Consider the following 42,253-nt stretch of genomic DNA (forward strand, 5'->3'; position numbering starts at 1 on the left):
CGTCGCGCGGCCGCCGGCGGTGCGTGCGCACGCGAGGCGCCCCGGGCCGCGGCCCGGGGCGCCTCTTGGCGGTGCGTGCGGTGGGGGCTACTCCCCTTCGCTCAGGATGTGCTCCTCGATGCCCATCTCACCGTCTTCGTTGTAGTTGTAGACCTCGAAGGACGCCCCGGTCACGTCGCCGTTCTCGTCGAAGTCGATCGGGCCGCTGGCTCCCTGGTAGTCGATGTCCTGGCCGTCGGCCAGCAGGTCGCGGCATTCACCGAAGCTGGAGCACTCTTCGCCGTCCCGGGAGATGTTGGTCATCTCGTTGACGAATTCGCTCGGCTCGGTGCTGCCGGCCGCTTCGGCCGCCAGCGCGACGCTCACCACGCAGTCGTTGACCTGGGCCGCGTACTGCAGGTCGCCGAGTTCGGGGTCGAACTCCTGGAGTCCCTCGTGGAACTCGGGGGCGTCCGCGCCGGGCGCGGTGCCCTGGAAACCCGAGATGACGCCCGGGTCGTCGGGGTCGATGTCCTCCCCGAGGGAAGCCGAGCGCAGGCCGTCGGCGCTGTAGAGCTGGTCGGTCTCCATACCGGCCTCCATGAGGCCGGTGAGGATCTGCACGCCCTCCTCGAAGGAGACGAGCAGGGCCGCGTCGGCGTCGGCGTTGTCGATCTGCTGGATGATGGAGTCGAAGTTGGTGGCGTTGGGGTCGTAGCCTTCGCTCATCGCGACCTCGGCGCCCTGCTCCTCCAGGGCCTCGGCGGTGAACTCGGCCAGCCCCTGCCCGTAGTCGTCGGAGCGGTAGGCGATCGCGACGCTCTGGTGGCCGTCGTTGATCAGCTTCTCGGCGAGCACCGGCCCCTGCAGCGCGTCGCTCGGCGCGGTGCGGAAGTAGTAGCCGCCGTCCTCGTAGTCGGAGAGATCGGGGGTAGTGTTGGAACCGGAGCACTGGACGATTTCGGCCCCGGTGACGCGGTCGATCACCGCCATGGTCATACCCGATGCCGCGGCGCCGATGACGGCGTCGACCCCCTGGCCGATGAGCCGGTCGGCGGCGTCGTTGGCCTGGGCGGCGTCGTTGGCTTCGTCGCCGGCGAGAACCTCGGGCAGTTCCTGGTCGAGGACACCGCCGGCTTCGTTGATCTCCTCCATCGCGTAGTTGACGGCGCTGATCTGGGGCGGTCCCAGGAAGGAGAGGTCGCCGGTTTCGGGGAGGATGTATCCGAACTGGAGCTCGTCGTCGCCGCCCTCCTGTTCACCTCCGTTGCCGCACGCTGACAATCCAAGTGCTATGGCCGCGGCCGCTGCTGTGAGGCTGAGGGCCTTCCTTCTTGGCATTGTGGTTCTCCGTTCGACCGGAATGTTCCCGTTGATGGGTCTGGCCGCCCTCATCGGGCCAGTGGATGCACGCGCTTAATAATGTGCGTTAGCGGAGCTTAACCGCGAGGGAGGTTTTGTGGAAGGAGTGCCATGGCGCCGCAGCCGAGTCGGGTTCGGCCCGTTATCTTCCCGTAGCCCTTTTTCGGGGTTAAACCCCAGTTCACGGGGATTTCCCGCGGAGAGTGGCGGTGTGGGTGCGCCATGTCGATGGGGGGCGGTGCGGCCGCGCCCCGTGAGCGGGCGGCCGCGGTGTCCATGGTGGTCGGGGTGCTACGCGTTGTCACGCAGCATGCAGGTCAGCCGTGCGGTGCAGACCCGCTTGCCGTCGTCGTCCGTGATCGCGATGTCCCAGGTGGCAAGGGAGCGCCCCAGGTGGACGGCTGTGGCCGTACCGGTGATGCGGCCCTTCCGGGCGCTGCCGTGGTGCGTGGCGTTGATCTCGATGCCGAGGGCTATGCGGTCTTCTCCCGCGTGGATCGCCGAGCCGATCGATCCGAGGGTCTCGGCCAGCACGCACGAGGCGCCGCCGTGCAGCAGGCCGTAAGGCTGGGTGTTGCCCTCGACCGGGATCCGGCCGACGACGCGCTTCGCCGAGGCCTCCACGATCTCCAGCCCCATGCGGGTGCCGAGTTCACCCCCCGGGTTGCCGCTGCCCATGAGCTTGTTCAGCTGTTCGGCGTCGAGCGTCATCTCTGGATCTTCCTTCTCGTCGGTAGTGGGCGCGGATGTGCGCGGGGCGGCCCTGACGCGGGCCGTCGGAGATCGCCGGCGGCGATGCCGGGAGCACCGCGAAAAAGTCCGCATCGCATCCTAGGATTCCTGATGTGGTGAAGACAGCAGAGACCCCGGTGCAGAGCAGTCCGTCCCAGGTCCCGGGGGGAGCACCCCCGGGCGGCCCGCAGCGCCTGCTGCTGCTCGACGGGCACTCCATGGCCTTTCGCGCGTTCTTCGCGCTGCCGGTGGAGAAGTTCACCACCAGTACCGGGCAGTCCACGAACGCCATCTACGGCTTCACCTCGATGCTGATCAAGCTGCTGCGCGAGGAGGAGCCCACGCACATCGCGGTCGCCTGGGACCGCTCCGAGCCCACGTTCCGCCACGACGTCTACGAGGACTACAAGGCCGGTCGGGCCGAGACGCCGCAGGAGTTCCCGTCGCAGGTGGAGCTGATGCAGGAGCTGCTCGGCCTGCTCGGGGTCCCGAGCGTGTCGGCTCCGGGGTTCGAGGCCGACGATGTCATCGCCACCCTGGCTCTCCAGGCCGGTGAGCAGGGCATGGAGGTGCTCATCGCCTCTGGTGACCGCGACGCCTTCCAGTTGGTCACCGACGACTGCACGGTGCTGTACCCGGGCAAGAGCATCTCCGATCTGACCCGGATGACGCCGGAGCGGATCGTGGAGAAGTACGGCGTTCCGCCGGAGCGCTACCGCGACCTCGCCGCGTTGGTGGGTGAGAAGTCCGACAACCTCCCGGGCGTTCCGGGGGTGGGGCCCAAGACCGCCGCCAAGTGGATCACCAAGTACGGTTCCGTGGACGACCTCGTTGCGCGCGCCGGTGAGCTCACAGGCAAGGCCGGGCAGAGCTTCCGCGACCACGTCGACGATGTGCTGCGCAACCAGCGGCTCAATGTGCTCGCCACCGATGTGGAGGTCGGCCGGGGGGTCGCGGACCTGACGATGGCGGAGGCCGACCGCGCGGGGATCCACCTCCTCTTCGACAACCTGGAGTTCGCCTCCACGCTGCGCGACCGGCTGTTCTCGGTGCTCGGAGAGGAGCAGGCCGAGGTGACGCGGATCGACGACGGCTTCAGCGTCGAGCTGAGCGCGCCGGGCACGGGGGAGCTCGCGGACTGGCTGGGAGCGCACGCCGATGCTTCCGAACGCGCCGGGCTGGCGGTCTCCGGCATCTGGGGAGGCGGCACGGGGGAGATCACCGGCCTGGCCATCGCCACGGCCGACGGCGCGGCCGCCTACATCGACCCCACCGCCCTCGATTCCGGTGACGACGCCGCGCTGGCCCGCTGGCTGTCCGATCCGGACCGCCCGAAGCCCTCCATGAGGCCAAGGGTCCCATGCTCGCCATGGCCGCACACGGTTGGCGGCTCGAAGGGCTCACCAGCGACCCCGCTCTGGCGGCGTACCTGGTGCAGCCCGGCCAGCGCAAGCTCGACCTGACCGACCTCTGCCGCCGCTTCCTCAACCGGGAGCTCGACGAGAAGCAGGCGGAGGGCGACCAGCTCGCCCTGGACATCACCGGGGCGGGGGACGACGGCGCCGCCGAGAGGGAGGCTCTCGCGCTGCGCGCACGGGCCACGCTCGATCTGGCGGCCGGCCTCGACGTCGACCTGGACAAGCGCGGGGCGGTCCGGCTGCTGCGCGAGGTGGAGCTGCCGCTGGTGCGGGTGCTGGCCGGTATGGAGCGCATCGGTATCGCGGCCGACCGCGGATACCTCGACGAGTTGGAAGGGGAGTTCGCCGCCGCTGTGCGCCAGGCCGTCGAGCACGCGCACCAGGTCGTGGGGCGCGAGTTCAACCTGGGCTCGCCCAAGCAGCTGCAGCAGGTCCTCTTCACCGAGCTGGAACTGCCCAAGACCAAGAGGATCAAGACCGGCTACACCACCGACGCCGACGCCCTGGAGTGGCTGGCCGGGCAGACCGACAACGAGCTGCCGGTCATCCTGCTGCGCCACCGCGACCAGACCAAGCTGCGCACCACGGTCGAAGGGCTGATCAAGACGATCGCCGAGGACGGCCGCATCCACACCACCTACAACCAGACGGTGGCCGCCACCGGACGGCTCAGTTCCACCGAACCCAACCTGCAGAACATCCCGGTGCGTACCGACGCCGGCCGGCGCATCCGCCGGGCGTTCGTCGTGGGGGAGGGGTACCAACACCTGCTCACGGCCGATTACAGCCAGATCGAGCTGCGGATCATGGCGCACCTGTCGGAGGACGCCGCGCTGATCGAGGCGTTCCAGACCGGTCACGACTTCCACGCCGAGATCGCCGCGCGGGTGTTCGGGGTCGGCGTGGACGAGGTCGACGCCGAGGCGCGTGCCCGGATCAAGGCGATGAACTACGGTCTGGCCTACGGGTTGAGCGCGTTCGGGCTGTCCGCGCAGCTGGGTATCACCCCCGAGGAGGCCCGCGGCCTCATGGGCGAGTACTTCGCCCAGTTCGGCGGGGTGCGCGACTATCTGCACGAGGTGGTCGAGCGCGCACGGCGCGAGGGCTACACCGAGACGATGCTGGGCCGCCGCCGCTACCTGCCCGATCTCACCAGCGACAACCGGCAGCGGAGGGAGATGGCCGAGCGGATGGCGCTGAACGCCCCGATCCAGGGATCGGCGGCCGACATCATCAAGGTGGCCATGCTCGACGTCGATGCGGGGCTGCGCGAGGGCGGGTTCGCCTCGCGGATGCTGCTGCAGGTGCACGACGAACTCGTACTGGAGGTCACCGGCCCTGAGCTTGAGGCGGTCCGAAACCTGGTTTCGGGGAAGATGGCGAACGCCTATGATCTGCGGGTGCCGCTGGCCGTGTCGGTGGGCGTCGGGCGCAACTGGCACGACGCCGCGCACTGATCGGGTTCGGCGGTCCGGAGGACGCGACGACAGCGAGGGGAGGTGACGGCGATGCAGCGCGACCTGCGGGTCACCGGGGCGGTCTCGATCCCCGAAGGGGAGCTGCACTGGCGTTTCTCCCGATCAGGCGGGCCCGGTGGGCAGCACGCCAACACCTCCGACACCCGGGCGGCGCTGTCGCTGGACCTCGCCGCCACTCGGGCGCTCAGTCCCGAGCAGCGCGAACGTGCGCTGCGGCGGCTCGGCGACCGGCTGAACTCCGGGGTGCTCACGGTGACCGCTGAGGACACCCGGTCGCAGGCCCGCAACCGGGAGCTTGCCCGGGAGCGCCTGGCTGCTACCCTCGCCGAGGTGATCGCTCCGCCGCCGCCCAAGCGGCGCCGTACCCGCCCCGGCCGGGCGGCCGGTGAGCGGCGGCTGGCCGCCAAGCGCCGCAGGTCCGAGGTGAAGCGCTCGCGTTCCCGGCCGTCCGGCGATGCGGACCGCTGAATGGGGGTGTGCGGGCTTCGGGGCCGGCGGGCTGTATCCCGCCAGTGGCCCGCTCTGTGACAAATATCATAAAATGTGACGTTTGCGGCGTTTACCCCCTTGGCAACCCCGCTCCCAATTGACCAGGGCGCCACCGTCTCATATTCTGACCGGAGCGTTGTGGATTCGCGTGCGCAACTCGACCTCGGAGATGGTGCCGAGTGTGGCAGCCAGATCGCATACTCGACCCGGCTTCCGGGAGGCGAGCGGGCGCGGCGGCCAGTAGGCACTCCGGGGTCACGGAGGGGTTGCGTGGGGCGTTTCGCCGCCCGTTCCTCGTCGTTCTCTTCGGATAGCTGATGGGCCGCTCGAATTCCGGCGAACCTATATCAGTCCATGTCCGTATCCGGAGTCCACCCACACATGACGAGCAGTACCGAGGCCACCTCGACACCCCAGGTAGCGGTCAACGACATCGGGTCCGAGGATGCCTTCCTCGCGGCGATCGACGAGACCATCAAGTACTTCAACGACGGTGACATCGTCGAAGGCACCATCGTGAAGGTCGATCGAGACGAGGTCTTGCTCGATATCGGTTACAAGACCGAGGGCGTGATCCCTTCCCGTGAGCTTTCGATCAAGCACGACGTCGACCCTGGCGAGGTCGTCGCGGTCGGAGACCACGTGGAAGCCCTTGTCCTGCAGAAGGAGGACAAGGAAGGTCGGCTGATCCTCTCCAAGAAGCGCGCCCAGTACGAGCGCGCCTGGGGAACGATCGAGAAGATCAAGGAAGAGGACGGCGTCGTCACCGGAACGGTGATCGAGGTCGTCAAGGGCGGTCTGATCCTCGACATCGGGCTGCGCGGCTTCCTGCCGGCCTCGCTGGTCGAGATGCGCCGGGTGCGCGACCTCCAGCCCTATGTCGGCCGCGAGCTCGAGGCCAAGATCATCGAGCTCGACAAGAACCGCAACAACGTGGTGCTGTCGCGCCGCGCCTGGCTGGAGCAGACCCAGTCCGAGGTTCGCCAGACGTTCCTCAACACCCTGCAGAAGGGTCAGATCCGCAAGGGCGCCGTCTCCTCCATCGTCAACTTCGGTGCGTTCGTCGACCTCGGCGGTGTCGACGGCCTGGTGCACGTCTCCGAGCTCTCCTGGAAGCACATCGACCACCCGAGCGAGGTCGTCGAGGTCGGCCAGGAGGTCACCGTGGAGGTCCTCGACGTCGACATGGAGCGCGAGCGCGTCTCCCTGTCGCTCAAGGCGACCCAGGAAGACCCCTGGCAGCAGTTCGCCCGTACCCACCAGATCGGCCAGGTCGTTCCCGGCAAGGTCACCAAGCTGGTCCCGTTCGGCGCGTTCGTGCGTGTCGAGGAGGGGATCGAGGGCCTGGTGCACATCTCCGAGCTGGCCGAGCGCCACGTGGAGATTCCGGAGCAGGTCGTCCAGGTCGGGACCGAGATCTTCGTCAAGATCATCGACATCGACCTCGACCGCCGCCGCATCAGCCTCTCGCTGAAGCAGGCCAACGAGAGCGTGTCGCCGGACCAGGTGGACTTCGACCCCACTCTGTACGGCATGACCGCCGAGTACGACGAGTACGGCAACTACAAGTACCCCGAGGCTTCGACGCCGACAGCGGCGAATGGCTGGAAGGGTACGAGACGCAGCGCGACGAGTGGGAGCACCAGTACGCGCTCGCCCAGTCGCGCTTCGAGGCGCACCGCAAGCAGGTCGAGGAGGCCCAGGCCGCCGAGGCCGAGGCGGCTGTCGCGGAGCCGCAGGCCGAGAGTGAGCCGGCTCCAAGCACCACCACCAACAACAACAACGCGCCGAGCAACCCGGGGGGCAACGAGGCCGCCACGGGCGGCGCCCTGGCCTCGGACGAGGCCTTGGCGGCGCTGCGCGAGAAGCTCGCGGGCGGCGGAGAGAACTGACTCCGTTCCCGGCGCGGAACGCGAATCGCTGAAGGCCGCTCCCCCGAGGGGGAGCGGCCTTTCGCTATGGTCGTGGCAGGTCGTCCGCAGCCGCACAACCAGGAGCCGCCATGAGTCCCTCCGATGGCAGTGTCAGCGTCGCCGCCGCGACAAAGGCCGACATCGGAGAGATATGGACGCTGCAGCGGGCCGCCTACCTCGACGAGGCGCAGGTCTACGGCGACCCGTTCATCCTTCCGCTCACCGAGAGCCACGCAGGGATCGAGCAGAGCGTGGCGGCGGGGGCACTGGTACTGAAGGCCGTTCTCGGGCACCGGATCGTGGGTTCGGTGCGCGGCAAGGCCGCCGACCGCACCGGTCTGGTCAGCAGGCTCTGCGTCGCCCCCGACCAGCGCCGCCGCGGGATCGCCCGGTCGCTCGTCCTGGCCCTGGAGGAGCGGCTGCTCCGCGAGCACCCCGAGATCACCGATCTGGCCATCGTGACCGGGCACGGCAGCGAAAGCGGGCTGCGGCTCTGCCGCCGCCTCGGGTACTCCGAGGCGAGCCGGGAGCGGTTCGCCGACCACGTCGTTATGGTGCACTTCCGCAAACCGGTGGCCGGGCGTGCGGCGCGGAACGCGGCCACGTAGGGTCGTCGGCATGCTGCGTGTGGGACTGACCGGGGGCATCGGGTCCGGGAAGAGCGAGGTCTCGCGGGGGCTGGCCGCCCGCGGGGCCGTGGTCATCGACGCCGACCAGATCGCGAGGGAGGTGGTCGAACCGGGCACCTCCGGCCTCGCCGAGGTCGTCGAGGAGTTCGGGGCCGTTGTCCTCACGCCCGAGGGGGAACTGGACCGGCCCAAACTCGGTGAGATCGTGTTCGCCGACGAGGCCAGGCTCGCCAGGCTGAACGCGATCGTGCACCCCCGGGTGGGCGAACGCACCGAGGAGCTGATGTCGCGGGCGCCGCAGGACGCCATTGTGGTCTACGACGTCCCCCTGCTGGTCGAGAACGACCTCGGCTCACTGTACGACCTGGTGATCGTGGTGGACGCGCCCGAGGAGGCGCAGATCGAGCGTGTCATGGCGAACCGCGCGATGACCGAGGACCAGGCCCGCGCCCGGGTGAAGGCCCAGGCCGGCCGGGAGCAGCGGCGGGCGGCGGCCCACATCGTGATCGACAACTCCGGCGGTCTCGACGAGCTGGACCGCCGGGTCGACCAGGTCTGGGACGAGCTGCGCCGGTGCGCCGAGAGCGGCTGAGCGAGCGGGCTTGACCGTGCTGGTATCGCCACTACGGCGGCGAGAATCACAGAGAAACCGCACGGTGGATGCGGTCCGGGAGACGCGATCCGGCCGTGTCAGCGTCGGTAGTGCCACGGCCGCCCGGTGCCGCGGTACTCCGCCACCGGAATCGGCACCACATCTTCGCGCATGTGTCGGGTGTAGACCGTGCCGTGCAGATGGTCTACCTCGTGGGCCACCAGGCGAGCCAACGCGTCGGAGAACACGGTGATGGCCGGGGTGCCGTCCAGGGTCATGCGTTCCACCTCGATACGGCGCGGCCGCGGCACCAGGCCGCGGACGTCGAAGAAGCTCAGGCAGCCTTCGTACTGCTCGTCGGTCTCGGCGGAGGCATCGATGATGCGCGGGCTGAGCAACACCAGCGGTTGGGCGTCCGGATCGGGCGGGACCACCACGGCGGCGGCCCGGTCGGTGCCGACCTGGGGAGCGGCGAGCCCCATCCCCTTGCCGAACTCATGGTGGTCGCGAACGCGCTGTATGGTCCTGTGGAGCTGGTCGACCACTTCGCGGGCGGCGTCGGTCTCTTCCGGCAGCCGGAAGCGGGCGGCCGTCCGCGTGAGGACGGGATCGCCCTCCTGGATTATGCCGGCGGCGGCCATGCGGTCGCTGGCGGTACGCAGGATGGGGCGCGCTTCGGCCGTCGGCCGTGAGCGCCAGCGCCACTCCAGCCGGTAGCGGGCGCCGATAGGCGGCCCGTTCTTGGACCAGGAGAAGACCGTCTCCTGTCCGCGATCGATTCGCTGGACGGGCGTGCGCAGCGGGACCGCCTCCGCGGTGCTGGAGGTTTCGGTGCCCCACACGTCCGGACACAGATCGGAGGGAAACACCAGGTCGACGCTGACCCGGTTGGTGGGCAACCGGATGGCGCGCTGGAACCACTGGCCCCATTGGTCCTCACCGATGGTGTAGGCGTACTCCAGCACCGCCGCCTGGCCGGGGTACAGCGGGAACCTGGACTCCTCGTTGTCGAAGCACAGCCACACCTCCTTGAAGGAGTCCTTGTCGTGCTTGGCGCTCCACCGCATCGGTTCACCGTCGCAGGTGGCTGTGAGGTTCAGAGCTTCCCAGGTGAGAGGGTGGCGCCGGTACAGCTCGTTGGAGCGGTCGGGTCGACCGGGGTAGCGGTCGACGCTGATGCGCACCAGGTAGCGTCCGACCGGCTCGGCTCCGCCGTTGACGACACGGCGCCGCATCCGCGCGGTGTAGGCACCGTCGCGGAAGCGGAGTTCGGCGTGGTCGGTGTCGACGAACAACTCGCCGGTGCCAGCGGAGGGCCGCTCCGGTCTGCCCTCCCGGCGGGTGGCCCACAACTGCCCGCCCGCCTCCAGCACCTGGTCGGCGCGGCGCGCGAAGTCCTCGCTGGGCTGGTGGCGGCCGGCTTCCAGGTGGCTGATGTAGGAAGGGTCGAAGCCGATGGCGCGCGCCAGCGCCTTCTTCGTCATCAAGCCGTTCATGACCGCGGACCCGGACGCGGCCCCGCCGGCGGGGCCCGCCGACCGTGGCGGCATCGTGGAGCCGGGTGCCCGCGTCAGCGGCCCCGTATACGTCCAGGCCGGCGCTCGTACCGAATCCGACGCCCGCGTCACCGGCCCGGTACTGGTGTGCTCCTGCAGCGTGATCACGGCTGGGGCGCTGGTGCGCGACCACAGCGTCATCGGTCCCGGATGCCGTGTCGGCTTCGGCGCCGAGATCCCCCGCGGCCTGCTGCTCGCCCACGTGTTCATGAAGCACCCCGGGTTCGTCGGTGACGCGGTGATCGGTCGGCGCGTCAACCTGGGCGCATTCTTCTCGACCACCGGCCTGCGCTGCGACCGCGGCCCGGTAGCCGAACCCGCCATCGAGGAGATCACCGTCACCCTCGACGGGCAGCGCGTCTCGACCGGCCAAACCAAGTTCGGTGCTGTGCTCGGCGACGAGACCGCACTTCCGCCGAAACCGTGCTGGCGCCCGGCACCCTGATCGGTCCGGGAACCGTGGTCTACCCCCGCAACCACCTCGGTGGGTTCGTTCCCTCCGACGCTCGGGTTCGGTGACACCATGGCCACGCTTGTCCCCCAACCCACCGCGCGCGACCACGCCTACCTGCGGATCGGAGGAGGTCTCCGCCCTGTACGAGTCGCCGTTCACCGCGCCGGCCCCCAACGGTCCCGAGGACATCTTCAGCGAGGCCGATATCGACGTCCTGGCCGCGATCCAGGCGACCGCGGTTCCGGAGGAGGAAACACGCTGACCCGCGTCGATCGTGCTCCGGTGGTCGTATTCGGCCCCGTTCGCGATCCAATGGCGCACGGTGATGGGGCGGAAGGAAGACGCCGGTCGGCCGCCGCCGCGCCGGGGCCGGCTGACCTCCGGGCGGCGGCGCATGGGACACCGGAGCACCGTGCGGAGCGTGTCACCGGTGGCCTATACGGTGGAGAGCAGGCCAGGGGGCGAAGCCGACGGGGAGTGACGCGACGTGCGACCGGTGACCGACATCCAGCGCAAGGTGGCGCCGTTCGAGGTTGTCTCGGACATGACCCCCGCGGGGGACCAGCCGCAGGCCATCGCGGAGCTGAGCCGCCGGATCAACGGCGGCGACCGGGACAACGTGCTGCTGGGCGCCACGGGCACCGGCAAGACCGCCACCGTGGCCTGGCTCGTGGAGCAGGTGCAGCGGCCGACCCTGGTCATGCAGCCCAACAAGACCCTAGCGGCGCAGTTCGCCAACGAGCTGCGCGGGATGCTGCCGAACAACGCGGTCGAGTACTTCGTCTCCTACTACGACTACTACCAGCCCGAGGCCTACGTCCCGCAGACCGACACCTATATCGAGAAGGACTCCTCGATCAACGACGAGGTGGAGCGGCTCCGGCACTCCGCCACGAACTCGCTGCTCACCCGGCGCGACGCGATCGTGGTGGCCTCGGTGTCCTGCATCTACGGTCTGGGAACGCCGCAGGAGTACGTGGACCGGATGGCCACGCTCGAGGTCGGGATGCAGATCGACCGCGACGACCTGCTGCGCAAGCTGGTCGGGATGCAGTACACGCGCAACGACATGGCGTTCACCCGGGGGACCTTCCGGGTCCGCGGCGACACGGTCGAGATCATCCCGGTCTACGAGGAGTTGGCGATCCGCATCGAGATGTTCGGTGACGAGATCGAGCGGCTGATGACGCTGCACCCGCTCACCGGCGAGGTACTCGGCGAGGACGAGCAGCTCTACCTCTTTCCCGCCTCCCACTACGTGGCCGGTCCGGAGCGCATGGAGCGCGCTATCGGCCAGATCGAGACCGAGCTGGCCGAACGTCTCGCGGAGCTGGACCGGCAGGGCAAGCTGCTGGAGGCGCAGCGCCTGCGGATGCGCACCACCTACGACATCGAGATGCTGCGCCAGGTCGGCAGCTGCTCGGGCATCGAGAACTACTCGCGGCATTTCGACGGCCGCGAGCCGGGCAGCGCCCCCAACACCCTGCTCGACTACTTCTCCGAGGACTTCCTGCTCGTCGTGGACGAGTCGCACGTGACGGTCCCGCAGATCGGCGGCATGTACGAGGGGGACGCCTCCCGCAAGCGCACCCTGGTCGACCACGGTTTCCGGCTGCCGTCCGCGCTGGACAACAGGCCGCTGAAGTGGGAGGAGTTCCTGGGGCGTATCGGGCAGACGGTGTACCTGTCGGCCACCCCCGGCCCCTACGAGCTGCGGCAGAGCGGCGGCGACGTCGTGGAGCAGGTCATCCGGCCCACCGGTCTGGTCGATCCGGAGGTCGTCGTGAAGCCGACGAACGGCCAGATCGACGACCTGGTGCACGAGATCCGGGTGCGGGCCGAACGCGATGAGCGGGTCCTGGTGACCACGCTGACCAAGAAGATGGCCGAGGACCTCACCGACTACTTCGCCGAGCTCGGTCTGCGGGTCCGGTACCTGCACAGCGAGGTCGACACGCTGCGCCGCGTGGAGCTGCTGCGCGAGCTGCGGACCGGTGAGTTCGACGTGCTGGTCGGCATCAACCTGCTGCGCGAGGGGCTGGACCTGCCCGAGGTGTCGCTGGTGGCGATCCTGGACGCCGACAAGGAGGGCTTCCTGCGGTCCGAGAGGTCGCTGATCCAGACCATCGGCCGGGCGGCACGCAACGTCGCCGGCCAGGTGCACATGTACGCGGACCACGTGACCGACTCGATGCGCAGCGCCATCGACGAGACCAACCGGCGCCGCGCCAAGCAGCTGGCCTACAACGAGGAACACGGCATCGATCCGCAGCCGCTGCGTAAGAAGATCGCCGACATCCTGGACTCGCTGGCCCGTGAGGACGCCGACACCGAGACCCTGATCGGCGGCTCCGCCCGCCAGCAGAGCCGGGGGAAGGCGCCGACTCCGGGGCTGTCCTCCTCGGCGCCGGGGGAACGCTCCGCCGAGATCGAGAAGATGCCGCGCGCGGAGCTGGCCGACCTGATCGACCAGCTGGGCGAGCAGATGCACCAGGCAGCGGCCGACCTGCAGTTCGAGCTGGCCGCCCGGCTCCGCGACGAGATCAAGGAGCTCAAGCGGGAGCTGCGGGGCATGGAGGCCGCCGGCGTGGATTAGCGGCTCGCCGGAGGGCGACGGAGGCCCGGCGCGCGACCGGCGTCGAATGCAGGTTCGAAATATATACTCGCCGGGACATGAGGGGGCGCCATGCCCGGCTACGCCGAGCAGCCGCCGCCGAGCGGTTTCGCCGGTTGGGAGGATGCCCTTGCTGCTTTCGGTGTGCCCGAAGGGCCGTGTGACAAGGCTTACGCCATCGTCGATCCCGACGGAAAGGCGTCGCGGATTTTCCTGCGGAGGGCTCCGGAGAAGAGGAGAAGAAGAGCGCCAGGAACCGTGTTCACCTGGACCTCAACGTCACCGCCGGCCTTCCGGAGGAGCGGCGGCGGGCCGAGGCGGCCGAGGAGGCGCAGCGGGCCGTGCATTTGGGGCTACGCGGGTGCGCGAGGTCGACGGGCCCTCCGGGTACTGTGTCGTTATGCAGGACCTTGAAGGAAACGAATTCTGTTCGCAATGAATCCGTGCTGGTCGCGCGGTTAGGGGTGCTTTGTGCACCGAGAAGGGCTTGCTCATGGTGTGGGGCCGTTGTCGGGACGTGATCGGCAATCGGTTACCGTGGTGCGGTCCGAGCAGTGGCTGATATGGGATTTCAAGGCTGCAATTTCTTCGAGAAGTTCGAAAACGGTAGCCGGGTTTCCAAATATTGGGATACCTGGAACGCTGCCGTCGTCATCGCGTGACGGTATGTGACCATCCGTACGGATCCGGCGATGCCGCGCCACTGAGCCGCGGCGCGTGCGGATGGCAGCACGTGCGGCCAGGGAGGGACGATGAGTGGTTATGTCGCTCGAGTGCGGCATGACGATTTACCCGGCAGTGATGCCGAATTCGACCTGTTGGTGACGTCTGTGGCGCAGCGGTGGGCGGCGATCGATCCGTTGCTGCCCGAGCCTTTGCCGCCGCGCCCGAGCGGCTATCCGCTCCTCACGGTCAGCAATGGTCCCGGGTCCCCGGTGGCCACCGGCACGATGCGCTACTCCTGGTACCAGCCCGGTGAGGTCGGACGCACGTGGGGCGTCCCCGATCAGCACTGGCTCACCCCCGTGGTCGGCGGTCCCGACCCCGGGCGCGCGCTGGACTCCCTGATCACCAGTTGGCGCGAACAGCTGGAACAGTTGCCCACCGGTACCGGATCGGAATCGGCCGCGCTCATCACCTGGCCCGCGCGGGATATCTGCGGTGTGGTCCCTCTGCAGCGGCACGGCCTGCAACCGCAGCGCATCCTTGCGGCACGGCAGCACCGCCGGGGCGTGCCGCCCTCCCTGCCGCCCCGCGACGTCACCATCCGACTGGCCGAAATGCAGGACCTTACCCAGGTCGTGGGGCTGCTGATGGAAGAGCACCGCTACGAGGAGCACTTCGGCGGGGTATTCATCCAGCCCGAGACCCCCGAGCAGACCCGCCGCGTGGTCATGCGCGCGCTGGGGCGGTCGCCGTCGTGGATCTGGCTGGCCGAGCGGCGCGGGCGGCCGGTCGGACTGATCTGGGTCTCTCCCCCCGAACGCGCTCGCTGGGCGGCGCCGCTGGTCAGTACGGGTCCCGCGGCCCATATCGGCTACGGGCTGGTCACCGAGGACGAACGGGGAAACGGTATCGGCACGGCCCTGGTGAGCCACGCCCACCAGGCCCTGGACAGCTACGGGGTCTCGGTGACCCTGCTCAACTACGCGGTGATGAACCCGCTCTCCGGCCCGTTCTGGAACCGTATGGGGTACCGGCCGATCTGGATGACGTGGGAGGTCCGGCCGGCGCTGGCACTGCGCTGAGTCGTACCCGGCCGAGCTCACGGACGCGGTTACCTCGTCCGCCGGGCAGAGAGATGGTGACCCCCGCGGGCCCCGGGAGCGTTTCAGCGGCGACGGAGGAGGCACGCCTCCTCCGCAGGCGAACCCGTATCGGCGGAGGCGGCCACCGCTTTCAGGATGCCCGCCGGGATTGCGAGCGCTCCGGCGGCCCGGGAGCGGGCCGCCGACTTCCGGGGCGAAACGCCGCCAGGGGATGTCGTGCGTCCGGCTGGTCAGGGCCGGGACGTTCGGCCCTTGCCCTGGACCGGCGCGGATGAACAGCGTTGCGCGTATCGGGAGGGATGGGCGATGCCGATGATCCGGGTGAACGACGTCGCGCTGCTCTACGAGGTCGCCGACGCACCGGGCGAGCCCGTGGCCCTCGTCCACGGACCGTGGACCGACCACACAAGCTGGCGGCAGGTGGTGCCGGGGCTCGCGATCCCGCCGTGCTGATCTGGGTTTCTCCGCCCGAACGCGCCCGTTGGGCGGCGCCGTTGGTCGGTCCGGGGCCTGCGGCCCCTTTGGCCGGGGTGCCGGTGACCCTGCTCAACTACGCGGTGATGAACCCGCTCTCCGGCCCGTTCCGGAACCGCATGGGGACCGGCCGAGCCGGGCTTCCTCGGGACCGCCGAGGAGCGGGAGCCGGCCGCCTTGGGACACTCCTTCGACGAGGCCGCCGAGATCGGCGCCGCCACCGCCCCGGAGTACCTCGGTGACGGTCGGATCCTGGCCGTCGCCGAGGCCGAGCGGCGCGGGGGCGGGCACGCGGCGGTCCTACGGCCGCGCCCGTAGTGGAGCCCGGCGGCGCGGCTCCAGGGCAGGTGAGACTAGGCTTATAGGCGGTCGCCGGCGGCGCGGACGGAGCCGAGGCGGCGATCGCAGCAGCCGAGGAAAGGTGAACGCGGCATGGCGGCGCAGCGCGTGGACATCGTCGAGGTCGGGCCGCGCGATGGTCTGCAGAACGAGGACCGGGTCCTGAGCGTGCCGGAGAGGGTGGAGCTGATCGACCGCGCGATCAGCGCCGGCATCCGCCGGATCGAGGCGGTGAGCTTCGTCAACCCGCGGCGCGTCCCTCAGATGGCCGGGGCCGAGGAGGTCATGGCCGAGGTGCGGCGGCTTCCCGGGGTCTCCTACATCGGCCTCGTCCTCAACCGCAAAGGCCTGGACCGGGCGCTGCGGGCCGGAGTCGACGAGGTCAACATCGCGATTCCGGCGACCGACGAGTTCTGCCGGCGGAACCAGGGCTGCACCGTCGAGGAGATGCTGGCGGCCTACGACGACATCGCCCGCGCCGCGGCGGCGGACGGGATGCCGGTGAGCGTAACGGTCTCCACCGCGTTCGGCTGCCCCTTCGAGGGGGAGACCGAACCGGAGCGCGTCGTGGAGATCGCCCGCCGCGCCGCTGATGCCGGCGCCGTGGAGATCGCACTGGCCGACACGATCGGCGTCGGCGTCCCCCGGCAGGTGGCGGAGCTGGTGCGAAAGGTGGGCGGGATCGCCGGCGGGGCGGGGCTGCGCTGCCACTTCCACAACACGCGGAACACCGGCTACGCCAACGCGCTCGCCGCCCACGAGCACGGCGTGACCGTGCTGGACGCCAGCGTCGGCGGGTTCGGCGGCTGCCCCTTCGCGCCTGCGGCCACCGGAAACATCGCGACGGAGGACCTGTTGTACATGCTGCACCGAAGCGGGGTACAGACCGGCATCGACCTCGATGCGGTATCCCAGACCGGCACGTGGCTGGGTACCCGGCTGGACAAGGACCTTCGGCCTTCCTGGGCCGCGCGGGAGCGTTCCCGGGATGAGCACCCTGCGGCCGCCCGCGGTGCCCCGGAAACGGGGCCGGGCGCGTCCCGACCGTCTCTGGCCACCCTCCGCGGCGTGTTCCACTGTTATTCTGGTGGCCCGTGGAGTCCGAGGTGGCGCCGGGGAGAAACCACCCCGTTGGCGCCGGGCGCCGCACGGTCGCCCGCCTCAGCCGGGCGATCCGTAGCCATACGACCACGGGAGCATCATTTGGCAACCGCCGCGAGCACCAAACATCTCTTCGTCACCGGCGGCGTCGCTCCAGTCTCGGGAAGGGTCTGACCGCCTCCAGCCTCGGGCGGTTGCTGAAGTCGCGCGGGCTGCGGGTCACGATGCAAAAGCTCGACCCCTACCTCAACGTCGACCCCGGCACGATGAACCCTTTCCAGCATGGTGAGGTGTTCGTGACCGACGACGGGGCCGAGACCGACCTCGACATCGGCCACTACGAGCGTTTCCTCGACACCGAGCTGTCGGCCTCGGCGAACGTCACCACCGGCCAGATCTACTCCAGTGTTATCGCCAAGGAGCGCCAGGGCGCGTATCTGGGCGACACGGTGCAGGTCATCCCGCACATCACCAACGAGATCAAGGCGCGGATCTACGCGATGGAGGCGGCCGACGTCGACATCATGATCACCGAGATCGGCGGAACCGTGGGCGACATCGAGTCGCAGCCGTTCCTGGAGGCCGTGCGCCAGATCCGGCACGAGATCGGCCGGGACAACTGTTTCTTCCTGCACGTGTCGCTGCTGCCGTTCCTCGGCCCCTCCGGTGAGCTCAAGACCAAGCCGACCCAGCACTCGGTGGCCGCGCTGCGCAGCATCGGTATTCAGCCCGACGGCATAGTGTGCCGCTCCGACCGCCCCATCTCGCAGAGCCTGAAGAGCAAGATCAGCCTCATGTGCGACGTGGAGGAGGGCGGCGTGGTCTCCACCCCCGACGCCCCTTCGATCTACGACATCCCGAAGGTCCTGCACCGCGAGGGGCTGGACGCCTACGTGGTCCGCCGCCTGGGGCTGGCCTTCCGCGACGTCGACTGGACCGAGTGGGACGACCTGCTCCGCCGCGTGCACCGGCCCAAGCACGATGTCACCATCGCTCTGGTCGGCAAGTACGTCGACCTGCCCGACGCCTACCTTTCGGTGACGGAGGCGCTGCGCGCGGCCGGCTTCGCCGAGGACACCCGGATCAACCTGCGGTGGGTGGCCAGCGACAACTGCGCGACGGAGGACGGGGCGGTCCGCGAGCTCGGTGACGTCGACGGTGTCCTGATCCCCGGCGGATTCGGGGTGCGCGGTATCGAGGGCAAGCTCGGCGCCGTCCGCTTCGCCCGCGAGCACAAGATCCCGCTGCTGGGCATATGCCTGGGCCTGCAGTGCATGGTCATCGAGTACGCGCGGCACGTCGTCGGCTTGGACGGCGCCAACAGTGCCGAATTCGAGGACAAGTCCAAGCACCCGGTCATCGCGACCATGGCCGACCAGACCGACGTCGTCGCGGGGGAGCGCGACATGGGCGGCACGATGCGGCTCGGCCTCTACCCGGCCGAGCTGGCCGAGGGCTCCATCGCCCGGGAGGTCTACCGGGAGGCCCGGGTGTCCGAGCGGCACCGGCACCGCTTCGAGGTGAACAACGCCTACCGGGCCCAGCTGGAGAAGGGCGGCCTGGTCTTCTCCGGCCTGTCGCCCGACGGCAGGCTGGTCGAGTACGTGGAGCTGCCGCGCGAGGAGCACCCGTTCTTCATCGCGACGCAGGCCCACCCGGAGCTGCGCTCCCGGCCCACCCGTGCCCATCCGCTGTTCACCGGTCTGGTCTCGGCGGCGCTGGACCGTGCGGGCGCCGCGCGATGAGCCGGACCCGGGAAGAGATCGCCGACCATCCGGAATCCTGGCCGGTCGAGAAGAGCGCCGAGCGCTACAGGGGCGCCAAGACCGGCATGCGCACCGACTGGGTGCGCATGCCGGGGGCGCACGGCCCAGAGGTGGTGCAGCGCGACCTGCTGGAACATCCGGGCGCGGCGGTGGCGCTGGCGCTGGACGACTCCGACCGGGTGCTGCTGATCCGCCAATACCGCCACGCGGTGGGCCACCGGCTCTGGGAGCTCCCTGCCGGAGTACGCGATGAGGACGGGGAGGAGCCGGTCCACACCGCGCAGCGCGAACTGCTGGAGGAGGCCGGGTACCGCGCCGAGCGCTGGTACCAGCTCACCGACTTCTTCCCGTCGGCGGGGTTCTCCACCGAGCGGATCCAGGTCTTCCTGGCCCGCGGCCTCACGGAGGTTCCGGCCGCAGAGATCGGCTTCGAGCGTGTCCACGAGGAGGCGGATCTGCCCGCCGCGTGGCTGCCGCTCGATGACGCGGTGACGGCCGTGATGCAGGGTCGGCTGCGCAACGGCGCCACCGTCGCCGGTGTTCTCGCCGCCTCCGTCGCCGCGCGGGACGGATTCGCCTCCCTGCGCCCGGTGGGATGACCCGGTGCCGGACAGTGGCGATGCGGCCCCCGGACTGCTGCCGGTCGTGCAGCGCTATCTCGACCACCTCGCCGTGGAGCGCGGCCTGGCCGCGAACACGCTCAGCGCCTACCGGCGGGACCTGTACCGGTACGTGGCGTTCCTGACCGACAGGGGCCGCACCGGGTTCGCCGAGGTGGCGGAGAACGACGTCTCGGGCTTCCTGCGGGCGCTGCGTGAGGGAGACGCCGACAACGAGCCCCTCGGGGCGGCTTCGGCCGGACGCGCCGTGGTGACCGTGCGCGGGCTCCACAGGTTCGCGATGCGGGAGGGGGTCACGGCGGGGGACCCCGCCCGGGAGGTCCGGCCCCCGGCGCCACCGCGCCCGTTGCCGAAGGCGGTCTCCCTGGAGCAGCTGGAAGCGCTGCTGGCGGCCGCCGAGTCCGGGGGCGGCGGCCACCGGGCGCTTCGTGACCGCGCGTTGCTGGAGCTGCTGTACGGCAGCGGAGCACGGATCTCCGAGGCCGTTGGGCTCGATGTCGACGACATCGAGTCTCTCAGCGCGGCCGCGGGGGACGAGGGCGGGAACGTCGAGGGGATCGGCGCCGTGCGCTTTCGCGGCAAGGGCGGGAAGCAGCGACTGGTGCCTATCGGGCGTTTCGCCCGCCGCGCCGTCGACGCCTATCTCGTCCGCGCGCGCCCGGCCCTGGCCCTGAGCGGGCGCGGCACCCCCGCTCTCTTCCTCAATGCGAAGGGCGGCCGGCTGACCCGCCAGGGCGCGTGGGCGATCCTGCGCACGGCCGCGGAGCGGGCGGGGCTGAGCGATATCTCCCCGCACACGCTGCGGCATTCCTTCGCCACCCACCTGCTCGACGGCGGCGCCGACGTCCGCGTCGTCCAAGAACTCCTCGGCCATGCCTCGGTCACCACGACCCAGGTGTACACGCTGGTCACAGCTGACCGGCTTCGTGAGGTGTACGGGGCGAGCCATCCCCGCGCCCGTGCCGCGAAGCCGCGGTGAGCGGGGCGCCGGTGCCGTGCGGCCGCGGGGGTGCGTGGGCCGCCCTTCCTCCCACGGCGGAAGCCGGGGCGCTGCGCCGCTGGAAACTCCGTGATCAACGGGTTAAAGGCTGGACAAACAGCAGCGCAAGGCGGCACCGTCAACGGAGGTGCTATCGCCACGCAGAGTGTCGCGTTGAATCTCGCGGCGCCGGCGTTCTAGAGTCGCCGCACGACGATACGTTGCTGTCGACATATTGAGTTTTTCCGACGGCCGGTCAACCGGTGAAGTCGAAAATTCCCGGTCATGGCCGGTCCGTAGGGAGGTCAAGGGTTGTGAGCTGGTCGGATTACGAGGGCCCGGAGACGGGGGAGCCCCCTGTCGATGAGGAGCCGCCTGAGGGGCCGGCGGGCAGCCCATGGGGGGAAACGCGCAGCACGGGGGCGGAACTGCTAGCCACGAGATCAAAGCCAGAATTCCCGGAACCGGAACCCTTGGAGGAGCACGGGCCGGCCAGGATCGTAGCACTGTGTAATCAGAAGGGTGGGGTTGGTAAAACCACCACGACCATCAACCTCGGCGCGGCCATAGCGGAGTACGGAAGACGGGTGCTGCTCGTCGATTTCGACCCCCAGGGTGCCCTGTCGGTCGGCCTCGGCCGGCTCGACCCGCGTGAGCTCGACCTCACGGTGTACAACCTGCTGATGCAGCGCGACGTCGGGGTCGAGGACGTGCTGCTGAAGACCGACATCGACGGCCTGGACCTGATCCCGAGCAACATCGACCTGTCGGCGGCCGAGGTGCAGCTGGTGGGGGAGGTCGCCCGGGAGCAGATGCTGTCGCGCGCGCTGCAGCCGGTGGTCGACGACTACGACGTCGTGCTCATCGACTGCCAGCCGTCGCTGGGCCTACTCACGGTCAACGCGCTCACCGCGGCCGACGGCGTCGTGGTGCCCCTGGAATGCGAGTTCTTCGCGCTGCGCGGTGTCGCGCTGCTCATGGACACCATCCAGAAGGTTCAGGAGCGGCTGAACAACAGGCTGGTCATCGACGGTTTCCTGGGCACCATGTACGACCCGCGCACGCTGCACGCGCGGGAGGTGCTCTCCACCATCATCGACGGTTTCGGCGACAAGGTGTACGGCACCGTCATCAACCGGACCGTCCGCTTCCCCGACGCCACGGTCGCCGGGGAGCCCATCACCCGGTTCGACTCCGCGTCGGCGGGTGCCAACTCGTATCGGGAACTGGCTAAGGAGGTGCTGGCTAGGTGGCCAAACAGCGGTCACGACGTGTGACCCTGCCGGGTGCGGACGAGTTGTTCTTCCGCTCGTCCGACTCCACAGAGCCCGAGCCGGCACCCTCAGCCCCGCACAGCGAACCGCCTCCGGAGCAATCGGCGGTCCAGGCCGCCTCCTCTTCGGCGTCGCCGACGTCGCAGAAGAGGGGGGCGAAGAAGCCGCACGCGCCGCAGCCCAGCGGTCGGCAGCGCCACGACGAGAAGATCACGGTGTACATTTCCGCGCCGGAACTTCTCGCGCTGGAGCAGACCCGGCTGACGCTGCGCGCCGATCACGGCCTCGCCGCCGACCGGGGGAGGATCGTCCGCGAGGCTGTGGCGGTGCTGCTCGCCGATTTCGAGGAGCACGGCGATTCGAGCCTGCTGGTGCAGCGGCTCGTGGATGAGTGAACAGGCATGGGCCGATGGGTGGCACACACTAGAGCCATGACCGTACACATCCCGGCCTTCGCGGCATGAGCACCGAGGAGGAGACCACCGAGGGTGGCTTCCAGGTGCACCTGGAAAACTTCGAGGGCCCCTTCGACCTGCTCCTGGGGTTGATCTCCAAGCACAAGCTGGATATCACCGAGGTTGCCCTGTCGAAGGTCACCGACGAGTTCATCGCCCACATCAACGCGCACGGTGAGGCGTGGGACCTGGATCAGGCCAGTCACTTCCTGGTGGTGGCGGCCACGCTGCTGGACCTGAAGGCGGCGCGGCTGCTGCCACGCGGGGAGATCGAGGACGAGGCCGACCTCGCCCTGCTGGAGGCCCGCGACCTGCTGTTCGCGCGGCTGCTGCAGTACCGCGCCTACAAGGAGGTCGCGGCGCTGCTCTCGGAGCGTCTGGGCTCGCAGGGGCGGCGTTTCCCGCGCGCGGTTTCGCTGGAGCCGCGCTTCGCCCAGGCGCGGCCGGACGTGCTCATCAAGCTCGGGCCGCAGGAGTTCGCCGCGCTGGCGGTGCGGGCGCTGACGCCCAAGGAGCCGCCGAGTGTCCCCGTCAGCCACATCCACCAGCCTCGGACGTCGGTGCAAGAGGAGGGCCAGGCGGTGGTGCGGGCGCTGCGCGAGCAGGGGAGGCTGACGTTCGCGGAGCTGACCGCCGACTGCACCGGTACCTTCGAGATCGTGGCCCGGTTCCTCGCGCTCCTGGAGCTGTACCGGGCCGCCAACGTCGAGTTCGACCAGCCCGAACCGCTCGGGGAACTGGTCGTGACGTGGATCGGCAGCACCGAGGGCGAGGTGGCGGTGGCCGACGAGTACGACCGGGCGAAGAGCGACGAGGAGAACGGGGAGCAGACGTGAGCGTGGGGGAGAACACGCCCGAACCGCGGCCGGGCACCGGCGGGGCGCAGGACACTCTCCGGCGCGACCTGGAGGCGGTGCTGATGGTGGTCGACCAGCCCGTCGCCGAGTACGATCTCGCGCGCGCCTTCGGCCGGGACGTGCAGACGATCACGGACACCCTTGAGGAGCTGTCGCGCGAGTACACCGAGCAGGGACGCGGGTTCGACCTGCGCCAGGTCGCCGAGGGGTGGCGGATCTACACCCGCCCCGAGTGCGCGGACGTGGTCGAGCACTTCCTCAAGGAGGGCCAGGAGGTGCGGCTGACCCAGGCGGCCCTGGAGACCATGGCGGTCGTGGCCTACCGCCAGCCGGTCTCGCGCGGCAGGGTCTCGGCCGTGCGCGGTGTGAACTGTGACGGCGTTATGCGTACCCTCGTACTGCGAGGGCTGATCGAAGAGGCCGGGCAGGATCCGGAGTCGGGAGCGCTGCTCTTCCGTACCACGACCTACTTCCTGGAACGTCTCGGTCTGCGCAGCCTCGACGAACTTCCCGACCTCGCACCATTCCTGCCTGACGACATCGAAGGTATAGACGACACCGGTGAACGCACCACGTAAGAACCCCAAGTCCCGCGGTGAGCGGGACGCCCACGACCAGCGCGGTGAGCGCGGTCGATCCGCACCGCGCGGTGAGCGCGGCGCCGACTCCGGCGACAGGAGGCGCCGGCAGCAGCGGGAGGACCGCGGCTCGGAGCGCTCCGGAAACGACAAGGAACGCGGCGGTAACCGCCGTGATGGCCGCGACCGGCGCGACGGCCGCGGCGGCAAGGGCGACCGCGGTTCGTCCCCCGGCACGCGCCGGGGCGACCAGGGCCCCGAACGGTCTCCCCGTTCCAAGGAGAAGACATCCGACCACCGCAGCAAGCGCCAGGCGGAGAACCAGCTCTCGATCGCGGCGCGCGAGCGGCTGAAAACGTTGCGGGCCGAGTACGACCCGCGCGACGACGACCATTCCGACGAGGAGCGCGACACCTACCAGGACGTCCCCGGCGGCATCCGGCTGCAGAAGGCCCTCGCCCAGGCCGGGGTGGCCAGCCGGCGGGCCAGTGAGGAGATGATCGCGGCCGGCCGGGTGTCGGTGGACGGCCAGACCGTGCGCCGCTTCGGCGCCCGCGTCGATCCGCAGACCTCGGAGATCCGGGTCGACGGCATGCTGGTGGCCACCGCCCCCGACCTGCTGTACTACGCGCTGAACAAACCTCGCGGCGTCGTCAGCACGATGTGGGATCCCGAGGGGCGCCCCACCCTGGCCGATTACGCCGGGCAGACCGAGGAGCGCCTGTTCCACGTCGGCCGCCTCGACACCGATACCGAAGGCCTGATCCTCCTCACCAACGACGGTGAACTGGCCAACCGCCTGACACATCCCCGCTATAAGGTCGTCAAGACCTACATGGCCAAGGTGCCGGGCCCGGTGCCGCGCAGCGTCGTCAAGTCGATCCGCGAAGGCGTCGAACTGGACGACGGCCCCGTCAAGGTCGACTCCTTCCGGGTGGTGGAGAACCTGCACCCCAAGGCGCTGGTGGAGGTGCAGCTGCACGAAGGCCGCAAGCATGTCGTGCGGCGGCTGCTGGACGCCGTGAGCCACCCGGTCTCCGAGCTCGCGCGTACCCAGATCGGTCCGATCGGGCTGAACGCGCTGAAGCCGGGGACGGTGCGGGCGCTGACGGCGAAGGAAGTCAGTGAGCTCTACACCGCCGCCGGGATGTAGCCTCCTGGCCCGGAGGCCTAAGGGTGCGACCGAGTACTGAGAAGGACGGGCGATACGTGGCGGTACGAGCGATTCGCGGTGCGGTTCAGGTGGAGGCGGACGAGCGTGAGCTCGTCCTGGATGCCACGACCGAGCTGGTCTCCGAGGTCATCCGGCGCAACGAGCTGGCGGTCGACGACGTGATCAGCGTGATTTTCACCGCTACCCCCGATCTCACCTCGGAGTTTCCGGCGCTGGCCGTGCGCAAGCTCGGTTTCACCGATGTCCCGCTGATGTGCGCCTCCGAGATCGCCGTCCCGCACGGCCTGCCGAGGGTGGTGCGGCTCATGGCGCACGTCGAGACCGACAGGTCGAAGTCGGAGCTGCAGCACGTCTACCTGCGCGGGGCGCAGGCACTGCGCCTGGACATCGCGCAGTAGGCGAGGCGGCGGGACAGCGGTGGGCGTCCTCGGGCCACCGGATCTCACGGAACGCCAGCGGGTCATGACACAGGGGCGTTAAGCTTCGCGTACGGTCCCGTGTTCACCGGAACACTTCGGGGCGATCCGACCAAGTTCAACGGAGGTTCTGTGTCCCAGCCGGAGTTGCGTGCGACCACTCCTGGGAACGGCTCGTCCGAGACACCCCTGGAGAAGCAGGACAGCGAGCCGGGCGGGGTTCAACCCATGGTCACCGCGTCCCTGCGGCTGCCCGCCTACGTCGTGGAGAGGCTCAAGTCAGAGGCCGAGCAGGAAGGGGTCCGCGCCATCGTGCTCATCAGGCGGGTCCTCGAGGACCACGTCCGCGGGCTCGGCACCGACCTGCAGGGGATCCGGTCCCAGCTGGACCGGATTGAGAAGGCGGTAGCCCGGTCCTGACCCGGGCTATGCGCGGGTCCCTTACGCTGGAGGGAACCACCGGTCTGGCCAGGACAACGGGGAGAAACGACCTGATGATCCAGCGTGCGATCGTGGTGGGCGCCGGGCTGATCGGGACGTCCATCGCGCTGGCGCTGCGCGAACGCGGCGTCGAGGTGGCACTCGGTGATCCCGACGCCGCGTCCCTGCGGCTGGCCTGCGATCTCGGGGCGGGAACGGTCCTCGATCTCGACGCCTTGGATCACCCCGCCGACGTAGCGGTCGTCGCGGCACCGCCCGCCGCCATCCCCGCTGTCCTGCGTGATCTTCAGGACCGGGGGGCGGCCCACGTCTACACCGACTGCGCCAGTGTCAAGGACGGCGTGGTCACCGAGTCCGCCCGCCTCGGCTGCGACCTCGCCACCTACGTGCCCGGTCACCCAATGGGGGGCAGAGAGAAACACGGCCCCAGCGCCGCCCGCGCTGACCTCTTCCTCGGCCGGTCCTGGGCGCTGTGCCCCACGGGAAAGACCGATCCGGGGGCGGTCGCCACGACGACCGAACTGGCGAGGCTCTGCGGCGCCGAGCCGCTCACCCTCGATGCCGCCACGCATGACCGTGCCGTCGCCCTGATCTCGCACGCCCCCCATGTCGCCGCGTCCGCGGTCGCGGCGCGGATGATCGGCGGCGACGACAGCGCCTTGGCGCTGGCCGGACAGGGGGTGCGGGACGTCACCCGCATCGCCGGCGGCGATCCGGGAATGTGGCTGGAGATCCTGCGGAACAACGCCGCACCGGTCGCTGAGGTCCTGGAGGGGATCGCCACCGACCTCGCGGCAACGGCCCGCGCGCTGCGCGCCGCCGGGGACGGCACCACGGAAACCGTGCACGACCTGCTGGAACGCGGCCGCAGAGGGCATGACCGGATCCCGGGCAAACGCGGCGCGCAGCGTGTCCCCGACTATGCGGTACTGCCCGTCGTCATCCCCGACGAGCCCGACTCGCTCGGCCGGCTGTTCGCCGCCGTGGGGGCCGCCGGGATCAACATCGAAGACGTCCGGATCGATCACAGCCCGGGACTGCCCGTCGGTGTGGCCCAGCTCTACGTGCTGCCGGGAGCCGTCACCGATCTGGCGCGTGTCCTGGCAGACCAGGCTGGTCGGTGCACGCCTGAAAGGGCGGACCGGGCCGGCCCCCTATGGCGCGGCTGTACCCTGTTTCGTTGAGAAGAGATGGAACCGAACCCCGGAGGAGAGAACCGACGTGAGCGCGCAGGGCAACGCTCGGGCTGCCGCGGCCGGCGAGGACCGGTCCGCTCCCCGCGCGAGCGGGGACGACCCCGCCGAAGGGATCGTCATCGCCATCGACGGTCCGTCCGGGTCAGGCAAGTCCAGCACGGCCAGGGGAGCGGCGGAAGCGCGCGACCTGAGGTACCTCGACACCGGGGCGATGTACCGGGCGCTGACGTGGTGGATGCTGCAGAACGACATCGACACCACCGACGCGGCGGCCGTCGCCGCAGCGTGCTCCCGCCCGGTCGTCACCATGGGCACCGACCCGTCGGCACCCGCCGTCCGAGTGGACGGTACCGATGTCGCCCGGGCGATCAGGACCCAGGAGGTCACCGCGAACGTCAGCGCCGTCAGCGCCGTGGCCGAGGTGCGCGAACGGCTCGTCGCCCTCCAGCGCGACATCATCGCCGAGGCCCGGAGCGAATCGGGGGGCATCGTCGTCGAAGGCCGCGACATCACGACCGTCGTCGCTCCCAACGCCGAGGTCAAGATCTACCTGACCGCCAGTGCCGAGGCGCGCGCCCAGCGGCGCAGCAGGGAAGTACGGACGAGTGACATCGCGGCGACCCAGGCCGATCTGGCGCGGCGCGACCTGCTCGACTCCAGCCGCGCGGACTCCCCGCTGACCCGGACCGAAGAGGCGATGGAGCTGGAGACCACCGGGCTCTCCCTGGACGAGGTCGTCGCCCTCGTCGCCAAACTGGTCGACGAGGCCAAGGGCGAGGCCGCACGCAGCGTCGGCGTGCTCTGAGCGCGGTACCGCACCGTGCCCGCGGTGCACCGAGAACAAGCTGGCCCCACGGCACGCGTCCTGGGCGCGTGGGGCCATCGCCACCAGGAGAAAGACGTATTCGATGAGTGAGCGCACATACGCCCCGGCCGAAGCGCCCGGCGAGGACGAGAAGACCGCCGTCAAACCGGTGGTGGCCGTCGTGGGGCGGCCCAATGTCGGCAAGTCCTCCCTTGTGAACCGGATCATCGGCCGCCGCCAGGCGGTCGTGGAGGACGTCCCCGGAGTGACACGGGACCGGGTGGCCTACGACGCGTCGTGGCGGGAGCGGGAGTTCACGCTCGTCGACACCGGTGGGTGGGACATCAACGTCAGCGGGCTCGCCGCGATGGTGGCCCGCCAGGCCGAGTACGCGGCCCAGACCGCTGATGTCGTCCTGTTCGTCGTGGACGCCACGGTCGGCATCACCGACGCCGACGAGGCCGTGACGCGGGTGCTGCGTGCGGCTGGGAAACCCGTGGTGCTCGCGGCCAACAAGGTCGACGGTGAGATGCAGGAGCCCGAGGTCATGGCACTGTGGAACCTCGGCATCGGTGAACCCTACCCCGTCAGCGCTATACACGGGCGGGGTTCGGGCGACCTGCTCGACGCCGTGCTGGCGGCGTTCCCCGAACAGCCGGAGGGCGGCGGCCTCGACGAGGAGGGCGGCCCGCGCCGGATCGCGCTGGTGGGCCGCCCCAACGTCGGCAAGTCCAGCCTGCTGAACAAGGTCGCGGGGGAGGACCGTGTCGTGGTCGACCCGGTGGCCGGAACCACCCGCGACTCCGTGGACGAGTTCATCGAACTGGGCGCTAAGACCTGGAAGTTCATCGACACCGCCGGGATCCGGCGCCGGTTCCGCGCGCTCCAGGGCGCCGACTACTACGCCACCATGCGCACCACCGCGGCGCTGGCGCGGGCCGAGGTCGCCGTCGTGCTCATGGATGTCAGCGAGCCGCTGGCGGAGCAGGACATCCGCGTCGTCGAGCAGGTCGTCGAGGCGGGCCGGGCGCTGGTTCTGGCGTTCAACAAGTGGGACACCCTCGACGAGGAGCGCCGGTACTACCTCGAGAAGGAGATCGACCGCCAGCTTTCGCGCGTCTCCTGGGCTCCGCGGGTGAACATCTCCGCCAAGACCGGGCGGCACATGGAGAAGCTCGTCCCGGCGATCGAAACCGGGTTGGCGAGCTGGGACACCCGTATCCCGACGGGGCGGCTGAACGGCTGGCTCAAGGAGCTCGTGGCGGCCAAGCCCCCGCCGGTGCGCGGCGGACGGCAGCCCAAGATCCTCTTCGCCACGCAGGCAGGCGTCCGCCCGCCGCACTTCATCCTCTTCACCACGGGCTTTCTGGAGGACGGCTACCGGCGCTTCATCGAACGCCGGCTGCGGGAGGACTTCGGCTTCGAAGGGTCCCCGATCAAGCTGAGCATGCGCATCCGGGAGAAGAAGGGCGGGGGCAAGGCGTCGAAGGGCAGCGTCCGCCCCGACTGGAACCGCTAGTCGCAGGCGTACGGCGGCCCGCACCGGAACCCCCGGTGCGGGCCGCCGTGTATTCCCTCTCCGCGGGGAACGGGGCCCCGGACGGTCAGATCGCGGACTCCGCGTGCCCGCGCACGGCGGCGGTGACGAAGATGCCTGTGGCGACCACCGCGGTGCCGAGCATGACCAGGATCATGCTGGCCAGCGTGGCCTCACCCGTGCTGGTGAGGCCGGCGGCGGACGCGAGGACGCCGCCCAGGGCGAACTGCAGTGTCCCGAGCAGCGCCGAACTGGTGCCGGCGACGGAGGCCGGCTGGCTGGCCACGGCGAGCGTGGTGGCGTTGGGCGAGATGAGCCCGGTGCAGAACATCATCACGAAGAGCACCGCGGTGACCGACACCAGGCCCGCGTTCCCGCTGAAGCCGAGTCCGGCGAGCAGCACAACGGAGAAGAGAGCTCCGAACAGGCCCGCGTACAGCCGCCGGGAGGTGTGCATCCTCCCGATGAGGACCACGTTGAACTGGTTGCCCAGGATCATGCCGAGAGTGTTGATCCCGAAGATCAGGCTGAACTGCTGGGGTGTCGCCCCGAACTCCTCCTGCGAGACGAACGAGAACGCGGAGATGTAGGTGAAGGTCATAGCGAAGCTCAGCGCCATCGTCAGGGAAGGGGCGATGAAACGCGGGTCGCGCAGCATGCGCGCGAACGTGCGCAGCATGACGGCGAAGTCCTGCCGTCGCCGGTTCTCGGGAGGCAGGGTCTCCGGCAGCCCGAAGAAGACCAGGCCGACCCCGGCCAGTCCGGCCAGCCCGAGTACGGCGAAGATGAGCTGCCAGGAGCCGGCCAGCAGGAGCTGGCCGCCGAGCATCGGGCCCAGCATCGGGGCGAGGCCGACGAGCAGCACGAGCCGGGAGAAGAAGCGTGCGGCGGAGTCACCGCTGAAGGTGTCGCGGACCACCGCCCGCGAGATCACCATCCCCGACGCCGCCGCGACCCCCTGGACGAAGCGGAGCGCGCTGAACATCTCCGCCGAGGTGACCGTCATGCACAGGAACGAGGTGGCGGTGAACACCGCCATGCCGATCAGCAGGGGGCGCCTGCGCCCCCACTGGTCGCTGAGCGGGCCGAGCACCAACTGGCCCAGGGCGAGCCCGACCATGACGGCCGTGAGCGTCAGCTGGATCTGGGACTCGGCCGCGTTCAGGTCCGCTGCGATTTCCGGGAACGCCGGGAGGTAGAGGTCTGTGGCCAGCGAGCTGGTGGCGGAGAGCACGCCTAGCACGAAGACGAGCAGCACGACGGAGCGGCGAGGGTGCGGCGAGGATGCGGGCGCCGCAGAGGGGCGGCGGACCGGCATGCGAGGACGCACATCGACAAGGCTCACTGGTACTCCAGAAGGCAGGAAGGAACAACAGACGGGAGTTGAAAAAAGGGGGGTGGCACCTAGGGAGGTCGAGCGATGGAACGGCGCCGGGAATGCCCCTCGTGCGGGACACCTCGCGTAGCAACCACAGGACCCCCGTTACGAAATCCCGGCCCTTCCTTTGTCTCGGCGTGATGTGAACCACCGATTGATAAGGCGAGCACACTGGGCGGTCCCGGGGTTGTGAAGACAGCCACCCTGGGACGAACATCGGGTTCTCGATAAAATTGCAGGTCAGAGCGCGATGAAGGAGGAGGGGGTATGCAAAGGGTCCTGGTCAGCGCCTGTTTGATGGGGAAGCGTGTGCGTTTCGACGGCCGCGCTAAGACGGTGGAGGACAGCATCGTCGAGCGGTGGCGCTCCGAGGGGCGGCTCGTGGTCTTCTGTCCGGAAGTGGCGGGCGGGCTTCCCGTTCCGCGGCCGCCGGCCGAGATCGAGTCGGCCAAGGGGGCCGGGGCCGTGCTGCGGGGCGATGCTCGCATGCGTACTCCGCAGGGCGCCGATGTCACCCGGTTCTTTCTCGCCGGTGCCCACGCCGCTCTTGCCACGGCGCAAACACACGGGGCCAGGATGGCCCTGCTGAAGGAGTCCAGTCCCTCGTGCGGTCTGCACCGCGTCTACGACGGCGGTTTCACCGGCATGACCGTCCCCGGGCCGGGTGTCACGGCGCAGGTGCTGCTCGACCACGGCATCAGCGTCTTCAGCGAGGACGAGATCGAAGCCGCGGCCGCCCACCTGGACGAACTGGAAGGGGCGCGCTGACCTCCGGAGCGCGAGGCGGCCGGCCCGGCCGGGGCGGAACGAGGCAACTGGTGACCTGTTCCGCCCCAGGCGCATCCGCCCGGGCTGACCGCATTCGTGCCGGAAAAGCTGTCACGAACAGCCTGGAGAATGCGATAGAGTCATACTCGTTGGCCGGGCAAGAACGCCCGGGCGGCGCCGGGACGTAGCGCAGTTTGGTAGCGCACTTGACTGGGGGTCAAGGGGTCGTGGGTTCAAATCCCGCCGTCCCGACAGAGGAACAAGCAGCTCAGAAGGGGTGCCATCCGATGGATGGCACCCCTTCTGGCGTTGTGGGAGCCAAACGGGGTCCCTACGTCACTCGCCGGCGGCTGCACCGCCCCTACTCGCTCGGCCGGAAGTATCATGCTCGGCCTTCCTCACGCGCCCCCGAGCTGTCGCAGCGGTGCCCTAGGTTCAATGTCTCCCCCCATCCGCAGAGGAGCCGCATGGGCATTAAGGACCTGACCGACCGCACCGCCGTCCTGCACGCTCTCGCGCGCTACGACGAGTTTGGACGCGACGCCTTCCTAGAGGAATCTCAGTTCGGAACGGCCAGGCGCTACTTCCTGCAGCACAACGGAAAGCTGTATGAGGCCAAGGCGATCGCCGGTGTTGCGTACCGAACCCAATTCCCCGAGCGAAGCCAGGAAGACTTCAGCGGTGGTAAGGAGCACGCGAACGCTCCTATGGAAACCATGGGATTTACCGTGCTAGACCGCGAGACGTCCACGGTCGACGAGGAGCGAGTCTGGCGACTCGCCATCTGGAGCCACCTCCGGGCCACCCACAAGGATCTCGACAAGGTGGAGCCAGCGACTCTGCGCGCATTCGGTGCCTATGGAGGAGCACAAGGCGTCTGGGTTGACACCCAGCGCACGTCCAAATTCTTCACTGAGGGCGTGACCGTTGGCATCCTTCACACGGGAGTGCACTACCCGGATGAGCTCTCTGAGGACGGCATCTTCTACCACTATCCAGTGACGAAACGTCCCGTCGGGCGGGATCGCAGCGAGGTGGCAGCTACCCAAGCAGCCGGATCGCTCCAGCTCCCCATATTCGTCATCACAAAGCCAACCCCTCGTTCGTCCGTGCGCGCCGTGCGACTCGGCTGGGTCGGCGGCTGGGATGACGCCAGTAAGTTGTTCCTGATCAACTACGGCGACGAACCGCCCGCTTCGCTCATCACCGAGGACCGATCGGATGAAGAGCCCTTTGAGCCCATGGCCACGCGTCAAAGCAAGAAGCAGCGCGCTGTTACGGAGCGCCCCGATCAGAACCGTTTTAAACTCAGGGTCTTGAAGCGCTATGGCTGGCGTTGTCCGTTGTCGGGAGTGACGGTGCCGCAGATGATCGAAGCGGCGCACCTCATCCCACACGCGATGAACGGCACGTCTGATCCCCGTAATGGGTTGCCCCTCAACGTGGCTTTGCACCGGGCTTTCGATGCGAACCTGTTCGGCATCGATCCGGAGACGTTGGACGTGGTCGTCCCCCGCGATGGCCATTCGCTCGCTGACCTGGGCATCATCACGCCTCATCTGCGTGACTTGGCTCAGCTCCCGCACAGAGAAGCGCTGGAGTGGCGCTACAACGAATGGAAGCGCCGTGCCGCGCCACCTGAGGAGTAGCAATGGCACGGCGCCCCGCGATGGCTAGTCGAAGATGCCATCCATGGCTTCGGCGCCGCCGGTGATAACAGGCCGGATCTGCTTGCGGTAGACGGCCTCGGTGACTGACGTTCCGCTGTGGCCGACCAGCCGGGCGATGTCCTCCAGCGGCACACCAGAGTCCGACATCAGCGAGACGAAGCTGTGCCGTAACTCCCGCGGCGTCCACTCTTTTGGCGTCAGGCCGGCGCGCTTGACCACGCGGCGGAAGTCTCGGCGGACGTTGTGCGCGTCCAGTTCGGTGCCGACCTTCGAGGTGAACACCAGGTCGGTGGCCTGCCACGCCTTCCCCGCGGCGCGGCGTTCGGCCACCTGGCGGCTGCGTTGCACGCGCAGCGCCACCACGCAGCGCCTCGGCAGTGCCAGCGTGCGGCGGGAGCGGCGCGTCTTGGTGTCGCCGCCGGCGCGTACCGAGCGCCATACGGCGATGTAGGGCGTATCGCCGGACAGTTCCACGTGATCCCAGGTGAGCACCCGCAGTCCTTCGGTGCGCGCCCCGATCAAAAACGACAGCACCACATAGGCGTAGAGCCGGAATTCCTCGGCGGCGGCCAGCAGTGCCCTGGCCTGAGCTAGCGTGAGCGCCTTCGAGGGGCGCCCCGCGGCTTTTCCCTCGGGCACGTCGCACAGCGCCACCACATTGCGCTTCACCTTGTCGCGCGCCTGGGCGTGCTTCACTGCGTGGTTGAGAATCGAATACAGCAGGCGCAGCGTGCGCGTGCTCAGTTCCTCGGACTTGTCATCAAGCCAGCCGTCCACATCATCGGCCCGCAATTCGCGCAGCTTGTAGCTACCCAATGCGGGGATTATGTGCTTTTCCGCCAGCATCCGGTAGTTGTCGACGGTGCCCGAGTCGCGTCCACGTAGGCCGCTCTTCAGCCACGCATACACGGCGTCGGCGACCGTGTAACGGGTGGGCTCGGCCGGAAGACCGTCCGATGTTCTGTTGTCCTGTCCGCGGGTCATACGCGCTTGCGGGCTCAAAGGACGGCATCGCGAAGGGTGGTCTCGTGTCCGTCGTGTCCGGTGGCCGATCGGGCCCTGGCCTCGGCGATGGCGATGTCCCACCGGTCGGGGCGGGACCGGCCGCGATCTCCTCGGCCGTGAAGTACACGTCCGGTGCCGGGGCGTGTTGCGGGCCTGATGGGTGGTGGCCGACGATGAGCAGCGTGCCGCCCGGTGCGACCGATGCCGCCAGCCGGCGGAACAGTGCCGCGCGCGACGCCGCCGGGTACACGTAGTGGGTGGAGACGAGATCGAAGTGTTCCTCGGGGGGCGTCCAGCCGGTCAGGTCGGCCTGTACCCAGTCTATCCGGCTCGTGATGCCGGCGGCGAGGGGTTCTGCGTGCTCGCGCGCGCGGCGCAGCGCGGTGGTGGCGATGTCCACCGCCGTCACCGCCAGCCGCGCGAGGCGAGCCAGATGCGTCGGCTCCCTCGCCGCAGCCCGCGTCCAGTGCCGTGCCGGGTGCGAGATCCCCGGCCTCCGGCGCCAGTTGCGGGTTGGGCCGCCTGCCGCAGATCGCGGTATGGCCGCGGTACCGCTCTTCCCAGTACGCCTTGCCGAATTCTTCGGACACGATTTCCCTCCGTGATTCACCTGCCGTGGCGACGGCCGCCCGTCACCTGTTCACCAGACGCGCTTCGGACTCGGGTAAGCGGGTCCCGGTGGGCGGCGACCGCCTGGCGGGTGTCCTCGGCGACCAGGTCGGCGTTGATCTGGGCCGCCGCGGCAGCGCCCGCCGCCGCGGCGGTACCGACCTGGGCGGCCAGATCGGTGACGTTGCCCGCGACCCACACCCCGGGCACTTCGGTACGGCCGGTCGCGTCGGAGGGGATGTGCTCACCCATTCCCCCCGGATGTTCCGCCGGCCGCAGTCCGAGCGCCGCCAGGAAGCCTGTGCGCGCCGCCATCCGCGAGGAGATCGCCAGCACCTCGCGGCTGACCACCGTGCCGTCGCCCCGCCGCACTCCCACGAGACGGTCCTCGACGATCTCCAGGGCCGCCACCTCGCCGTCCACCACGCTGATGCCGCGGGCAGCCATCTGCTCCGCCTCCTCGCCGGCCGGCGGCGCCATGGTGTGGGAGAAGAGCGTGACATCGGCGCTCCACTGGCGAAACAGCAATGCCTGGTGCACCGCCAGCGGCCCATTGGCCAGTACACCGATGGCCCGGTCGCGGACCTCCCAACCGTGGCAGTACGGACAGTGCACGACATCCCGGCCCCACCGGGCCCGCAGCCCCGGTATGTCCGGCAGCTCGTCAGTCAGCCCGGTGGCCGCCAGCATCCGGCGCGCACGGACCGTCCGGCCGTCGGCCAGTGCCACCGCGAACCCGTTGTCCTCGCGAGCCACGGCGTCGACCTCGCCGGGCACCACCTGAGCGCCGTAGCCGCGGACTTCCGCCCGACCGCGCTCCAGCAACTCGACCGGCCCGATCCCGTCCCGGGCCAGCAGCCCATGCACACCCGCGGCCGGGGCGTTGCGCGGAGCGCCCGCGTCGATCACCACCACCGACCGCCGCGCCCGAGCCAGCATCAGCGCCCCGCTCAACCCCGCAGCGCCACCGCCGACCACCACCACGTCATAGCCGTCTCTCAGTTGATCGGTCACCGTGACCACCTCCACGGCAATCATGCGAGCCCACCCTCCATTGCCGCAAACTTTGTTGCCGATATGGCAAACTGGCGGCATGGACAACGACCTCGACCAGGCACTCGGCGCGGTCGCACCCCGGCTACGCGCGTTGCGCCAGCAGCGCGAAACCACGCTGGCCGACCTGTCGGCCGCGACCGGCATCTCGGTGAGTACCCTGTCCCGGTTGGAGACCGGTGACCGCCGGCCGACCCTCGAACTACTGCTTCCCCTGACCAGAGCCCACGGCGTCACGCTCGACGAACTCGTCGACGCCCCACCCACCGGCGACCCGCGCATCCACCTGCACCCGGTCACCCGTCACGGCATGACCATGCTGCCCCTGACCCGCAGGGCCGGCGGCATCCAGGCGTACAAGCTCGTGCTCCCGGCCGGCAGCCGCCCAAGGGAACCCGATCCACAGACCCACGAGGGCTATGAATGGCTCTATGTCCTCAACGGACGGCTGCGGCTCGTCCTCGGTGAACACGATCTGGTGCTCTCACCGGGCGAAGCCGCCGAGTTCGACACCCGCGTACCGCACTGGTTCGGCGCCGCCGACGCCGAACCGGTCGAGTTCCTCAGCCTGTTCGGCAGGCAGGGCGAACGCGCACACCTCCGCGCCCGCCCCAAGACAGAACACCAACCCGAACGACCCGGCTAGGGCCTTCCGTCGAACGATCTTGCGTGGTGGATCATGGCCGGGTGGTACGTCGTCGTGAACTGTCCGAGCGGAATGGGAGTTCGTCCGGCCGCCGCTGCCCGTGACCGCGCAGGGCCGCAAGCGGCTGGACGACCGGAGAGGCCTCAACGGGATCGTGTGGAAGTTCCGGGCCGGGACGGCCCGGCGGGACGCACCCGGGCGTTACGGGTCCCGGGCCACGCTGCGCACCTGTTTCCGCCGCTGGGCCGAGGACGGCACCTTCGCGGCCGGCGACATCGACTGGCCGGTGTCGGCTGACTCCGCCGTCGCCCGGCCCATCGTCGCAACCGATCGGGCCCCACACAGAAAGGTAGGGCGGCCTGACCAGCAGGACCCACCTGGCCTGCGATTCCACAGGCGGCCGCTCGCCCTGGTGGCGACGACTGACAGTGAGGATGTGTGGTGGCTTCTCCGATGGGTCTGACCCGAACACCAGGCCGTGCGGACACCGCGGCACCCGGATTCTGAGAGTGGCGCAATCAGTGGTGGGGGGGCCGGGGACGGAAATAAGGTGAGAGTTCAGAGTCGGCGCCGGTACGCCTTGCGGAGGACCGGGGAGGTCGCGCGGTGTTCCCGGGCGCACGGGACGAGCGAGCCAGGTCGGGAGGTGGCTGTGGCGGCGACCCAACGACCCGCGGCGGACGCTTCGCGGTATCCGCCGATCGCCGACCACGGGCTGATCGGTGATCTGCGCACCGTGGCGCTCGTGGGGACGAACGGCACGATCGACTGGTACTGCTGCCCGCGCTTCGACGGGCCCAGCGTGTTCGCCTCGATCCTCGACGCCGACCACGGCGGGGCCTTCGAGCTGGCCGCCGACGTGCCCGCGAAGACCAAGCAGTTCTACTTCCCGGACACCAATGTGCTGATCACCCGGTTCTTCGCCGAGGACGGGGTCGGCGAGATCCAGGATTTCATGCCGATCGCCGAGGACCCGCGCGAGGCCGGCAGGCACCGGCTGATCCGTCGGGTCGTGTGCGTTCGGGGATCGCTGCCGTTCCGCGCTCGGGTCGCCCCGCGCTTCGACTACGCGAGGCGGCGGCACACGCTGCGCGTCGACAACCGCCAGGCGGTCTTCGAGTCGGAGTCGCTGGTCCTGGCGCTGTCCACCAGCGTGCCGCTCGAGCAGGACGGCCCTGACGTGTGGGCGGCGTTCAAACTCAACGAAGGCGAAACCGCCGTGTTCGCCCTCGATCAGGTCGGCGACAATGTGGCGCCCCGGCCGTGCCCGCTGACCGAGGCAGAGCACGAGTTCGCCGCCACGGTGCGGTTCTGGCGGCGCTGGCTGTCCGCCTCCCGCTACCGGGGCCGGTGGCGGGAGATGGTGCACCGTTCCGCGCTGACACTGAAACTGCTCACCTATGCGCCGACCGGGGCGATCGTGGCCGCTCCGACGACGAGCCTGCCGGAGAGTATCGGGAGTGGGCGCAACTGGGACTACCGCTACGTGTGGATCCGCGATGCCGCGTTCTGCCTCTACGCCCTGCTGCGGCTGGGATTCACCGAAGAGGCCGCGGCGTTCATGGACCTCCTGTCCGAGCGCATCGATGTCCGCGGCTGCGCCGACTCCTCGGGCCCGCTGCAGATCATGTACGGCATCGACGGGCGCAGCGAACTCCCCGAGCACGAACTGGCGCACCTGGAGGGCTACCGGGGCTCTGTTCCGGTCCGGGTGGGCAACGCCGCGGTCGACCAGCTCCAACTGGACATCTACGGGGCCGTCATCGATTCCATCTACCTCTACGACAAGTGGGGCACACCCGTCTCCAGCGACCTCTGGGACAGGGTGGTCGCCGTGGTCGACTGGGTCTGCCGCAACTGGGACCAGCCCGACGAAGGCATCTGGGAAACCCGCAGCGGCCGCAAGAACTTCCTGTACTCCCGGCTGATGTGCTGGGTGGCGATCGAACGTGCCATGCGTATTGCCACCCGCCGGGGGCTGCCCGCCGACCTAACCCGCTGGCGCCGCGTCCGCGACACGATCTACCGCCAGATCATGCAACGCGGGTGGTCGGACAAGCGGCACGCGTTCGTCCAGCACTACGGCGGCGACGTCCTCGACGCCGCGGTACTCATGATGCCACTGGCCAAGTTCGTCTCTCCCACGGACCCCAAGTGGCTGTCCACACTGGACGCACTGAGGGAGCAGCTCGTGTCCGACTCGCTGGTCTACCGCTACGACTCCCAGGCCAGCCCGGACGGCCTGCAGGGCAGCGAAGGCACGTTCTCGATCTGCTCCTTCTGGTACGTTGAGGCGCTCGCCCGCGCCGGACACCTCGAAGAGGCCCGACTGGCCTTCGAGAAGATGCTCACCTACGCCAACCACCTCGGCCTCTACGCGGAGGAGATCGGCCGCACCGGTGAACAACTCGGCAACTTCCCCCAGGCCTTCGCCCACCTCGCGCTGATCAGCGCCGCATTCAACCTCGACCGCGTCCTCGGCTAGCGGGCCGTGTCCGCGTCCTGAGTCGTCCGCCGCGGCCGCCCCGCATACGGCCCTGATCCGGTAGCCGTCCTTGGCGAAGAGGCGGCACCGGGCCGCTGAGGGGCTGGCCCGGTGCCGCCACGTGGAGTCGGCGCCGCGGCCGCCGCTCGGAGTCTCTCCTTCTCCTCCCGGTTTTGTGGCGCCGTCCCGCCTCGCTTGGGGCGGGATGCCCAGGTCGTAGACAACTCCATCCGGACCGGACACGGCCGGACCGTAATCCGGAATACGGGAAGTTCCTCAGGAGATTCCCAGGAAACGACGTTTCCTGCGAATGGTAATCCCCGACAGGTCACCGCGTTAACTCTGCCGGACGTATGAAAATCCGAACGGCCGGTCCCAGATGTTCCTGGACGCTTCCGGACAACGCGGGCCGCTACTGAAACCCCAATCCTCGCAATCGGAGGAAAACGCGTATTCTGTGCGTATCCCCCTGTTCGGGACACCCTGACGCGGATGCCCGCCGGATGCGCTTCTGGCCGCCGCGGAGCTCGGGTACGTTTCCCGCAAGCGCTAATCCGGCGTTTTGATCCTCTCTCCCGTACCACCGTTTCAACACGCCGGGAGCGCCAGAGACCCAGGTCGAAACAATTTCAGCCCGGAAGGAAAACCGTGACCTGTATCCGCGCCCCCCACTCTGCAGGACGGCCCGCCGCCGCTCGTGCGGTGGCCGTGGCCGTCCGCCCTGGCCTGCCCGCTGGGAGGGAGGTCCTCCGTGCCTAAGAGTGACCTGCTGGAGCCCAGCGGCCCCAACGCTTCACTGCGCGGGCGGGTGCACCGCCCCACGGTCTACCGGCCGGCGCCCGACGCCCCGCCCCACCATCTGCGCCGCGGCTCCGACGGCCATGTCTACGGCTGGGTGCGCATGGCGCCCGCCTCCGAGGAAGCCGAACCGTGTTCCCCCGGTCGGCTCGGCTCGGACACGACCGGCAGCGGTACGGAGACCTCTGAGGAGGGGGCGCCGGTGCGGCCCCCCACGATCGAGGATCTGGAGGGCTACGACCAGCGCCCCAACCCGCTGGAGGCGCAGACCCCGGCGGAGTTCGTCCAGGCGATGCGCCGGTTCCGGACCTGGTCGGGCGACTGGTCCTACCGCGAGCTGGAGCGGTTCTGCGGCGGTGCCGTGCCGCGCTCAACCTTCCACGCCGCGCTTACCGGCGACGAGCTGCCGAAGTTCGTGGTGCTGATGGCGTTCGTCTCCGCCTGCGGCGGCAACCAGGACGAGGTGCAGCGGTGGGTGACCGGGTGGCGCCGGCTGCGCATGTCCGAGACCGGCGACGGATCCGCGGCCGGCCTGCCTCCCGGTGCCTCTCCGTGACACCGGTGCCGTTCCGCCCTGGGCGGAGCGGCCCACTGCTGTCCGAGACCGTCCGTTCCCCGCATCCGTGCGAGCCCCGCCGCATGTGAAGCGGGCAAAGGGGGCGAGGCCCGAGAGCTTCGCCCCCGGGAGGAGGGGCCGATCCGGGCGGGGCGCTGCGGCGAGCAGGGCTTTGCGCTCTGCCGTTACGTGGGCGGCCGCCTCGACGCGGGGTGGGCCAGGTAAACGGCTATCGTGCCGAGACTGCCCGCTGCTGCGACGAGGAGCGGAAGCGTCAGTCCTACCTGCAGCAGCAGGGTTCCGATGGCTCCGCCCACGAACACCGCGATCACGGCCAGGAGGCGGTGCTTCTGCTCGGGATGGCCGGTGCCCTTGCCGAGGGAGGAGTCCATGAGCAGGGAGACCAGCGTGAACGTGACGAGGGTGGTGTTCAGGGGCGCACCGAGGCGCCGGACGGTGGCGCTGCGCACTCCCATGGCGGCAGCGGTGAGAGCGATCACCGCGTAGTGCCGGGGGCTCGGGGACTCCGCGACAGGCTGTAGACCGAGCCCGCACAGTGCCGCCGCTGTGATCAGGACGGATACGGTGGCGGCGGACGTGAGGAGCCACCGTCGCCGTTCCGCCGCCATGGCCGCCCCGATACGGCTGCCGACGCTCGCGCCGAGCACGAATGCGGCGAGGGCGGTGAGAGACGCGGCGGGTTCGAGGCCGCCACCGGCCGCGGCGAATCCGAGGAAGAGGAGGTTGCCGGTCATGAAGGCGGTGAAGACCCCACCCAATCCGAGGTAGCTGACGGCGTCGACCACCCCCGTGATGGCCGTCAGCGTGATGAGCGCCACCGGCAGAGGATCCCTGCCGGAGGCGTCCCCGCTGGCTTTCCTGGCCACCCCTGCTCCTTCGGTCTGATGGGAACCAGGATTGCGCGGGGGGCGCCTCATCTCATGGCACCACGCCCGGCTGCCGCATGCCCTTCGCGGAGGGGGCGCGAACGTCTCTCTGAGGACGCGTGTGCGCGTTGCGGAGGGCGGGCCGGATCACTCAGGTTTTGCCATTTTTACTGGTTAGCGGTGTGCGGGGTGGGCAGAGGAACAACGGAGGCAGGGCCCGGCTCCGCCTTGGGGGTGGCGTTGAGCGGGCCCGCCTCCTCTTTTCATGCCGGGGGAGCGAGTGTTTCCCCGCTTCGCCGCCCCTGACGAGAACCCCGTTCTCGAACGTGCGGACCACGGTCGCGGCCCCGCGGCGCTGCTGGAGGGGGCCCCGGAAGCTCCGCGTGGACCCGGGTTCCTGTCCCTCACCGGTCACTGTGGTTCGGCGGCGGGCGGCCGCTTGGCGGCCGCCCGCCGGTAGCGCTCGGCGAGCCGGCGCGCGTGTTCGGCGAACTCCGGGGGATCGAGGATCTCGAAGTCGGCGTCGATCACTCCGATCCACGCGGTCAGCAGCGGGACCGTCTCGCCCCCGACCCGCAGCAGGCACGAGTGCTCGTCGATCGCCTCCACCACCCCCATTGTCTGCCCGGCCACGGTCTCGACGGGGGCGTGCACCAGCACCCGCGCCTGGATCGGCCACATGACCGATCCGATGCGGTGGTAGAGGTAGGTCGCGACGTCGCCCTCGGGCGGGTCGCGGGGGGTGAAGCGGGGGCCGGTGGGAGGCCGCGGCCGGATCCGGTCCACGCGGAAGGTGCGCCAGCCGTCCCGCTCGGTGTCCCACGCCACGAGGTACCACCGCTGGCTCCACGACACCAGGCGGTGCGGCTCGACCAGGCGCAGGCTCGCGGCCCCGTCGTGGCGGACGTAGTCGAACCGCGGCCGCTCACTGGCACGGCAGGCGCCGGCGATGACGGTCAGCACATCGGGAGGCACCGACGGCTCGTCGTCGCCGATGGTGACAGTGGAGGAACGAAGGGCGCCGACCCGGTGCCGCAGGCGGGAGGGCAGCACCTGCTCCAGCTTGGCCAGCGCACGCACCGACGCCTCCTCGATCCCGACCACCGAACTCCCGGCGGCGGTGTGCAGGCCGACCGCGACCGCCACGGCCTCTTCGTCGTCCAGCAGCAGCGGCGGCATCCGCGCCCCCGCGCCCAACCGGTAACCGCCCGACACCCCGGGTATCGCGTGGATCGGATAGCCCAGGCTGCGCAGCCGTTCCACGTCCCGACGCACGGTGCGTGCCGCCACGCCGAGCCGTTCGGCCAGTTCCGCGCCGGCCCGGTCCGGCCGTGTCTGCAGCAACGACAGCAGGCGCAGCAGTCGCGCCGACGTCTCCAGCATTTTCCCAGTGTGTCAGGG

The 42,253-nt window shown here is 69.6% G+C and carries 33 protein-coding genes, 1 tRNA gene and 7 pseudogenes; 32 read left to right on the forward strand and 9 right to left on the reverse strand.

Features of this window, described 5'->3' with window-relative positions; translation table 11 throughout:
* Positions 1 to 87: 87 nt before the first annotated feature.
* Both VS93_RS18445 and VS93_RS18450 read right to left on the reverse strand, forming a co-directional pair.
* Complete coding sequence (locus tag VS93_RS18445; protein WP_046471155.1) at positions 88 to 1,320, reverse strand: ABC transporter substrate-binding protein; 1,233 nt, start codon at positions 1,318 to 1,320, stop codon at positions 88 to 90.
* A gap of 312 nt (positions 1,321 to 1,632) precedes the next feature.
* Positions 1,633 to 2,052: a PaaI family thioesterase gene (locus VS93_RS18450; RefSeq protein ID WP_046471156.1), complete on the reverse strand. Its 420-nt coding sequence runs from the start codon at positions 2,050 to 2,052 to the stop codon at positions 1,633 to 1,635.
* Positions 2,053 to 2,186: 134 nt separating this feature from the next.
* Here VS93_RS18450 and polA point away from each other — a divergent pair.
* The 5 genes and pseudogenes from polA to coaE all read left to right on the forward strand — a co-directional run bounded on the left by polA (position 2,187) and on the right by coaE (position 8,592).
* Positions 2,187 to 4,948: pseudogene (gene polA / locus VS93_RS27150) on the forward strand (DNA polymerase I).
* Between the two features lie 51 nt (positions 4,949 to 4,999).
* Entirely contained in the window at positions 5,000 to 5,437 is a 438-nt protein-coding gene (arfB, locus tag VS93_RS18465) for an alternative ribosome rescue aminoacyl-tRNA hydrolase ArfB (protein WP_046471158.1), read from the forward strand.
* Between the two features lie 402 nt (positions 5,438 to 5,839).
* Positions 5,840 to 7,350: pseudogene (gene rpsA / locus VS93_RS28365) on the forward strand (30S ribosomal protein S1).
* A 110-nt stretch (positions 7,351 to 7,460) separates the two neighbouring features.
* Complete coding sequence (locus tag VS93_RS18480) at positions 7,461 to 7,979, forward strand: GNAT family N-acetyltransferase (protein ID WP_046471160.1); 519 nt, start codon at positions 7,461 to 7,463, stop codon at positions 7,977 to 7,979.
* A gap of 10 nt (positions 7,980 to 7,989) precedes the next feature.
* Positions 7,990 to 8,592: a dephospho-CoA kinase gene (gene coaE, locus VS93_RS18485; protein WP_173434326.1), complete on the forward strand. Its 603-nt coding sequence runs from the start codon at positions 7,990 to 7,992 to the stop codon at positions 8,590 to 8,592.
* Between the two features lie 98 nt (positions 8,593 to 8,690).
* Here coaE and VS93_RS18490 read toward each other — a convergent pair whose 3' ends face one another.
* Positions 8,691 to 10,076 (reverse strand): peptide deformylase, encoded by a 1,386-nt coding sequence (locus VS93_RS18490; RefSeq protein ID WP_082127002.1) that lies wholly within the window; start codon positions 10,074 to 10,076, stop codon positions 8,691 to 8,693.
* Between VS93_RS18490 and VS93_RS18495 the strand changes: the two genes are divergently transcribed.
* The 20 genes and pseudogenes from VS93_RS18495 (at position 10,048) to der (ending at position 28,979) form a co-directional block, all read left to right on the forward strand.
* The gene (locus tag VS93_RS18495; protein WP_046471162.1) at positions 10,048 to 10,593 is read left to right on the forward strand and encodes an LbetaH domain-containing protein; all 546 of its coding nucleotides are present in this window, start codon (positions 10,048 to 10,050) and stop codon (positions 10,591 to 10,593) included. The genes VS93_RS18490 and VS93_RS18495 overlap by 29 nt on opposite strands.
* A gap of 88 nt (positions 10,594 to 10,681) precedes the next feature.
* Positions 10,682 to 10,864 (forward strand): hypothetical protein, encoded by a 183-nt coding sequence (locus VS93_RS18500; RefSeq protein WP_046471163.1) that lies wholly within the window; start codon positions 10,682 to 10,684, stop codon positions 10,862 to 10,864.
* Between the two features lie 225 nt (positions 10,865 to 11,089).
* Positions 11,090 to 13,198, forward strand: coding sequence for an excinuclease ABC subunit UvrB (gene uvrB / locus VS93_RS18505; RefSeq protein WP_046471164.1), 2,109 nt, complete (start codon positions 11,090 to 11,092; stop codon positions 13,196 to 13,198).
* Between the two features lie 770 nt (positions 13,199 to 13,968).
* Positions 13,969 to 14,964, forward strand: a complete 996-nt coding sequence (locus VS93_RS18510; RefSeq protein WP_046471165.1) for a GNAT family N-acetyltransferase — start codon at positions 13,969 to 13,971, stop codon at positions 14,962 to 14,964.
* Between the two features lie 327 nt (positions 14,965 to 15,291).
* Positions 15,292 to 15,438 carry an alpha/beta fold hydrolase gene (locus VS93_RS29325; RefSeq protein ID WP_156184911.1) on the forward strand — a complete coding sequence of 49 codons (147 nt, stop codon included), beginning with the start codon at positions 15,292 to 15,294 and terminating at the stop codon, positions 15,436 to 15,438.
* Between the two features lie 198 nt (positions 15,439 to 15,636).
* Positions 15,637 to 15,777, forward strand: a complete 141-nt coding sequence (locus VS93_RS29330; protein ID WP_156184912.1) for a hypothetical protein — start codon at positions 15,637 to 15,639, stop codon at positions 15,775 to 15,777.
* Positions 15,778 to 15,891: 114 nt separating this feature from the next.
* Positions 15,892 to 16,790: pseudogene (locus VS93_RS18520) on the forward strand (hydroxymethylglutaryl-CoA lyase).
* Between the two features lie 211 nt (positions 16,791 to 17,001).
* Positions 17,002 to 18,644, forward strand: a pseudogene (locus VS93_RS18525) (CTP synthase).
* Positions 18,641 to 19,264: an NUDIX domain-containing protein gene (locus VS93_RS18530; protein ID WP_046471167.1), complete on the forward strand. Its 624-nt coding sequence runs from the start codon at positions 18,641 to 18,643 to the stop codon at positions 19,262 to 19,264. The pseudogene VS93_RS18525 and the gene VS93_RS18530 overlap by 4 nt, the downstream one beginning before the upstream one ends.
* Before the next feature lie 4 nt (positions 19,265 to 19,268).
* On the forward strand, positions 19,269 to 20,264 hold the full coding sequence (locus tag VS93_RS18535) for a site-specific tyrosine recombinase XerD (RefSeq protein ID WP_046471168.1): 996 nt from the start codon (positions 19,269 to 19,271) through the stop codon (positions 20,262 to 20,264).
* A 314-nt stretch (positions 20,265 to 20,578) separates the two neighbouring features.
* The gene (locus VS93_RS18540; RefSeq protein WP_046471169.1) at positions 20,579 to 21,541 is read left to right on the forward strand and encodes a ParA family protein; all 963 of its coding nucleotides are present in this window, start codon (positions 20,579 to 20,581) and stop codon (positions 21,539 to 21,541) included.
* Positions 21,514 to 21,933, forward strand: a complete 420-nt coding sequence (locus VS93_RS18545; protein WP_236700606.1) for a hypothetical protein — start codon at positions 21,514 to 21,516, stop codon at positions 21,931 to 21,933. Before VS93_RS18540 ends, VS93_RS18545 begins: the two co-directional genes overlap by 28 nt.
* Positions 21,934 to 21,998: 65 nt before the next feature.
* A complete protein-coding gene (locus tag VS93_RS18550) occupies positions 21,999 to 22,829 on the forward strand; it encodes a segregation and condensation protein A (RefSeq protein WP_046471171.1) in 831 nt (276 codons plus the stop codon).
* Positions 22,826 to 23,428, forward strand: a complete 603-nt coding sequence (scpB, locus tag VS93_RS18555) for an SMC-Scp complex subunit ScpB (protein ID WP_082127003.1) — start codon at positions 22,826 to 22,828, stop codon at positions 23,426 to 23,428. The genes VS93_RS18550 and scpB overlap by 4 nt, the downstream gene beginning before the upstream one ends.
* Positions 23,412 to 24,581 carry a pseudouridine synthase gene (locus VS93_RS28375; protein ID WP_082127004.1) on the forward strand — a complete coding sequence of 390 codons (1,170 nt, stop codon included), beginning with the start codon at positions 23,412 to 23,414 and terminating at the stop codon, positions 24,579 to 24,581. Before scpB ends, VS93_RS28375 begins: the two co-directional genes overlap by 17 nt.
* Positions 24,582 to 24,637: 56 nt before the next feature.
* The gene (gene aroH, locus VS93_RS18565; protein WP_046471173.1) at positions 24,638 to 25,000 is read left to right on the forward strand and encodes a chorismate mutase; all 363 of its coding nucleotides are present in this window, start codon (positions 24,638 to 24,640) and stop codon (positions 24,998 to 25,000) included.
* A gap of 150 nt (positions 25,001 to 25,150) precedes the next feature.
* Complete coding sequence (locus tag VS93_RS18570) at positions 25,151 to 25,438, forward strand: hypothetical protein (RefSeq protein ID WP_156184914.1); 288 nt, start codon at positions 25,151 to 25,153, stop codon at positions 25,436 to 25,438.
* Between the two features lie 74 nt (positions 25,439 to 25,512).
* A pseudogene (locus VS93_RS18575) lies at positions 25,513 to 26,591 on the forward strand (prephenate dehydrogenase).
* A gap of 89 nt (positions 26,592 to 26,680) precedes the next feature.
* A complete protein-coding gene (gene cmk, locus VS93_RS18580; protein ID WP_046471175.1) occupies positions 26,681 to 27,460 on the forward strand; it encodes a (d)CMP kinase in 780 nt (259 codons plus the stop codon).
* Between the two features lie 103 nt (positions 27,461 to 27,563).
* On the forward strand, positions 27,564 to 28,979 hold the full coding sequence (gene der / locus VS93_RS18585) for a ribosome biogenesis GTPase Der (protein ID WP_046471176.1): 1,416 nt from the start codon (positions 27,564 to 27,566) through the stop codon (positions 28,977 to 28,979).
* Between the two features lie 85 nt (positions 28,980 to 29,064).
* Here der and VS93_RS18590 read toward each other — a convergent pair whose 3' ends face one another.
* Positions 29,065 to 30,342, reverse strand: coding sequence for a multidrug effflux MFS transporter (locus VS93_RS18590; RefSeq protein ID WP_394298832.1), 1,278 nt, complete (start codon positions 30,340 to 30,342; stop codon positions 29,065 to 29,067).
* Between the two features lie 300 nt (positions 30,343 to 30,642).
* On the opposite strand from VS93_RS18590, the gene VS93_RS18595 reads away from it, so the two are divergent.
* From VS93_RS18595 to VS93_RS18605, 3 genes are all read left to right on the forward strand, one after another.
* The gene (locus VS93_RS18595; protein ID WP_046471178.1) at positions 30,643 to 31,143 is read left to right on the forward strand and encodes a DUF523 domain-containing protein; all 501 of its coding nucleotides are present in this window, start codon (positions 30,643 to 30,645) and stop codon (positions 31,141 to 31,143) included.
* Between the two features lie 178 nt (positions 31,144 to 31,321).
* Positions 31,322 to 31,395, forward strand: a tRNA-Pro gene (locus VS93_RS18600).
* Positions 31,396 to 31,610: 215 nt separating this feature from the next.
* On the forward strand, positions 31,611 to 32,792 hold the full coding sequence (locus VS93_RS18605) for an HNH endonuclease (RefSeq protein ID WP_201776676.1): 1,182 nt from the start codon (positions 31,611 to 31,613) through the stop codon (positions 32,790 to 32,792).
* 24 nt (positions 32,793 to 32,816) lie between these two features.
* Here VS93_RS18605 and VS93_RS18610 read toward each other — a convergent pair whose 3' ends face one another.
* From VS93_RS18610 to VS93_RS18615, 3 genes and pseudogenes are all read right to left on the reverse strand, one after another.
* Positions 32,817 to 33,797 carry a site-specific integrase gene (locus VS93_RS18610; RefSeq protein ID WP_052745849.1) on the reverse strand — a complete coding sequence of 327 codons (981 nt, stop codon included), beginning with the start codon at positions 33,795 to 33,797 and terminating at the stop codon, positions 32,817 to 32,819.
* Positions 33,798 to 34,050: 253 nt separating this feature from the next.
* Positions 34,051 to 34,428: pseudogene (locus VS93_RS33085) on the reverse strand (class I SAM-dependent methyltransferase); the annotation flags it as partial.
* Entirely contained in the window at positions 34,425 to 35,465 is a 1,041-nt protein-coding gene (locus VS93_RS18615; RefSeq protein ID WP_173434327.1) for an NAD(P)/FAD-dependent oxidoreductase, read from the reverse strand. The gene VS93_RS18615 and the pseudogene VS93_RS33085, both read right to left, overlap by 4 nt.
* 55 nt (positions 35,466 to 35,520) lie before the next feature.
* On the opposite strand from VS93_RS18615, the gene VS93_RS18620 reads away from it, so the two are divergent.
* The 4 genes and pseudogenes from VS93_RS18620 (at position 35,521) to VS93_RS18635 (ending at position 39,965) form a co-directional block, all read left to right on the forward strand.
* The gene (locus VS93_RS18620) at positions 35,521 to 36,126 is read left to right on the forward strand and encodes a helix-turn-helix domain-containing protein (protein ID WP_046471179.1); all 606 of its coding nucleotides are present in this window, start codon (positions 35,521 to 35,523) and stop codon (positions 36,124 to 36,126) included.
* A gap of 79 nt (positions 36,127 to 36,205) precedes the next feature.
* A pseudogene (locus tag VS93_RS33475) lies at positions 36,206 to 36,589 on the forward strand (transposase); the annotation flags it as partial.
* A gap of 189 nt (positions 36,590 to 36,778) precedes the next feature.
* A complete protein-coding gene (locus VS93_RS18630; protein ID WP_236700607.1) occupies positions 36,779 to 38,611 on the forward strand; it encodes a glycoside hydrolase family 15 protein in 1,833 nt (610 codons plus the stop codon).
* A gap of 751 nt (positions 38,612 to 39,362) precedes the next feature.
* A complete protein-coding gene (locus tag VS93_RS18635; protein ID WP_046471181.1) occupies positions 39,363 to 39,965 on the forward strand; it encodes a helix-turn-helix domain-containing protein in 603 nt (200 codons plus the stop codon).
* A gap of 185 nt (positions 39,966 to 40,150) precedes the next feature.
* Here VS93_RS18635 and VS93_RS18640 read toward each other — a convergent pair whose 3' ends face one another.
* Positions 40,151 to 40,852 carry a YoaK family protein gene (locus VS93_RS18640; protein ID WP_046471182.1) on the reverse strand — a complete coding sequence of 234 codons (702 nt, stop codon included), beginning with the start codon at positions 40,850 to 40,852 and terminating at the stop codon, positions 40,151 to 40,153.
* 411 nt (positions 40,853 to 41,263) lie between these two features.
* A complete protein-coding gene (locus tag VS93_RS18645) occupies positions 41,264 to 42,235 on the reverse strand; it encodes a helix-turn-helix transcriptional regulator (RefSeq protein ID WP_046471183.1) in 972 nt (323 codons plus the stop codon).
* Positions 42,236 to 42,253 lie beyond the last annotated feature (18 nt).

This window comes from Allosalinactinospora lopnorensis, assembly GCF_000981225.1.
GTDB lineage: Bacteria > Actinomycetota > Actinomycetes > Streptosporangiales > Streptosporangiaceae > Allosalinactinospora > Allosalinactinospora lopnorensis.

Coding starts and splice junctions, on each gene's coding strand:
- VS93_RS18445 (WP_046471155.1), bottom strand. CDS start 1,320: ATGCCAAGAAGGAAGGCCCTCAGCCTCACAGCAGCGGCCGCGGCCATA.
- VS93_RS29325 (WP_156184911.1), top strand. CDS start 15,292: ATGCCGATGATCCGGGTGAACGACGTCGCGCTGCTCTACGAGGTCGCC.
- VS93_RS18530 (WP_046471167.1), top strand. CDS start 18,641: ATGAGCCGGACCCGGGAAGAGATCGCCGACCATCCGGAATCCTGGCCG.
- VS93_RS18490 (WP_082127002.1), bottom strand. CDS start 10,076: ATGACGAAGAAGGCGCTGGCGCGCGCCATCGGCTTCGACCCTTCCTAC.
- VS93_RS18495 (WP_046471162.1), top strand. CDS start 10,048: ATGGCGCGCGCCAGCGCCTTCTTCGTCATCAAGCCGTTCATGACCGCG.
- VS93_RS18450 (WP_046471156.1), bottom strand. CDS start 2,052: ATGACGCTCGACGCCGAACAGCTGAACAAGCTCATGGGCAGCGGCAAC.
- coaE (WP_173434326.1), top strand. CDS start 7,990: ATGCTGCGTGTGGGACTGACCGGGGGCATCGGGTCCGGGAAGAGCGAG.
- VS93_RS18615 (WP_173434327.1), bottom strand. CDS start 35,465: ATGATTGCCGTGGAGGTGGTCACGGTGACCGATCAACTGAGAGACGGC.
- VS93_RS18620 (WP_046471179.1), top strand. CDS start 35,521: ATGGACAACGACCTCGACCAGGCACTCGGCGCGGTCGCACCCCGGCTA.
- VS93_RS18480 (WP_046471160.1), top strand. CDS start 7,461: ATGAGTCCCTCCGATGGCAGTGTCAGCGTCGCCGCCGCGACAAAGGCC.
- der (WP_046471176.1), top strand. CDS start 27,564: ATGAGTGAGCGCACATACGCCCCGGCCGAAGCGCCCGGCGAGGACGAG.
- arfB (WP_046471158.1), top strand. CDS start 5,000: ATGCAGCGCGACCTGCGGGTCACCGGGGCGGTCTCGATCCCCGAAGGG.
- VS93_RS18595 (WP_046471178.1), top strand. CDS start 30,643: ATGCAAAGGGTCCTGGTCAGCGCCTGTTTGATGGGGAAGCGTGTGCGT.
- VS93_RS18605 (WP_201776676.1), top strand. CDS start 31,611: ATGGGCATTAAGGACCTGACCGACCGCACCGCCGTCCTGCACGCTCTC.
- VS93_RS18645 (WP_046471183.1), bottom strand. CDS start 42,235: ATGCTGGAGACGTCGGCGCGACTGCTGCGCCTGCTGTCGTTGCTGCAG.
- VS93_RS18510 (WP_046471165.1), top strand. CDS start 13,969: ATGAGTGGTTATGTCGCTCGAGTGCGGCATGACGATTTACCCGGCAGT.
- VS93_RS18550 (WP_046471171.1), top strand. CDS start 21,999: ATGAGCACCGAGGAGGAGACCACCGAGGGTGGCTTCCAGGTGCACCTG.
- VS93_RS18610 (WP_052745849.1), bottom strand. CDS start 33,797: ATGACCCGCGGACAGGACAACAGAACATCGGACGGTCTTCCGGCCGAG.